The organism is Mesorhizobium sp. M0077, assembly GCF_040322955.1.
Taxonomy (GTDB): domain Bacteria; phylum Pseudomonadota; class Alphaproteobacteria; order Rhizobiales; family Rhizobiaceae; genus Mesorhizobium.
Map to the genome: position 1 here is coordinate 1 of NZ_JAMYUL010000012.1, position 56,784 is coordinate 56,784.

Genomic DNA, 56,784 nt, shown 5'->3' on the forward strand with positions numbered 1-56,784 from the left:
GCCGGAGCTTGGCCAGATTGTCGAGGAGGCGCTGGGGTGACGTGTGAGGTCAACAGCTCGTTCATAGCGAGGTGGCCTCACCTGGGCACTCTGCAACGCTGGCAGGACAGAGGGGGGCGCGAAGGAATGATGCGTCAGGGAACCCTTCCTCTCGCCTCCGCGCCCTTCCTCCACTTCGCCCGGCTGCTGCGCCGCCACGCCTTTGCCGTCGCCCCCGAGCAGGTCTCCAGCTTCATGCAGGCGGTCACCCTGCTCGGCCCCCGCTCGATGGCCGACATCCGCGAGGCGGCGCTCGCAACGCTTGCCCCCCCGCCCGATCGCCGCGGCGAATTCGAGGCGCATTTTCGCAATCACTTCCATGGCGATGGCCAACCCTCCGTCGAAGGCGAAGACGACGAGGAAACCCGCATCAAGGACGATGGCGGCACGCGCCAGGAGGAGAAACAGACCACGCGCCAGGAGAAAGGCGGCGAGCTGTCGTCGGCAATCGAACAGCTCAGCAGCCGCGATTTCCTCCGCGACGACGATGGCCTTGGGCCCTTCCGCCGCAAGCTCGCTTCAGCCCTGCCCGCGCGCCGCTCCTTCCGCACCGTGCGCACCCATTCGCGCGGCAAGCTCGACCTGCGCCGCTCGCTCAGGGAAATCGTCAGCGCCGATGGCGATATCCCCTCGCCGCAGCTCCGCCGCCGCCAGACCGTTTCGCGCAAGCTGCTGATCCTGATCGATGTTTCCGGCTCGATGAAGCTGTACACGTCGGATTATCTCAAACTGGCGCACGCCGCCGTACAAGGTGCTGACCGTGCCGAAATCTTCACCTTCGGCACGCGGCTCACCCGCATCACGTCCGCACTGCGTATCCGCGATCGCGACCAGGCTCTCGCCCGAGCGGCGGCACTCGTAGACGACTGGGACGGCGGCACGCGCATGGGACCGACCCTGCTCGCCTTCCTCTCGGTGCCGCGCTTCTCAGCCTTCGCGCGCGGTGCCGCTGTGATCATCCTGTCGGACGCGCTGGAGCGCGGCGACCATGCCGATCTCGAAACGGCGATACGCCGACTGAGCGCGCGCGCCTTCCGGCTTTCGCTGGCGACACCTTTGGCCGGCGATCCGCGCTTCCAGCCGGCAACGGCGGCGTTGCGCGCCATCTTGCCCGATCTCGACGATCTCATCGACGGCTCGTCGCTCGGGAGTCTCACCGATTTCATCCTGTCGCTCGCCCGCCCTGCCCCGGCGGCGTCGGCAATCTGGAAAAGGGTATCGTGATGCAGAAAGCCATCGACGCGCATTTCCACATCTGGCGCCAGCAGGATCAGCCCTGGCTGGTCGGGCCGATGGTGCCGCGCATTTTCGGCCCCTACGAGCCGATCCGCCGCGACTATCCGATCGAGGAATTTCTCGCCGATCAGCAAGGCGCAGGTGTCGAGAAGGCCGTCTATGTCCAGACCAACTGGGCCAAGGAGGATTTCGAAAAAGAAGTCGCCTTACTGCAGAAGACTGCCGACGAGACCGGCTGGCCGCACGCTATCGTCGGCTATACCGATATGACTGTCGACGATGTCCGGCCCCAGATCGATCGATTGAAAAAGTACCCTCTGCTGCGCGGCGTGCGCATGCAGTTACACTGGCACGAGACGCCGGCCTTCCGCTTCGCTGCCTCGGCCGATCAGGTCATCGACCCCAAGGTGCGGGCCAATGTCGCGCGGCTTAAAGACTATGGCCTGTCCTTCGACCTGCAGCTTTTCCCCGCCCAGATGAAGGACGGGCTGACGCTGGTCGGCGAGAACCCGCAGACCAACTTCATCCTCACCCATGCCGGCATGCTGACCGGCATGGAGGCTGAGACGATCGAGGCCTGGAAAGCCGGCCTGCGTACTCTATCAACAGCGCCGAACTTCTACGCCAAGCTGTCGGGCCTCGGCACCTTCGTCCACCGCAACGATCCGGCGTTGATTGCCTACATCGTCGACAATGCAATGGACATTCTGGGCGCTGACCACCTGATGTTCGGCTCCAACTTCCCGATCGAAAAACTCTGGACCAGCCACGCCGAACTGATCAAGGCGCACCGCGCCGCGGTGGGCAAGCATGGCGCGGCCGCCGAGGCGGACATCTTCTGGAACACGGCGGAGAAAGTGTACCGACCGGTGTAGAGCGGGCGCCGTCACTTCCCCCGCAGGGGGAGGAGGCAAGGCGCGCGACTGCCTACTTTAAGTCGAACTGCGGATCGACCGGAATCTGCATCGCAGTCACCAGATGGTTGGTCTGCCCGGCCAGCCCGATGATCGACACCATCTCGCCATGCTGCGCATCGGTCATGCCTTTGGCGCGGGCAGCTGCCGTATGCGAGTGGACGCAGTAGGAGCAGCCATTGGCGGTCGACACCGCGATATAGATCATTTCCTTGGTCAGCGGGTCGATGGCGCTCTCCGTGGCCATCACCACCTTCACCTGTTCCCATGTCCGTTTCAGCAAGGCCGGATCGTTGGCGAGCCCACGCCAGAAATTGTTGACGAAATCCGATTTGCGCGTCGCGCGGATGTCGTCGAAGACCGCGTTCACGGCCGGGATTTTTTCGACCTCGGCGTCGGTCAGGAGTCTGGTGGCAGCCATGGTGTTTCCTTTCGTTGAATCGATGGATCAGGTCGTTGAATCAGATGTCGAGAAAAGGCGGCTAACCGGCTATTCCAATTCAGTCATACGGAATGACACAGAACCATGGCGATTGGCCGAAGCATCTCAGCGTCGTCATCCACGGGCGAAGCAGGCGCGAAGCGCCGTCGCGGAGACCCGAGGATCCATTCTGCGACCTCGCGCGAGGGATGCAGCGGCGCAAAATTCTGGACCGAAGAAACGCTCAGGAGTCCCGGCATGGATCCTCCGGTCTGCGCTGCGTCGCAGCTCCTTGCTCCGCCCGTGGATGACGAAGGGATGGACGGCTCGGCTAATCTCCACATTGTTCAACCCAGCAGCACACCCCTTTCGCTTCCTGCTTCAACACCCTAATGAACCGCGGCATACATGATCTTCTCCTCCGTCGCCTCCGCCGGCGAGAACTCCTCCACGATGCGGCCCTGCCGGCACACCAGAATCCGGTCCGACAGGTTCATGATTTCCGGCAGGTAGGACGAGATCACGACCACGGCCAGCCCCTCATCGGCCAGCCGGTTGATGATCTGGTGGATCTCGGCGATGGCGCCGACATCGACGCCGCGCGTCGGCTCGTCGAAGATCACGATACGCGGCTGCTGCACCAGCCCCTTGCCGATCACCACCTTTTGCTGGTTGCCGCCGGAAAGCTCGACCACGCGGGCATTGTCGTTGATCGCCTTGATGTTCAGCGTCTTCGTCCATTCAGCGGAAAGCGTGCGCATCTCCTGCTGGTTGATCACCCAGGCCTTTTCGCGGCCCGCTGCCAGCAGCCCGCCGAACAGGTTCTCGGCGATGCCCATCGTCTCGAAAATGCCCTCGCTCTTGCGGTCCTCGGTAACATAGACGATGCCGTCGGCGACCGCCTCACTGGGCACGAGATAGCGCACCGGCCTGTCGTCGAGTTCAATCGCGCCACCGCGCAAAAAATCGCGCTTGTAGATGCCGGAGACGATCTTGAAGGTCTCGGTGCGGCCGGAGCCGATCAGCCCGAACACGCCGGTGATCTGTCCCTGAAAGATCGAGAAGGAGGTGTTGCGCACGACATTGCTCATCGAAATGTCCTGCACCGACAGCACCTTCTTGCCGGCCTTGCGCAGCCTGGCCTCGTCGCGCTGGCGGTAGATCTGTCCCGACAACGTACGCCCGACCATGGCGGCGACGATCTTGTCGCGGTCGAAGGCCGATGTGTCGTCGGTGATCACCAGTTCGCCATCGCGCAGGATTGTGATGCGGTCGGCGATCATCAGCGCCTCTTCCAATGCATGGCTGATGAAGACGATCGAGACGCCGTTCGCCTTCAGCCGCCGGATCAGTGCGAAAAAGTGCCGCTTCTCCTCCGGCGTCAGCGTCGCCGTAGGCTCGTCGAAGATGATGATCTCGGCATTGTGGTGAACGGCGCGCGCGATCTCGACCATCTGACGCTTGGCCGCGCCGAGCGTTGCCACCATGGCGTTCGGGTCGACCGGGAAGTTCAGCGATTGCAAAAACTGTTGCGCCGAAATGTAGGTGCCGCGCAGCCGGTTGAGAAACTTTTCGGTGCCGAGATAGAGGTTCTGCGCCACTGTCATCGACGGCACCAGGCTGGTCTCCTGGAACACCATGGCGATGCCGGCCTCGAGCGCCGCATGCGGCGAGGCGTAGGCGATCTCGCCGCCTTTGTGGAACATCTTGCCGGAAGTGGCGTCGACGACGCCGGCAATGATCTTGGTCAGCGTCGATTTTCCGGCGCCATTCTCGCCGAGCAGCGCGTGGATTTCGCCCTTGCGCAGTTCGAAGCTGACTTGTCTGACCGCGGGCACGCCGCGATAGTTCTTGGTGACATTTTCCAGGCGCACGATCGGTTCCATCAGAGACCTCCTGCGTCGATGGCCAGCACGCAATCGCCGCCCCTGGAGGCGATGAACAGGCGGCCGTCCGTTTCCGCCACGCTGCAGATGCCATGGCGCGTGCCGTCGGCGCGGCTGTGCAGGCTGAATTGCGGCTGCATGTTTTGATCGAGCCTGACCACCAGCCCATAGGAGCGGCTCGGCGACCAGGGCTTGTGGATGCCCATGGTGCGGATGCCGCCGCATTGCAGCGGTTCGAGGAAGCTGCGATTGGAGGCCAAAGCCGGCGCGATCCAGTAGGCCGGCGCCACCTGGTCTAGCATATCGCGCCGATAGTGGGTTTCCTGGAGAACGAATTCGATCAGCCGGTTGCGTGGCGCGAACAGAGCCAGCCACGCGCCGCCATCGCCGGCCGGCGCGAGGCGCGCGGGATAGCCGGGCAGATGCGTCAGCACGGTCGAGCGGCGACCGGTCGCACCATCGAAGCGAACGAGCTGATGGCGCCAGCTTTCGCTGACCAGCACATCCCGCCCAATGGGATGCAGCCCATAGGGAAAGGCGATATCGCCGGCCACTTTGCGGAACTCGGCGGCGGCCGCGTCCCGCCTCCAAAGCGAACCGGACGCGCCCTTCTTCATCAGGTCGGCGGCCCATTGCGACGGCGTGTGCTCAGCCGAGCCATTGGCCAGCCACAACGTGCCGTCGTCTGCATAGGCAAGCGCGGTGATGCAGCTGACGCCGGCCGGCAGCGAAACCTCCTTGCCGGCAACCAGCAGCTTGCCGCTTTCCAACCCCACCGTCAGTTCGCCCGACAGTGATAGAGCCAGCGCCGTGATGGGGGAAAGAAAGGTCCCGACAACCTTCGGCTCCACCCCTGCGGCAAGCGAATATACCGCATTGCCGCTGGAAACGAGCAGCCGGCCATCGGCAACCAGAAGATTGTCGGGCTCCGTCAAATCGGCGAACACTGGCGCCTCGTCCAGCCGCGTGTTGGGCCGGAAGGCACCGTCGAGCGGTGGGATGGTCACCGCCTTGCCACGAAACAGGTCGAGCACAGGATCGAGGATCATGGCTTCGCTCCCCAATAAGAAGCGGAACTGGTCCAGTTCGGGTCGGCGCCCGCAATCTTGTAGCGGCCGATGCGGTTGTTAAGGATGCCGCCGACGAACAGGAAACCCTTGTGCTCGCGCATCGAGGTGACCATCGGATGCGCGCCGCCGGTGAGGTCGCCCATCGCCTCGATAATGCCGCCCTTGTCGTTGAATTTCACCACGCCGCCGGTGTTGATGTTGGGGAACAGCCACTCGTCCTGCGGCAGCCGGCGCGTCATGCGCTTGCGCATATCGGGATGGCGCAGCGACAGGTCGAAGCTCGGCGTGCGCATGCCGAGCCATGCCATCCAGTAATTGCCGTCGGAGGCGCGGTTGATGTTGTCGGGATAGCCCGGCATGTCGCGGATGACGCATTCGGCGGCGCCCGCCTTCGGCCCTTCCAGCCAGTAGCGATGCACGCGGCAGGCCCAGCTCTCAGCGAAGAACAGCGACTTGCCGTCGTGCGCCATGCACACACCGTTGGTGTAGCGGTAGCCGTCGAGCAGTGTCTTCGTCGAACCGTCCTTCGGGTCATAGACCAGCAGCCGGCCGGTGGCGCGGTTCTCGATCGAGTCTAGCGCCCAATCGTGGGCGTCATAGCGCTTGGTGGAGTCGGTAAAATAGATCCGACCGTCCGGCGCGATGTCGCAGTCGTTCGGGTCGCGCAGCCGCGCATCGTCGACGATCGATGTCCAGGAGCGCGATGTCTCCGCCGACAGGCGCTTCACTTCCCGATCCGGCGAGACGGAATAGAGCCCCATGGCGCCGACGCAGCTGATCAGATTGCCCGATTTGTCGAAGGTCAGGCCCAGCGGAAAGCCGCCGATATGGGCAAACACCTCCGATTTGATATAGTCCGGCGCGAAGAAGCGGACGATCTCGCCATGGCGCGTGCCGCAATAGAGGTGATCGTCGCGGTCAAGGATGACGTCTTCCGGCCCCTCCAACTCGCCCAGCCCGATATGGTCCGCGGCCGACAGACGGTTGTCGAGCGCGTAGGGCGTACCTGATCCCGGCACGGCAGACTGTGTCTCGCCCATCTTGAGATAGACCGGCGCGACATAGACCTCGTTGAGCACCTTGTGGCGGTTCTTCAGCCAACGGATGTCGATGGTAACCGCCACCGCCAGCATGATGCCCAGCACCATCTGGTTGGTGCCGGTGCCATAGCCCAGCCGGATCAGCCCGTTGGTCATGGTCAGCACGATGATGGCGCCCATCAGCCCCTTGATGACCGAGCCGCGGCCACCACCCAGGCTGACGCCGCCGACCACCGCCGCCGTCAGAGCCATGATCTCCAGGTTGAGGCCGGTGCCCGGCCCTGCCCCACTCAGGCGGCAAGCGATCAGGAAGCCGCCGATCGAGGCGCAGAAGCCGGAAAAGACATAGGTCATGAACACGGTGCGGCGCACGCGAATGCCGGCATTGTGCGCCGAGCGCCTGGAGCCGCCGACCGCCAGCACATGCCAGCCCGGCCGTGAGCGCGTCAGCGCGATATGGGTGACGATGGCAAGAATGATCGCCAGCCACACCGAGACCGAAAGCCCCCAGAAGGTGCTGTCGCCGATGAAGTCGAGCACATCCGATGTCGCCTGGGAAAGCTGCACGTCGGCGGCATAGGTGGTGACGAGAATATCGAACAGCGCCCGGCCGAAGATGAACGTCACCAGGGTGGTGAGGAAGGCGCGCAGCCTGAGGTAGCCGACGAGGTAGCCGTTGACGGCGCCGAAGATCAGGCCGGTGGCGAGCGATGCCGCCAGCGCCAGCCAGATAGACTGTTCGAGAATGAAGAAGACATAGACGGCGGAGAAACAGGACAGCGCGAAGATCGAGCCGACGGACAGGTCGATGCCGCCGCCCAGCATCACCACCGTCATGCCGGTGACCACCATCGAGAACTCGCCGAGCTGGCGGGTCGATTCCTGCAGCGAAGTCAGCTTGAAGAAGCCGGGAATGATCGAGCCGAACACGCTGAGCGTCGCCACCAGCGCCAGGAACGGAATGGCGTTGTCGGTCCAGCGTTTTGTCAGGATCTCGCCGACCAGATGGTCGGGCACGAGATTGTAGCGCCAGGACTGGAGGCGTTCGCGAAAGGACATCGGCGGCTGCTATTCCATGAGGGAACGAGGTGACCGGATTGTCCAGTCACCTCGTTTATTTCAGTCGAAAAGCGCGGCTTACTTCGCCGCCGCTTCGGCCTGCAGCGCCTTCAGGTCCCAGCAGCTGTCGGGCTTGAGGTCGGCTTTGGTCGTAGCCTTCTCCAGCGTGTAGATGTAGGTGTGCGACGTGCCGGCCGGCTGGCCGCTCTGCAGCAGGAACTTGATGATAGCGTTCATGTCGCCGGACTGGCGGGCAAGGTCTGTCATGACAACGGCGCCATAGGTGCCGTCCTGCAGCTTGTCGCAATCGGCCGCCTTTTCGCCGCCGCCGGTGGTGACCAAAAACACCTTGCCGTCGAGCTTGGCGTCGCGGATGGCGGCGGATGCGCCGGTGGCGTCGCCATCCCAGAAGTCGATGATAGAGCAGATGTCCGGGTTCTGCTGCAGCATTGTCGTCGTCACGTTGCGCGACGTCGTCGGATCCCAGTTGGAGTCGGGCTTGGCCACGACTTTGAAGTCGGGGTGCTTCTCCAGCACCTTCATGATGCCGGCATACTGGTAGAGACTGGACGAGTTGGCCTGATCACCCTGCACAAGGCCGATCTTCTTCGACGAATTCTCGCCGCAGCCCTTGATCGCCGCTTCGGCCTCGAGTTGGCCGAGCCGGTCCCAGTCACTGCCGACAAAGGCGTCGGCCGGGAAGTTGGCGGGATTGTCGACCAGTATGACGTAGGTGCCGGCGGCCTGCGCCTTCTTCATCAGCTTGGAATAGGAGTTGAGGTCCGGCGCATGGATGATCAACACGTCCGGCCTTGTGTCGGACGAGATCGCGTCGGTGATCGCCTGTGCACCGGCATCGACGACCCAGTTCGGATCGCGTGTTTCGAAGGTGCCGCCCCAGGCTTCGACTTCCGTCTTCAGATAGTGCGACCAGCCCTGCGCAAGGTCGAAGCCCATCGCCAGCGGCACCAGCATGACGCGCTTGCCCTTGAGCGCCTGCGCGTATGCGGCCGGGCCCGGATCGTCGGCGGCGAAGGTCGGCGCGACGAAGGCGGTAGCGGCCAGCGCCGTGGCGGCGGCCATCAGTGTTCTGATCAGTTTCATGTCACATCCTCTGTTTTTCACTTATTGCCGGCCGGTCGGCATGACCCGGTCGGGTACCCCTTAGATGTCGCCCTGCTGCGCGGTCTGTTCGTCACGCGGATTGATGATGCCGTCGACGATGATGGCTCCGAGCAGGATCGCCGCCTTGATCAGGTTTTGATAGAGCAGCGGAATGTCGATGATGGTCATCGCGTTCGACAGGATGCCGATAAGTGCAGCGCCCACCAGCACATTGCGCACCCCGCCCCGCCCGCCGGAAAGGCCGATGCCGCCGATCACCGCCACCAGCACGATGTCATAGAGCAGCGTCGAGTTGACGACGCGGGTGTTGATCGAGTGCAGGCTCGACGCCGTCAGCAGGCCGGCGATCAGCGCGACAAAGGCCGAAACCACATAACGCAGCACCAGCATTGGCCGCACCGGAATGCCGATGTTGCGCGCGGCGACCGGATTGTCGCCGGCGAAATAGATGTAGCGGCCCCATTTGGTGTAGCGCAGGAACAGGAAGAACAGGAAGGCGAGCCCGGCGAAGACGAACACTTCGATCGGAATGTCGAGGAAACGCAGGCCGCCGAGCAGCTCCACCCAATGGCCCTGAGGCACCGGCACCGCATCCTGCGTGATCAGTTGCGAGCGGACATAGCCGAAGACGAAGGAGCCGGTCGCCAGCGTCACGAAGATCGCCGGCACGTCGGCATAAGCGACGAGAAAACCGTTGAGCAGGCCGATGGCGAGCACGCCTGCCAGCACATAGGCGAAGGCGAGACCATCAGGCGTTCCGGCGTTGAGCAATTGCAGATACCAGGCGACCGACATCGCCATGATCGCCACCGCCGACAGGTCGATGCCCCTGCCGATTATGACGACCGCCATGCCGAGCGCCAAAATGCCTAGCACCGACACCGAGCGGACGATGGCAACGAGATTGTTGGCAGCGATGAAACCAGGCAGCCCAATGGCAGCGGCGACGAACAGCACCACGGCGATGGCAAAGACAATGCCTTCCTGGTTCAGGCTCCTGAAATGTGGCCAGCCAATCGTGTTCATGTCTGCATTCGCCCCGATGGCAGCTCTGCCACCCCTTCCGAAGAAAGCTAATCGGCTCGGCGCCGCTTCGTCAAATGAATCCGCGCTCGGAACGCCCGTTGGCAGTGATAATCTTCCAGTGGACGCACCGATTGCTAGAACTGGCGCAATCCTAGGAAAAGGCTGCGCTTTTGGCATTCCGTTGCGTCATTGCGCGTATGCGCGAAGGTGCCGTTCTGAGGCGAAAGCACAAGGCGGAATTAATTGCCGCCTGAGCGGCGAAAATCGCGAATTCAGGTCCTGGTCATGTGGCCTGAAACTTCGGCGCCTGCACCGGGCGGCAGCACGAGGAACCGCAACGCCGCCACCAGCCCGATGGCGCCGATGACCAGGAAGGCGATGCGAAAATCGACGAGGTCGAGCGCCGGCCGGTCCCTGACGATCTGCGACAGGTTGAGGATGGCAGCCGCCACCGCCACGCCGAACAGCATCGATATCTGCTGCAGCATGGAGGACAAAGTCGCCGCCGAGTTGCGCTGCGCGGCATCGATGTCGGCGAAGGCCAGAGTATTCAGCGCCGTGAACTGCATCGAGCGCGTCAGGCCGGCGATCAGCATCAGCATCACTACCAGCGCCTGCGGCGTTTCGGGCGAGATCGCCGCGCAGGCCATGATCGAGGCCGAGGCGATCAGGCCGTTGACGACCATGACCGTGCGAAAACCAAAGCGTCGCAGCGTCGGCGTCGTCACCGTCTTCATGCCGAGATTGCCGACGAAGTAGGCCAGGATCATCAAGCCGGCATCGACCGGCGAAAGGCCAAAGCCGACCTGAAACAGCAGCGGCAAAAGGAACGGCGTGGCGTTGATCGCCACGCGAAAAATGGTGCCGGCGGCAAGCGTCGAGATGGCGAAGGTCTGCACCCTGAACGCGCTGAGATCGAGCAGCGGATGCGGCGCGCGCCGGAGATGCCGCACCGCCAGCCAGCCGATGACGATGCCGGCGGCAACCAGCAGCACGGCGGGCAAGGCGCCGTCTTCCGGATGTGCGATGCGCTCAAGGCCGTAGAGCAGCAGCGCGAGCCCCAGCGACGTGAGGAAAAACCCCGGCCAATCCAGCGGCTTGGGATCGGCCGCGCGGTCGCCCGGAATGAAGCGCGCGACCAGCGCCAGCCCGACGAGCCCAAGCGGGGTGTTGATGAAGAAATTCCAGTGCCAGGAGAGATAGGTTGTGATGAAGCCGCCAAGCACCGGCCCGACCACGGGCGCAAACAACGCCGGCCAGGTGATCAGCGCCGTGGCGTTGAGCAGCTCCGATTTCGACGCATTGCGCAGCACCAGAATGCGCCCGACCGGCGTCATCAGCGCGCTGCCAAGGCCTTGCACGACACGGGCCGCGACGAACTGGGTAAGGCTCTGCGAGAAGCCGCAGGCCAGCGAGGCCAGCGTGAACAGTACGATCGCCAGCAGGAAGATGTTGCGCGCGCCGAAGCGGTCGGCAAGCCAGCCCGACAGCGGCACGAACACTGCCATGGTCAGCATATAGGCGGTGATGCCGATGCTCATCGCCACCGCCGGCACGCCGAAGGATTGTCCCATCTGCGGCAGCGAGGTCGAGATGATCGTCGAATCCAGCAGCTGCATGAAAAACGCGATGGCGACGATCAGCGCCACGCGCCGCGCATTGCTGGCGGTTACGGCGGAGGCCTCGGTGTCGGGAACGGCAGTCATGGCGAACCGCGTTGAACAGCATATGGCTGGCCCCGTCCAGAGCTTATCCAACAAACTTCCGTGTCGGCTCGCAGCCTGTTATGGATGGGCGGGCGGCCAAGGACATTGCATGAAGCCTATCTATATCGACTACCTCAATGCTCTCGATATCGAAGCCCTTGAGATGAGCGATGGCGAAATCATCGCCGCCGTCGAAGCCGGGCTTGTCGCGCAAGGCAACGGCCAGACGGTGATAGAGCCCCGCGTCCATCTCGAGCCCGATCCCTCCTTCCACGGCCACTTCAATGTGCTGCGCGGCTACGTCGCGCCGCTCGATACGGCCGGCGTGAAGATCGTCGGCGATTATGTCGACAATTATCTGCACGGCCTGCCCTCGGAATTCGGCATCCTCAATCTGTTCGATCCGCGCACCGGCACGCCGCGCGCCATTCTCGATGCCACCGCCATCACCGACATGCGCACCGGCGCTGTCACCGCCATCGGCGCCAAACATCTGGCGCGCAAGAACTCCAAGGTGCTGGCCCATATCGGCGCGCGCGGCACCGCCTACTGGAATGTGCGCCTGCTCGACCATCTCTTCGACTTCGACGAGATCCGCGTCCATTCGCGCCGCCCGGAAAGCCGCGACGGCTTCGCCGCCAAACTCTCGGCCGATCTCGGCAAGAAAGTCACCGCGGTTGCCGACTGGGAAAGCTGCATCAAGGGCGCCGACATCGTCGTCGAAGCCTCACGGCTGCCGGAGCCGCAGCCGCTGCTCAAGACCGAATGGATCAAGCCTGGTGCACTGGTCGTGCCGTATGGTACGATGAGCGCGGTGGAGCTGTCGCTGACCGACATCATGCAGAAAATGGTCGTCGACGATTGGGGCCAGTGCAAGGGCGGCAAGTTCGGCTCGCTGCGCGCTCATGTCGAAACCGGAAGGCTGAGCGAGACCACGCTGCACGCCGAGCTCGGCCAGATCGCTGCCGGTCTCAAGCCGGGACGCCAGAGCGACGACGAGACGATCCTGTTCTGGCATCGCGGCCTGTCGCTGTCCGACATTGCGCTGGGCAAGGCGATGCTGGCCAAGGCTGCTGATAAAGGCATCGGCCAGAGGCTGCGCTTCGCATGAGCGCGCTCGTCCTCACCGGCGCCGGCGTCAGCGTCGAGGATGTCGCGGCGGTCGCCCGCGCCGGCCGCAAGGTGGAGGTTGAGCCTGCTGTCATCGAGAGGCTCGACAAAGCGCGAAAAGTGCTCGATCAGGTCGCCGCGTCCGGTCAGCAAATCTATGGGCTCAACACCGGGCTCGGCGCCAATCTCGGCACATCGGTCGAGGGCGATGCCAGCACCTTCCAGCGCCAGTTGCTGGAAGGGCGAAGCGGCGCTGTCGGCGAACCGTTGCCCCAAGAGGCGGTGCGGGCGACCATGCTTGCGCGCGCAGCGATGCTGGCAGTCGGCGGTTCCGGCATTTCGCCGGCGGCTTTCACCGCCCTTGTCGATGCGCTCAATGCCGGCGTGCATCCGGTAATGCCGCAGTTGGGCTCGATCGGCGCCGGCGATCTCGTGCTGATGGCGGCGCTCGCCCGTCTGCTGACCGGCGACGGCGAAGCTGACTATCAGGGTCGGCGCATGCCGGCGGCCAAGGCGTTGATGATGGCGCGGTTGGCTCCGATCAGCCTGGCGCCGAAAGACGGCCTGTCGCTGATCAACGCCTCGGCGGTATCAGCCGGCACTGGCGCGTTGGTACTGGCCGACGCGCTGTCGGCCTTTGCGCAACAGCAGCAGGCGGGAGCGCTGACCATGGAAGGGTTTGGCGCCAACCGCACCATCCTCGATCCGCGCCTGCATCTGGCGCGGCCGGCAGCCTGCCAGCAACTCGCGGCCAAGGGCCTGCGCGACCTGCTTGCCCGCGACGAGGAGCCGACGCCGACCACCTTGCAGGACCCGCTGTCGATCCGCTGCATGCCGTCGATCCATGGCGCGCTGATCCAGGCGATCGACCAGGCGCGGCTGGCGCTGGAGATCGAACTCAATGCCGCCGCCGACAATCCGCTGGTGCTGGGCGATGACGGGCTGGTTCTGTCGACCGGCAATTTCCACACCGCATCGCTGGCACTGGCCTTCGAGACGCTCGGCCTGGGGATCGCGCAATGTGCCGCGGCAAGCGTTGCCCGCTTGATCCAGCTCGCCGGCTCCGGCCGCAACGGCCTGCCGAAATATTTGTCGCCGGTCGGCGGCGCCTCGGCCGGTTTCGTGCCGCTGCAAAAGACGGCAACGGCAATCCTGGCCGGCATCCGCCACAAGGCCAATCCGGTGATGCTGGATTTCCTTCCCGTGTCCGAAGGCGTCGAGGACCATGCGACGCAGACCCCTCTGGCGGTGTCGAAATGCGCCGAAATGATCGCGCTATGGCGCCGGCTGATCGCCTTCGAACTGATGGCCGCCGCGCAAGCCGTCGATCTGCGCGATAGCCTCAAGCTGGCGCCCGGCACCGCAGCGATCCATGCTGCGGTGCGCGCGCATGTGGCGATGCTGAGGGAGGACCGGCCGCTGGGAACGGATGCCGAGGTACTCCATGCCATGCTCGCCGACGGAACATGGCAAGGTGCAGCGATGATCGGCAAGGAGGCCGAGTAGTCAGCCCTTTGCGTCCACCCGTTTCATGAACAGGCTGAGCTCGGCCGGATCCATGCGCACGACATGCCTGTCTTCCGGATAGGCGCCGCTATCGACGTCGGCAACGTACTCGGAAAACGCCGCGACGCGTTCCGCCTGCAGACGATCGTACTCGGCGGCGAAGTTGCGGTAGACCTTGGAATGGCGCGGCATGTGGCCCCGGTTCTGGCCAAGAATATCGTCGGCAAACAGATATTGCGCGTCGCAGCCGGTGCCCGCACCCATCGACAGCATGATCAGCGAGGTCCGTTCCGAGATCGCCTTCGCCACCTCGATCGGCACCACTTCGATCTCGGCGCCGAGAGCTCCAACGGCCTCATACTGCTTGACCGCCTCAAAAATCTGCATGGCGGTGTCGGCGGTCTTGCCGACGGCCTTGAAGCCGCCGGTCCAGGTGGCGCGGGACGGAATGAGGCCGACATGGCCGATGACGGGGATCGCGTCGTCGGCGAGCCGCTTCACGGTGGCGAAACCGGCGCTGCAATAAACGGCGTCGGCGCCGGCCTTGTAGAGCCGGAACGCCCAGCGCAGGAAATCGTCCGCCGTGCCGATCTCATAAAAATTCTCGCCCGGCATGGTGAACAGGCTGGGCGCCGCATCGCGATACTCAGGGTTGAGCACCAGCTCGGGCGGCACCGAGACGATATCGACCCCTGCCCGCTCGGCAGCCTCGGCCTCGTCCATGGTCAGGACGCGCAGCATGGTCAGCTGGCGCTTGCCCTTCATGGCGCGCAGATCAGCGACGGTCGGTCTCTTTCGGCTCATCGGGATGTCCCTGTTGGCTGGTTGCTTTTCCCGGTCACCTTACCGGCCCCATAACAGGCCGGATAGAAGGCGGGGTGGTTTATTCGCTACTCGGCCGCCGCCGACATATCGAGCTCGTGAAATTCACCGCGATAGGGCCGCGCCGTCGGCGGCAATTCGCGCTTGAGGAAATAATCCTCGTACCGCAGCTGCTTCAGCAGCACCGGCCAGACCTCGCGATAGGCATGCCACATGGACGGGTTCGCCGCCGGCAGGTCGTGCTTGACCAGCTCGTGCAGCCTCGGCAGCGCATGGTAGGGCACCATCGGAAACATGTGATGCTCGACGTGGTAATTCATGTTCCAGTAGATGAAGCGGCTGACCGGGTTCATGTAGACGGTGCGCGTGTTCAGCCGGTGGTCGACGACATTGTCGGCCAACCCGATATGCTGGAGCAGGCCGGTCAGAACCATGTGCCAGCTGCCATAAAAACGCGGCAGGCCGATCAGCACCAGCGGCAGCCATGAACCCAGCGCGATCGCGAGGGCGATCGTCGCAACGTACACGGCGACATGCCAGCGCGCCGCCGTGATGGCCTTGCCCTGTTCGGTCTCAGGAATGTAGCTCTTTTCGTCGTCCGACAGCTTGCCCAACGCCTGGCGCGCCAGGATCGGCAGCGAATAACGGAAATCGAGAATGCCGGTGAAGGCAAGCGCCGCCTTGACCAGATTTGGCGGCCGCATTACCGCGATCTCGGCGTCACGGCCGACGATGATCGTGTCGGTGTGATGCCGCGCATGGCTCCAGCGCCATTGCACCGGATTGCGCACCACCATGAAGCTGGCGATTTCGTAGATCGCATCGTTCATCCAGCGTGTGCGGAAGGCGGTGCCATGGCCGCATTCGTGCCAGCGCGAGTCGCTCGACGATCCATAGAGCACGCCATAGACGAGCAGGAACGGCACCACCCACCACGTGCCCCAGAACCACACGATGCCGGCGGCCGAGCCCAGGATGGCTGCGATCCAGATCACTGTATCGCGGATCGCCGGCCCGTCGGAGCGCTGCATCATTTCCTTCATTGCCTTGCGCGGCACGTCGGTGTGATACCACTCGGCCGAGGCCAGCCCGGTCTCGATCGCCCGGCGGGTGCTTTCGCCGACCAGGCCGTAATCGCGCTTTGTCTTGGCCGCCGTCGCCATCACCGTCTCGCCTACCTCAAAGCCCGTTGGCGCGGAACTTCCCGTCGAGAAATGTTTTCGCCCGCGGCACGTCGTCCTCGGTCAGATGCTCGATGATAACAGGGATGTTCGGGTGCTTCTCACTGAGCCGCTGCAGATAGAGATCGTAATTCAGCGATCCCAGCCCGGGCGCCGGCAGCTCGATCTCGCCGACGCCGCGGAAGGTCAGCCCCTCATGCGCGTCCGCGTCGCCGATATCGGCATGCTTCTCGGTCTTGTCGCTGCCTGAGCGCTTGACGTCCTTGGCGTGCGCGATGCGGATCTTGTCGGCCAGCGTGTCGAACACCTGGTTCAGCACCTGGTCCATGCGGTCGATATTGTGCGCCTCGAAATAATTGGTCGGATCCATCAGCAGGCCGAGGCCCGGATGGTCGACCTGCGCGAACATTTTGACCGTCTCCTCGACCGAACCGACGACATTGTTGACATAGGTTTCGAGCAGGAACACCGCGCCATGGTCGTAAGCCGTCTGGGCAAGATCCGAGATCACCTTGCGGCATTCCTCGAAGCCTTCCTCGGTCTTGTTTTTGGGATGATGCACCCAGTCGGATTCGGTGTTGTAGGTGCCGGTCTCCGAGATCACGTAGGGCGAGCCGAAGTCGCGCGCATTGCGGATGATTTCCTTGAGATAGCCGACGCGCTTCTCGCGCTGGGATTTGTCGGGATGGATGATGTTGGTGTAGCCCGAGATGCAGCAGACCGGCAGATTGTGGTCGCGAAACGTGTCGCGCACTGTCCTCGCCTTGTTCCCGGTGATCTGCCCGGCCGTGAGATCGACATCCCTGAAATGCATGTCGAGCTGCACTGTGTTGAAGCCGAGTGCACGGATGCGGCGGGCGGCCTCCGCGAGCTCATAGGGGAAATAGCCGGTGAAGATACCTGCCTGCATCATGATGTGAACTCCTCCCGGTAAGCGATTCAGCCGCCACACTATTCGGCGGCATGTTCAGTCGATCGATATCTCGGACAGTTTGACGGTGCGGCCTTGCGCCATCGAGCGGTAGCCCGCCTCGACCAGTGCCATTGTCTTGACGTTATCGGCGACGGAGAGCGCCGGCGGCGCGCCTGTCTTCACCGCATGCTGCAATTGCTCCATCACGCCGATGAAGGCATGCGGGAACCACATCGTGTCCCAGCTCGGGCTGACCCATTCGCCGCCGGTCGTCTCGGTCGAGGCATAGGTCAGCGTCGAGGCCACGCCTTTCGGCCAGCCGATCGTGCCTTTGGCGACACCCTTGGTGCCGTCGACGCGCCAGTTGATGTGCTGGTCGTCCTCATAGCCCTCCTGGCGCGGTCCGGACCAGACATCCTCCAGCGACACGGCGAGCACGCCGGAGGGAAAGCGCAGCGTCGAGACGGTGATGCCGTCGCTATGCTCGAATGTAGTGCGCGGGTCCTTGCGTGTCAGCGTGGCGATTTCCGAGGGATCGCCGAACAGGAAGCGCAGCACGTCGAGATGATGCACGCTCATATTGGCGAGCGTCAGCCGGTCGTAGTCCTGAAGGAAAGTCTGCCAGTGCGGGATCGCATGCATGTCGATCTGCGCAAAGACGATGTCGCCCAGTGCGCCGCTGTCGATGATCTGCTTCAGGACGCGCATCGACTGGTCGTAGCGCATGTTCTGGTTGACCGAGAGGATCTTGCCTGACTTGGCTGCCTCGTCTCGCAGCTTCACGGCTTCATCGACCGACAGCGCCAGTGGCTTCTGCGCCAGGATCGCCTTGATGTGAGGCTGCTTCAGCGCATGGCGGATCAGCGCCGGCTGCTGGTCGGGTGGAAAGGCAAGGTCGACGATCTCGACCTCAGAATCCTCAATCAGCTGTTCCGGTGTGTCGTGGATGGTCGGAATGCTCCAGCGTGCAGCTACCTTCTCGGCGCTGGCCTTGGTGCGCGAAGCGATGGCGACGACTGAGAAACCGGCCTGCGCATAGGCGGCAAGATGGCATTCGGCCATGATCATGCCGGCGCCGATGCAACCGATCCGGTATTCGCTGGTGCGAACCCTCACATCCGGCTCGAAACCCTGGCCTGCCATCCATTCCTCCCTTGGACGACAGGATATAACGCCATGGCCGGCCCATCAGCCAAGGTCCGCTCCATCAATTCCCATCAGAACCATGACGGGGTGACGGTGCGAACTAGTTTGCAGCAATCAGCACGGTGCTTTCCGGCGACCAGCTGAGCACCACATCCTGGCCTTCCGCCAGCCGGTCATTGCCGGTGTTCTGGACGATCACCTTCAGCGTCTGGCCGGCACGCTCGACGAAATAGGTGCTGTTGTTGCCGGCGAAAATGCGCTTGGAGATCTGGCCCTTCAGAGCGTTGGCATTGGCCGCATCCGCAACTCCGGCATCGGTCGCGATGCGAATGCGTTCGGGACGCACGGCGCAGCTGGCCTTCGTACCGGCGGCAAGCCGATCACCCACCCCGGCGGCGATCGCCGTGCCGTCAGGCAGCCGGATGCCGTTGCCGGTCGCATCGCCGCGAAAAATGTTTGCGTCGCCAAGGAAGGTGGCGGCGAATTCGCTCTTCGGCCGGTCGTAGATTTCCTCCGGCGGCCCTTCCTGCACGAGCCTGCCGTCCCGCAATATGCCGATGCGGTCGCTCATCGTCAGCGCCTCTTCCTGGTCGTGGGTGACGAAGATGGTGGTGATGCCGATCTCGCGCTGGATCCGCTTCAGCTCGATCTGCATGTCGACGCGCAGCGCCTTGTCGAGCGCGCCGAGCGGCTCGTCGAGCAACAGCACGCGCGGCTTGGTGACGATGGCGCGCGCCAGCGCCACACGCTGGCGTTGGCCGCCGGAGAGCTGGTGCGGCCGGCGCTCGCTGAGCTTGCCGAGCTGAACCAGATCGAGCGCGCGCTGCACTTCGGTGGCGATCGTCGCTTTCGTTTCGCCGCGCACCGACAGGCCGAAGGCGACATTATCGGCGACGCTCATATTGGGAAACAGCGCATAGTTCTGGAACACCATGCCGATGCGCCGCTTTTCGACCGGCACCCGTTCGACGCTCTCGCCGCCGATGGAAATGCGCCCGCTATCCGGAAAATCGAAACCGGCGATCTGCCTCAGCAGCGTGGTCTTGCCGCTGCCCGAGGGGCCAAGCAGCCCATAGAAACCGCCATCGGCGAAATCGATGGAGACGTGGTCCAGCGCCTTGTGCGCGCCAAAACTGCGGGAGACGTTCGATACCTGCACGCCGGCCATTATTTCTCTCCGCCGAATTTGAAGAAGCGCGCCGTGAACAGCATCAGCGCCATCGACACGACAATGATGATGGTCGAGACCGCGTTGATCTCGGGCGTGAACCCCTTGCGGATCGCGGCGTAGATTTCGACCGGCAGCGTCGTCTGCCCCGGCGTCGCCAGGAAGTAGGAGACGACAAACTGGTCGAACGACACGGCAAATGCGAACAAGCCGCCGGCAATGACGCCGGGCATGATCCACGGCAGCGTCACACGCGCGGTCACCTGCCACTGGTTGGCGCCGAGCGAGCGCGCCGCCTCTTCCAGCTCCGGTGCAAAAGTCTGCAGCCGGGCCGAGACGACGACGATGACATAGGGCAGCGCCAGCGCGACATGGCCGAGCAGGATGGCGAACAGGCCGCGGCCAATGCCGACGCCGAAGAAGAAGATCAGCATCGCCGTGCCGGTGATCAGCCACGGAATGGCGATTGGCGGAAACAGCAGCGCCTGCAGCACTTTCTTGCCGCGGAAATCATAGCGGAACAGCGCCAGCGAAGCGGCCGAGCCAAGCACCACTGAGATGAGCGTGGTGATGACCGCGATCTCGAGGCTGTTCCAGGTGGCCGCGATCAGCTGGTCGTTCTGCCAGAGCGAGGCATACCATTCCGTCGTCCATTCGAACGGCAATTGGTAGAAGGGCGAGACGTTGAACGACATCAGCGCCATGATGATGATCGGCAGATAGAGGAAGACGAGCAGCAGTCCGATGTAGAAGCGGCCTAGTCCTTCGATTATGCGGGTCGTCATCATCAAGCAGCCCTCCGCAGCACCGGCGAGGCAACCGCCAGGATCACCAGCACCACCGCCAGCAGGATGAAGGAAAGCGCCGCCCCCAGCGGCCAGTTGAAGACGGCGACGAACTGGTCCTCGATCACCGTGCCGTAGAAGGTGCCGGTGCGGCCGCCGAGAATGCGCGGCTCCATGAACGAGCCGACGACCGGCACGAAGATCAGTGCCGCACCTGCCACCAGGCCGGGCATAGACAGCGGGATGATCACCCGCTTCAGCACCTGCAGCCGCGAGGCGCCGAGCGAGCGCCCGGCCTCGATCAGCGAGTCGTCGATTGCCTGCAGCGTGAGATAGCAGGTCAGCACCATATAGGGCACGTAGGAGTGCACCAGGCCGATGATGATTGCGGGATAGGAATACATCAGGTCGATGTTGATCTTGAACGGCAGCACGGCGTTGAGCGCCGTGTCGAGGATGCCGCCCTCGCGCAGCACCATCGCCCAGGAGAAGATGCGCACCAGCCCGTTCGACCAGAACGGCAGGATGACCAGCAGGAAGATCGCCTCGCGGCTGCGCCCCTTCAGCACCTTGGCCAGCACATAGGCGGCGGGGTAGCCGATGACGACGCACCACAAAGTCACTTCGAGGCCGAGCCGCAGCGAAGCGAGCAGCAGCGTCAGGTACAGGCTCTGCGAGAAGAAGGCGGCGTAATTGCCAAGGGTCAAGGCCCACGGCTTTCCCGACAGCGGCAGGTCGGTCATGAAGGAGAAGAATACCATGGCCGAGAGCGGCAGGAAGATCGCCACCGTCAGCCAGAGATAGGCCGGCGCCAGCAGCGGCAGGGCCGATCTCAGCCCGCTGCGCGACGCGACCGCACCCTGTACTGCCATGATACCCTCCTCCCCAGGATTGAAGGGCCAGCCGGCGCCAACCGCCGGCTGGTCCGGACGTGAGCGTTACTTCACGTCAACCTTGAGCTGCTGCCACAGCGCCAGATAGGCCTCGCGCTGCGCGTCGTTGATCGGCGCCTGGAACTGGATGCGCTTGGCCACCTCGGGATCGCCCATCACCTTGCGGTTGAAGGAGTCTTCAGGCAGCGCTTCCACCGCCTTGGTGTTGGCCGACACCGGAGCGCCGACCTTGGTGACCCATTCGACATAGAATTTCGGATCGATCATCCAGTTGATGAAGGCCTGCGCACCTTCGACATTCTTCGAGCCCACCGGGATCGAGAACGCGTCGAGCCAGGCGACGGCGCCTTCCTGCGGAACGACCAGCGAGACCGGCAGCTTGAAATGCGTCTTGGCACGGTCGGCCGAGCCGCTCCAATAGGTGCCGATGTCGATCTGGTTGGAGGCGACCATCTGGTTCCAGTCGTTCTCCGAGCTCCAGAACGTCTTGATCTGCGGCATCAGCGAGGTCAGCTTCGCCTTGACCGCTTCCATATCCTTGATGTCGTTGATATTCTGGCCGGTGGCGATGGCGCCGAACTGCACCGCTTCGACAGCGTCGTCGCGAATGACGACCCGGCCCTTATGCGCTGGGTCCCACATTTCGGCGATCGAGGTCGGCGGCTTGTCGAAGGACTTTTCGTTGATGGCCAGCGCCGTCAGGCCCCACACCCACGGCACGCCATAGACCTTGCCGTCATGGTCGAGCATCGGCGATTGCGCCTTGTCCTTGCTGATGTCGGCATAGTTCGGCAGCTTGGAGGTATCGATCGGCTGGATCAGCTTTTCCGCCATCGCCTGATCGTTGAAGGCGGCGTTGATCATGACCACGTCATAGAGGCCCGGATTGGTGCGGATCTTGGTCAGCATTTCCTGTTCGGAATTGAAGAAGTCGTTGACGACCTTGTTGCCGGTCGCCTTTTCGAAGGCTTCGATCGCCCACGGCTCGTCGGCGCCGTAGCCCTTCCAGTTGAGCACATGCACTTCGGCGGCACTGGCGGCCAGCGTGAGCGCGGAGGTGATGACGGCGGTCGCCCTCAGCAGGGCAGTCAGTCTTGGCATGCGCATGTTCGTTCCTCTCTTGTTTGCCCGCTTGGCGGGTCAGGCTGTCTGATGGGCCTTCTGGTTCTGGCCCGGCTCGCCCGTGGCGGCCTGGCTCAGGAAAGTCTGGATCTCGCTGTCGGTCGGCGCCGATGAGCCGCCATGGCGGGTGACGGAAAGTGCTGCCGCCGCATTGGCATAGCGCGCCGCCTCGAAGGGATGCACGCCGCGCGAGAGTGCACTGACCAAACCGCCGATATGGGTGTCGCCGGCGCCATTGGTGTCGATGGCATCGACCTTGAAGCCGGCAATGGTCTGCGTCTCGCCATTGACCAACCTCACGAAACAGCCCTTGGCGCCGGCGCGGATAACGACGCCTTCGGCCTTTGGGCAGTGGTCGGCGAGCAGCCGGGCGGCGAGTGCCTCGACATCGCCTTGCCCAGCGATCTCGACCGCTTCCGTCATGTTGCAGCTCAGCCATGTCGTACGGGCAAGCACCCGCGACAGGATGGGACGTGGGATATCCGCGATGACCGGCGTTGGATCGAAAACGAAGGGAATGTTTTCTGGCAGCGCCTCGATCCAGTCGGTCAGCGCGTTGTGGCTTCCGAGATAGCTCAGCGTGTAGCCTGACGTGAACACCCAATCATCAGACGCGACCACCACGGGCCTCATCATCTCGAGGCTGAGAATGCTCTCCGCACCGGGCCACGACACGAAGGTGCGCTCGGCATCCCCGGAGATCATGGCGACGCAATTGCCGCTGTCCATGACCGGCGATGGCGACGTCAGCGTTATGATGCCTTCGGCCGCAAACGCGGCGCGCAAAAAATCGCCATTCGGTCCGCTGCCGAGCTGGCCGCCGAACACCACCGTCATGCCGGTGCGGCTGGCCGCGACCATCATGTTGAAGCCGCCGCCGGCGACCTGCGCAAAGCTCGACGCGGTCTTCTCGCAGCCCGGCGCCGGCAAGGCGTCGATGCGGTAGACATAGTCGACGACGGCGCTGCCGATATGGACCAGACGCCCACTCATGCCGCGGCATCCTTGCTGGCCTTTGCCGTGCGCGCCGCGACGAGGTCTTCGGCAAGCGAGCGCACCTCCCCCATATCTATGCCGACGAGCCCGGCAATGTGTTGTTGCGGCAGTTGCGAAAAGCCGACGCAGGCGCCGGCCATGCCTGAGGCAATCGCGCCGATCGTGTCGGTGTCGCCGCCGAGATTGGCGCTGATGATTGCCGCTTGCCAGGGATCGCCCTGCGCGACTTCAAGCACGGCGAAAGCTGCCGGCACGGACTCCTGGCTGGCCACACCGGTGCCGACGAGATCGGTGATGAGCCCGATCGCATCCCGTATGGTCTTGCCGCGCACGAGCTCCTGCGCCCAGGCGATACGCGCGGCGATATCGCCACCAGTCACCCAATGTCCGAGCCGGGCGCCTCGCCGCGCGGCTGCTACCGCGCTGTCGGAAGCGGCACGCCAGTCGCCACCGGCGACGCCGTGGCTGACACCGGCAGCGACGGCAGCGGCCGAAGCAATGGCAATCGACGTGTTGTGCGTGGCACGGCAGGTCTCGGCCACCTTGGCGACGAAACCATCGAGCGGTTCCAGCGGCATCATGATGCCGACCGGCGCGATGCGCATGGCCGCGCCATTGGTGTCGCCCCGGCTTCCCGCCTCTTCCGCCGGCACGCCGTCATTGATGGCGTCGATGGCGCGCTTGGTCGATGGTCCCAGCAGGTCATAGCTGCCGCGCGCCTTGACCTCGCGCTCCCAGTCGAGCAGTGCGTTCACCCAGCGCGCATGGTCGAAGCGGTCGCCGGACTGGACCAGAATGCGACCAAGCAGCAGCGCCTGTTCGGTATCGTCGGTGATGGTGCCGGCAACGAGCCCCTTCGACACCGGATGGTCGGCGAAGGGCGCCACGAAATCCTCGACATGGCCGTATAGCTCGGCGATCCGCGCCGGCGACAGAAGCTGTGTCGGCATGCCGAGCGCATCGCCCAGCGCGCCCCCGACAAGCGCGCCCATGGCGCGATCGAGAATGGTGCTGTCTGGCATCGCTCAAAACCTCATATGCAGCGCGAAATGCGCCGGGTTGAGCAGGCTGGTGACATATTCGATCGGCCGGTCGTCAGCCGCACGCGTCAGCCGGCGTCCGCGCAGGAACGGCGTGCCTTGCGGGCAGCCGAGGATGGTGGCGTCTTCGGCGTTGAGCATCTCGATGCCGACCCATTCCTCGCCATGGTCTGGAATGAGACCGGCGGCTCGCAGCGTCTGGTGGAGCGAGCCTTCGCGCAGACCACGCAGCGGCACGTCCTCCAGTTCGGGCGACAGCGGCAGGCGGCTGCGTTCGATGGAGATCGCATGGCCGTCGCTGGCATTGGTGCGCACCCGGTCGACGGCGATGAAGAACGGGCTTTCGATGCCAAGCAGCGCGGCAAGATCGGCATCCTCGATCACTTCAAGCCGCAGCGTCCGGGTCTCGGCATTGGCGCCGGCATTGGCAAGCGCCCGCGACCAGCCAATGCTGTCATCGACCGGCTTGCCGTCGAAAGTGACGAAGGAGCCGATGCCGACCTTGGTGGTGATCAGCCCACGGCTGGACAGCTCCTCGAGGCCCTTGCGGACCGTGTTGCGGCTGACGGAAAAGCGCTGGACGAGTTCGTTCTCGCTTTGCAGGCGGTCGCCGAAGCCAAGCACGCCGGAGCGGATCTCATGTTCGAGAACGGTGGCGATCTGCTCGGGCTTGCCCGTGCCGGGAGACAGTTGAACCGCGCGCCGCTTCATAAGGGTACCTGTTCAATAAACCTGTATAGTCCTGTTCAATATTGGAGTTGAAGGGCGACGTCAACGATATATTTGGATTCACGCATATGCGTTGTGCTCAGGTGCCCCAGGTTCGCATGGCGACGCTAACGCGTAGGGCGTCCTGTCTCCGAGACAGAGCGGGGGCAGCGCTTCCCTCAGGCGATTAGCCTTGCGCTCACACGAAGAAAAATTCCTCAATCTGTTGCTTGGCCGTCCGCAGCGCTGGCAGGATATCCCGCTCCATCGCCTCGACGGAGAACCGCGCCGACTGCGCCGAGACGTTGATCGCCGCCACGGTCTTGCCTGCGCGGTCACAGATAGGCACCGCGATCGAGCGCAGGCCAAGCTCCAGCTCTTCATCGACGACGGCAAAGCCACCCGCCCTCGCCGCGTCGATGGCCTTGGCCAGCGCGGTGCGGCTGGTGATCGTCTTCGGCGTCCGCCGTTCGATCTTGGCTTCTGCAAGGAAGGCCTTCAACTCATCCGCGCCCAGCCCCGACAGCAGGACGCGCCCCATCGAGGTGCAATGCGCCGGCAGCCTGGTGCCGACATCGAGCGAAACACTGAGGATGCGGCGGCCGGGAATGCGCGCGACATAGACGACATCCTCGCCTGACAGCACCGCAGCGTTGCAGGCCTCGTCGAACTGGCCGGCCACGTCGCGCATGATGGGTGCGGCGAAGGTCCACAGCGAGGCGCCGCCGAGCCAAGAGCGCACGATGGCGAGCAGGCGCGGCGACAGCGAAAACTGCCGGCCGGATTGCGTGGCATAGCCGGTGGCGGTCAGCGTCAGCAGGAAGCGACGCGCGCCGGCGCGGGTCAGCCCCGCCTCCTCCGCCATTTCGGTCAGCGTCATCCCGGCCGGATGCCGGGCCAGTATCTCCATGACTGCAAGGCCGCGCTCCAGCGAGCCGACATGGTCGCGCGTCTTTGCCTTGTCCTCCATGCGGCCTCCGCAAGACAATGCGCCGCCTTGACTCGTCTCGGCGGCGCGATGTAAAAATATCTCATACAAAACAAATGTTCGCGATACGAACTTTTTGAACTTCGGAGTTCTTGGCGATGGTCAATTTCCTGCCGCTCAAACAGGCCGTGGCTGAGAACCTGCATGATGGCGATACGGTCGCCTTCGAAGGCTTCACGCATCTGATCCCGACGGCGGCGGCGCATGAGGCCATCCGCCAGGGCTTTCGCGACCTGACGCTCATCCGCATGACCCCCGACCTGATCTACGACCAGATGATCGGCATGGGCATGGCCAAGAAGATCATCTTCTCCTATGTCGGCAATCCCGGCGTCGGCCTGCTGCGCCGCGCCCGCGACGCCATCGAGAACGGCTTCCCCCGGTCGATCGAGATCGAGGAGCACAGCCATGCCGGCATGGCCAACGCCTACGAGGCGGGAGCTGCCGGCCTGCCTTGCGCGGTGTTCCGCGGCTATCGCGGCGCCGGGCTGGCAGCAGTCAATCCCAACATCCGCTCGGTCACCTGCCCGTTCACCGGCGAGGTGCTTGCCGCCGTTCCTTCCATCCGACCGGACGTGACCTTCATCCACGCTCAGAAGGCCGACAAAAAAGGCAATGTGCTGGTCGAAGGCATTATCGGCATCCAGAAGGAAGCGGTGCTCGCGGCCAAGCGCGCCGTGGTGACGGTAGAGGAAGTCGTCGACAATTTCGACGACCTGCATCCCAACCTCACCGTGCTGCCGCGCTGGACCATCGCTGCGATCTCGGTGGTATCAGGCGGTTCGCATCCCTCCTACACGCACGGCTACTATGCCAGGGACAACGCCGCCTATCTCGAATGGGACGACATCGCCGCCGACCGTGAAAAATTCCAGACCTGGATGCAGGCCAATGTCCTCGAGCGCACGGCGGACGATTTCGCCGGCCGCGTAAAGCATCTGAGGAGCGCGGCATGAGCGGCTTTACTCCCAATGAGATGATGACGATTGCCGCCAGCCGAGCCCTGAAAAACGACGATGTCTGCTTCGTCGGCATTGGCGCGCCGTCGGCCGCCTGCACCGTCGCGCGACTGACGCATGCGCCCGACATCACGCTGATCTATGAAAGCGGCACCATCGGCACCGCGCCCGATGTTTTGCCGCTGTCGATCGGTGACGGCGAACTTTGCGACACCGCCGTCACGACCGTCTCGGTGCCGGAGATGTTTCGTTACTGGCTGCAGGGCGGCCGCATTTCGATCGGTTTCCTCGGTGCCGCCCAGCTCGACAAGTTCGGCAACATCAACACCACCATCATCGGCGACTATGCGCATCCCAAGACCCGCCTGCCCGGCGGCGGCGGCGCGCCGGAGATCGCCACTTCGTCGAAGGAGATCTACATCACCATGGCGCAGTCCAAGCGCGGCATGGTCGAGAAGATCGACTTCTTCACCTCCTTCGGCCATGGCGATGGCGGCGACCATCGCCAGCGCCTCGGCATCGAGACATCAGGGCCGACGCTGCTGATCACCGACCTTGCCATCTGGAAGCCAGATCCGGTGAGCAAGGAATTCACCGTGGTGTCGTTGCATCCCGGCGCAACGCGGCTTGAGGTGCAGGACAGCTGTGGCTGGATCGTAAAGTTCGCCGAGGCGCTTGACGAAACGCCGGCGCCGACGGAACTCGAGCTGACGACATTGCGCGACCTGCAGGCCCGCACCAAGGCGGCGCATGAGGGAAGCGGAAAAGAAAAGGCCGCATGACATGACCGAGGCATTCATCTGCGATTACATCCGCACCCCGATCGGCCGTTTCGGCGGCTCGCTGTCGTCGGTGCGGGCCGACGATCTCGGCGCCATTCCGCTGAAGGCGCTGGTCGAGCGCAATTCCGGCATCGACTGGCAGGCCATCGACGACGTCGTCTATGGCTGCGCCAACCAGGCCGGCGAGGACAATCGCAATGTCGCGCGCATGTCGCTCCTGCTCGCCGGATTGCCGCAGGAAGTGTCAGGCTCGACCGTCAATCGCCTCTGCGGGTCCGGCATGGACGCGCTCACCATCGCCGCCCGCGCCATCAAGGCGGGCGAAGCCGAGTTGATGATTGCCGGCGGCGTCGAATCGATGAGCCGCGCCCCCTTCGTCATGCCCAAGGCCGAGACCGCCTTTTCGCGCCATGCCGAGATCCACGACACCACCATCGGCTGGCGTTTCATCAACCCGCTGATGAAGAAACAATATGGCGTCGATTCCATGCCGGAGACCGGCGAGAACGTCGCCGAGGATTTTTCAGTGTCGCGCGCCGACCAGGACGCCTTTGCCGTGCGCAGCCAGGACAAGGCCGTCGCGGCACAGGCCAATGGCCGGCTGGCGAAGGAGATTACCCCGGTGACGATCCCACAGAAAAAGGGCGATGCGATTATCGTATCGAAGGATGAGCATCCCCGCGCCGGCACCACGGTCGAGTCGCTAGCCAAATTGCCGACGCCGTTCCGCCAGGGCGGCACCGTCACCGCCGGCAACGCGTCCGGCGTCAATGACGGCGCGGCAGCGCTGATCATCGCCTCCGAAGCGGCTGTGAAAAAATACGGCCTGACGCCGATCGCCCGCGTCCTCGGCGGCGCTGCTGCCGGCGTGGCGCCACGCATCATGGGCATCGGCCCTGCCCCGGCGACACAAAAGCTCTGCGCCCGCCTCGGCCTGACACCGCAGCAATTTGATGTCATCGAGCTCAACGAAGCTTTCGCCTCCCAAGGCATCGCCGTGCTCCGCCAACTCGGCATCTCCGAGGATGCGGAGCACGTCAATCCGAATGGCGGCGCCATCGCGCTTGGTCATCCCTTGGGCATGTCGGGCGCGCGTATCACTGGCACCGCGGCACTGGAACTGCGCGAGCGCAGCGCCCGCTATGCGCTGGCCACCATGTGCATCGGCGTCGGCCAGGGCATCGCGGTGGCGCTCGAACGGGTTTGAGTTTGCACCGCCCTCAATACGGCAAACCGACATAGTTCTCCGCCAGCGCGGTCGACGCTGCCTGCGAATGCACGAGATAGTCGAGCTCGGCTTCCTGGATGCGCTGGCCGAGCTCGCCCGTATCGGGAAAGCGGTGCAGCATCGTCGTCATCCACCAGGAGAAGCGCACCGCCTTCCACACTCTGGCCAGCGCCTTGGCTGAATAGGCCTCGAGCCCGCTTGGTGATTTGTCCAGATAGAATTCGCGTAGCCCGGCAAAGAGATAGCGCACGTCGCTGGCGGCGAGGTTGAGCCCCTTGGCGCCCGTCGGCGGCACGATATGGGCGGCGTCGCCGACCAGGAACAGCCGGCCGAAGCGCATCGGCTCGGCGACGAAGGAGCGCAGCGGCGCGATCGATTTTTCGAAGGACGGGCCGGTAACGACGGCGGCTGCGGTCTGTTCCGGCAAGCGACTGCGCAACTCGTCCCAGAAGCGATCGTCGCTCCAGGCGTCGACCTGTTCGTCAGCCGCGACCTGCACATAGTAGCGGCTGCGATGCGTCGAACGCATCGAGCACAGCGCAAAGCCCCGCTCATGGTTGGCGTAGACCAGTTCGTGATCGGCCGGCGGCACTTCGGCCAGCACGCCGAGCCAGCCGAAGGGATAGGTCCGCTCGAAGGTTTTCAGCGCCCGCCCAGGCGCCGATTTGCGGCTGACGCCGTGATAGCCATCGCATCCGGCGATGAAGTCGCAGTCGATGCGATGGCCGACGCCGTCCTTGCTATAGGTGACGTAAGGCGCCTCGCCATCGAAACCATGCAGCGCGACGTTGGCGGCCTCATAGACGGTGGTCAGCCCGGCCGCCTCGCGCTTGTCCATCAGATCGTGCGTCACTTCGGTCTGGCCATAGACGGTGACATGCTTTCCCCCAGTCAGTGCCGTGAGGTCGAGCCGGTGCAGGCCGCCGCCGAAGGCAAGCGAGATGCCGGCATGCAGCAGGCCCTCGGCATGCAGCCTTGCAGCTGCGCCCGCCTCTTCGAGCAACTCGACGGTGCCTTGTTCGAGCACCCCTGCCCGCACCCGGCCAAGCACATGCTCCCGGCTCGAACGTTCGAGGATCACCGTCTCGACGCCAATGGTGCCGAGAAGCTGGCCAAGCAGCAGCCCGGACGGTCCGGAGCCGACAATGACGATCTTTGTGCGCATCAGTGTCCCAGGCTTTCGATCTGTCCGGCGAGTTCGGCGGCGAGCCGTAGCGCAGCCGCGGTCGCTATCGCCATTTGCGGCAAGAGCAGCCATTCCAGCGTCCAGGCAGCACCGGAGCGCTCCTGCTCATGCACCAGCGCCTGGTGCATGCCGGAAAGCTGGGTGGCGTTGAAGCGCGCCAGCGTCACCAGCACTTCCGCCTTCACCGGGTTCTGCTTGTGCGGCATGGCCGACGAGCCGCCGCCGCCGGACAGCTTGATGTCGGTTCCATCTTGCGCCATCAACGCAACGTCCTGGCCGAACTTGCCGAGGCTGCCGGTGATGAGCGATAGCAGCCCGGCGAATTCGGCCAGCGCATCGCGCTGGCTGTGCCATTGCGGCGCATCGCCAAGGCCGAGTTTTGCGGCAAGGGCCGCGCGCACGGCAGGTCCTTTGTCGCCCAGCTTCTCCAGCGTGCCGGCAGAGCCGCCAAACTGCACCAAGAGCAGACGCTTGGATTGCTCCGACAGTCTCTGCTGATGCCGTTGCAGCGGCGTGCGCCACACCGCCACGCGGTCCGACGCCTGAATTGGGATCGCCGGCTGCATGCGCGTCATCGCTGTCAATGCACGGCTGCCAAAACGTTCTTCCAGCCCCACCAGCCGCAGAATGTTTTCAGTCAGCAGCAGGTCGAGATGTTCAATGAGCCGGCGCAGCCGAAGCACCAGGCCAGTGTCGATGACGTCCTGGCTGGTTGCGCCGAAATGCACGCCGGCGTCGTGCGGCGCGCCGACCGCTGCCTTCAACTGGCGCACCAGTTCGGGCACGATCACGCCATCCTTCGCCACACCGGCCCGCAGCCGCGCGGTGTCCGGCTTGTATGACAACAGGACAGGTATAATAGCCGCGGCGGCATCCGTGCCGATAATCCCGCTTTCGGCTTCCGCTTGCGCCAGCGCGCGCTCGAAATCGAGCATGGCGGCGATTTCCGCATCCACCGAAAAATGCCGAGCCGCCTCCTCGTCGCCGAGCAGGCCGGAGAGCAGCGGATGGTCGAAGGGCGATACGGTCATGTCATTGGTTTCCTGACCGTCAGCTGTCGAAGAAGACCGTCTCCTTCTCCCCTTGGAGATGGACGTCGAAAATATAGTTGTCGCCTTGCCGCTCGGCGATCAGCGTCGGCACGCGCACCTTGTGCTCGATGCGGGCCAGGATCGGATCCTCGGCATTGGCCTTGGCCTCGTCTGAGAAATAGAGCCGCGTATGGAGGCCGATATTGATGCCGCGGGCGACGATCCACAGGCTGATATGCGGCGCCATCAGCCGGCCGTCGTCGAACGGCACGCGTCCCGGCTTGATCGTCTGAAAACTGCACAGGCCGGTGTCCATGTCGGTCGGCTGACGGCCCCAGCCCTGAAAATCCGGATCGGCATCGCCGCGCAATTCGGTCGGCGAATTGTAGAAGCCATTGGCGTCCGCTTGCCAGATCTCGATCAGCGCGTCCCGGAGCGGCGTGCCGGTGCCGTCGAGCACGCGGATGCGCAAACCGATGCGCTCGCCCTTGCTGTGGTCGTTGAGCATCGTCGCGCCGAGGTCTGTCGGATAGACGCCGCCGATGCCGCTGAAATTCGGCGTCAGCCCGATATGCACGTAAGGCCCGGCGGTCTGCGACGGACTCTCCTTCAGCCGGCTGAGCGACTGCGCCATCAATTGCCCTCCGGTCGGTTTTCGAACAGCGAGGCGCGACGCCCGCGCAGCACGATGTTGAACTTGTAGGCGCGCGCATCGAACGGGATCGTCGCCTGCATGTCGAGCGCCGCTACCAGCGTCTCAACGGCCGCCTTGTCGCGGATACCGCGCACGATCGGGCATCGCCAGATCAGCGGGTCGCCCTCGAAATACATCTGGGTGATCAGCCGCTGTGCGAAGCCGTGGCCGAACACCGAGAAATGGATGTGCGACGGCCGCCAGTCATTGGGCCCGTTCGGCCAGGGATAGGGACCTGGCTTCACCGTGCGAAAGGCATAACCGCCATCGGCATCGGTGATGGTGCGGCCGCAGCCGCCGAAATTCGGATCGAGCGGCGCGAGATAGCCGTCCTTCTTGTGGCGGTAGCGGCCGCCTGAATTGGCCTGCCAGAATTCGAGCAGCGCGCCGGAGACGCCCTGGCCGCGCTCGTCGAGCACGCGGCCATAGACGATGATACGCTCGCCGATGGCGCTCTCGCCGGGCTTTGCGAAATTGTGGATCAGGTCATTGTCGAGTTCGCCCAGCATGGCGTGGCCGAACACCGGACCGGTGATTTCCGACGCCGTGTTGTCGAAGGCCAGCAGCGCCTTCTGCGGCGAGCGCAGCACCGAAGTCTTGTAGTCGGGCGTCAGCGCCGGCGGGTGCCAGCCGCGGTCGCGCTGGAAGAAGGCGCCGGTCTCGGGCCTGCGGTTCGAGCCGGCATCAGCTGGCATGGCCAGCCCTGCTTCCGTCCATTTCCGAAAACACCTCCTTGGCGATCCTGAAGGCGCGGTTGGCGGCCGGCACGCCGGCATAGATCGCGACATGCAGGAACGCTTCGCAGATATCGTCGCGCGACGCACCGGTGTTGGCGGTGGCGCGCACATGCATGGCGACCTCTTCATCATGGCCAAGGGCGGCCAGCAGTGCCAGCGTCACGATCGAGCGTTCGCGCCTGCTGAAGCCCGGACGCGTCCACACAGTGCCCCAGGCTGCCTCGGTGATCAGCTCCTGGAACGGCCGGTCGAAATCGGTGACGGCATCCTCGCTGCGATCAACATGCGGGTCGCCGAGCACCGAGCGCCTGACGGTCAGCCCGGTCTGGTATCTGGTTTCGTTTTTGGGCAGTTCATCCATGGGTCTGCTTTCTCAGGGGAAGCGCCGCGACGAAATCGCGGATCAGGGTGGTCAGCGCCTTGGGCTGTTCGACGCAAGGGATGTGCGCGGCGTCACGAATGATTTCGAAATGTGCGCCTGGGATCAGATCGGCCAGCCAGCGGACGAGATCCGGCGGCGTCGAGCCGTCCTGGTCGCCAACGACGCAAAGCGTGGGTACCGCGATCCCCTGCGCGGCCTCGGTGAAATCGGCATCGCGCACCGCGGCGCAGGTGCCGATATAGCCGGCGACGGCTTGCCGGGTCATCATGTTCCAGTAGCCGTCGAGCTCGGCGACACGGTCCGCGTGGAAGGCAGGCGTAAACCACATTTTGAGCACGGCATCGGCGATGGCCTGGATGCCTTTGCTTTCGACCGTTTCGATGCGGGTGTTCCAGCTGTCGGCAGTGCCGATCTTGTGGGCGGTGTCGCACAGGATGAGGCCGTCGACGATTTCGGGGCGCCGGGCATAAAACCCTTGCGCAATCAGGCCGCCCACCGACAGGCCGCACAGCACCGCATTGTTCAGTTCGAAATGATCGATCAGGCCCGACAGATCATCGACATGCTCGTCGATCGAGCTGACGCCACCAATGTCGGACAGGCCATGGCCGCGCTTGTCGTAGACCAACGCTGGCATTTCACCACCCAGTTCGGACAACACCTCGTCCCAGATGCGGAAGTCGGTGCCCAGCGAATTGATGAACACGATCGGCCGCGCATTTCCCTTCGCCTTGATGTGGCGATGGTGCAGCGTGATGCCGCCAATGTTGACGAATGGCACGATTTCGATCCTCCGTGTTCACATTGCACAAGGCATTTGGTTTGGTAAAATGATATTTTACGCGGTTTCGTTAACTGCTAGGTTATGAGAACATGTCCGAAAGCCGCATAAGGTTCCGTCACCTGCAGGCATTCCTTGAGGTAGCGCGGCAAGGCAGCGTGGCGAGGGCGGCCGACTTTCTCCATGTCAGCCCACCGGCCGTGACCAAGACGCTGCGCGAACTGGAGGAGGCGCTTGGCATCGCTGTCGTCGAACGCGACGGCCGCGGCATCAGGGTGACGCGGCTTGGCGAAATCTTTCTCGGCCATGCCGGCACGGCGATCACGGCACTGAAGCGCGGCGTCGATTCCGTCCGCCAGGACGGCGCCATCAACCGGCATCCGATCCGCATCGGCGCGCTCCCGACAGTGTCGGCCAAGGTGATGCCACGCGCCATAAGCCTGTTCCTGAGTGAAAATACCGGTGCTGCGATCAAGATCGTCACCGGCGAGAACGCGGTCCTGCTGGAACAGTTGCGCGTCGGTGCGCTCGATCTCGTCGTCGGCCGGCTTGCGGCGCCGGAAAACATGACCGGCTTCTTCTTCGAGCATCTCTATTCCGAACCGGTGCTGTTCGTGGTGAGGGCCGGCCATCCGCTGCTGCAGCCGGGCCAGGACATCTTCGCCCGGCTCGATGAATTTCCGGTGCTGATGCCGACGCGGGAATCGGTCATCCGCCCGTTCGTCGACCGCCTGTTCATCACCAACGGCATGACGGCGCCTGCGACCGAGATCGAGACCGTCTCGGATTCCTTCGGCCGTGCCTTCCTGCGCCAAAGCAATGCGGTCTGGATCATATCGACAGGCGTCGTCGCCAACGAACTCTCCAGCGGCGCCTTCGTCGCCTTGCCCGTCAACACCGAGGAAACCAAAGGGCCGGTCGGCCTGACGATGCGGACCGACACTGCGCCTTCGCCGGCCTTCACCATCCTGCTGCAGACAATTCGCGAGGCGGCCAGCCAGAACGCCTGAGCACCTTTCGCCAATCTGGCGCAGAGCGGGCCTTCAGCCGTATTTCCATAACCTGTTGGTTAACGAAACACCGCAAAATATCATTTTACCAAACCAAACACCTAGGGCACTGTGACGATGGGAGGATCGAAATCGTGCCGTTATCGGCATTGGCGGCGTTCCGCTGCCGCCTCAAGGCCTGCCGGGGCGATCTCCGATCTTAAGAACGGGCGGCATCGATTTTGAGCAGGCCGGCGGTGACCTCCAGGTGCCGTCAGGAAAGGGAGGAATACCAGCATGACCTCAAGCAAATCCGGCGTCTCGCGGCGCCAGTTCATCGCCACATCGCTCGCCGGCGGCGCGGCACTTGCGCTCAGCCGCGGCCAGGCATTCGCGCAGGCCGCCGACACGCTGAAGGTCGGCTTTGTCAGCCCGCGCACCGGGCCGCTCGCCGGCTTCGGCCAGACCGACGGCTATGTGCTCGATCTCGCCCGCAAGGCGCTCGCCAACGGCCTCGACATCGGCGGCAAGAAATACAGTGTCGAGATCATCGACCAGGACACGCAATCCGACCCGTCGCGCGCCGGCCAGCTCGCCAAGGACCTCATCAACAACCAGGCCGTCGACCTGATGCTGGCGGTGTCGACGCCGGAGGTGATCAACCCGGTCGCCGACGCCTGCGAAGCCGCCGGCGTGCCTTGCCTCTCCACCGTTATGCCGTGGGAGGCCTGGTATTTCGGCCGCGGCGCCAAGCCCGGCGAACCCTCGCCGTTCAAATGGACCTATCATTTCGGCTTCGGCGTCGACGAGTTCTTCCGGACCTACATCTCGCAATGGAACCTGATCGAGACCAACAAGAAGGTCGGCGTCATGTATCCCAACGACGCCGACGGCAATGCCATCCGCACCCATCTGGCGCCGTTGCTGGCAAAGCAGGGTTTCACCATCGTCGATCCCGGCGCCTACGAGACCGGCACCACCGACTATTCCTCGCAGATCGCTCTGTTCAAGCAGGAAGGCGTCGAGATCTTCAACTCCTTCCCGATCCCGCCGGACTTCGCCGCCTTCTGGCGCCAGGCCGCGCAGCAAGGCCTGATCAAGCAGATCAAGATCTGCCAGGTCGCCAAGACCGGGCTGTTCCCGTCCGACATCGAGGCGCTCGGCGATCTCGGCAACAAGATTTCGAGCGCCGCTTACTGGCACAAGGCCTTCCCCTACAAGTCGCCGCTGACCGGCGTTTCGGGGACCGAACTGGCCGACGGTTATGAGGCCGCCAGCGGCAAGCAATGGACGCAGCAGCTCGGCGCCTCGATGTCGCTGCTCGACGCCGGCTTCGAGGCGCTGAAGGCAAGCACCGACGCCAAGGACAAGGCGGCCGTCGCCAAGGCGCTGAGCACGCTCAACACCGAGACCATGATCGGCAAGGTCGACTTCACCAGCGGCCCGGTCGCCAATGTCTCTCCCGGCCCGATCATCGGCACCCAATGGGTGGCGGCCAAGGAAGGCGGCAAATTCCCGCTCGACTACGTCGTGACCGAGAACGCCACCGACCCGAAGGTTCCGGTCGAGGCCAAGCTCCAGCCGTATAACGGCTGACGGACGGCTACGGGGGTCGCATCGTGAACGGTTCAGCAAACGCCGCGATCCTCCGCGCTGCCGGCATCCAGAAACGCTTCGGCGCGCTGGTGGTGCTCGACGATGTCGACTTCGCCATGAATGCCGCTGAGGCCGTCGGCATCGTCGGCCCGAACGGCGCCGGCAAGACGACGCTGCTCAGCATCTTGTCAGGCGCCTTCCCGCCGAGCGCCGGCACGGTCGCCTTCAAGGGCGGCGACGTGACGGCGCTGCCGGCCACGGCGCGCTGTCGTCTCGGCCTGGTGCGCACGCACCAGGTGCCGAAACCGTTCAGCGGCATGACCACGTTCGAAAACGTCTTCGTCGCCGCGTCGCATGGGGCGGGTCTCGCCCGCGACGAGGCCTATGAAGCGGCGTTGGCGTCGCTGAAACTGTGCGGCATGCTGGGCGTCGCCAACCGACGCGCCGAGACACTCGGCCTGCTCGACCGCAAGCGGCTGGAACTGGCCCGCGCGCTTGCCGCAAGGCCGACCCTGCTTCTGCTCGACGAGATCGGCGGCGGACTGACCGATGGCGAGGCGAGCGAACTCGTCGATACCATCAAGGAATTGCGCCGGCGCAAGATCGGCATCGTCTGGATCGAGCACATCGTCCACATCCTGCTGCAGGTGGCCGAGCGGCTGATCTGCATGGATGCCGGAAAGATCATTGCCGATGGCGAGCCGCAAGCCGTGATGGCCGATCCCGAAGTCGTGCGCGCCTATCTCGGTGGAGGCCCGAAATGAGCCTGCTCGCAATCGAGAATCTGGTCGTCCGCCACGGCCTGTTGCAGGCGGTGCGCGGTGTGAGCTTTACGATCGAGCGCCGCGAAACGCTGGCGCTGGTCGGCGCCAACGGCGCCGGCAAGACGACGCTGCTCAGGGCAATCGCCGGCGCGCATCAGCCGACTGCCGGCCGTGTGCTGCTGGACAGCGCCGACATCACCGGCGTGCCGTCGCACAAGCGCGTCGGCATGGGTGTGGCGCTGGTGCCGGAAGGACGAAAGCTGTTCGTGCAGATGACGGTCGAGGAGAACCTTCTGCTCGGCAAGACCGCCGGCCGGCCCGGCGACTGGAGCGTGGAAAGGGTGCTCGACACGTTCCCCAATCTGAAGCCGCGCCGCCACGCCAAGACCGGGCATCTCTCCGGTGGCGAGCAGCAGGCCACCGCCATCGGCCGCGCGTTGATGAGCAATCCGGAGCTGCTGCTGCTCGACGAGGTCTCGCTCGGCCTGTCGCCGCTGGTGGTCGATCGCGTCTACGCTTCGCTGCAAGGGCTGATCAGCTCCGGCACGACGATCATCCTGGTCGAACAGGACCTCAATCGCGCGCTCTCGGTCTCGGACAAGGTCATCTGCATGCTCGAAGGACGCGTCGCGCTGGAAGGCCCGAGCAAGGGCATGTCCCGCGATGAAGTGACGAAAGCCTATTTCGGCCTGCACAGAAAAAGCGCCGGGAGTGTGCCGGCATGAGCAACCAGATCGTCCAGGGCATCCTGCTCGGCGGCTACTACGCGCTGATCGCCTGCGGCCTCTCCTTCATGTTTTCGGTGATGCGCATCATCAACCTCGCGCATGGCAGCCTGGCCGTGTTTTCCGCCTACGCACTGTGGTGGCTCGCCTCGCAATTCCATATCTCGCCCTTCGTCGGCCTGCTCATCGTGCTGCCGCTGATGGCGGCCATCGGCTGGGCGCTGCAGCGCTTCCTGCTCGAGCGCAGCGCCCGAGGAGGCGCGCTGCTGCCGATCCTGACCACGTTCGGCCTCGCCATCGTCATCGACAATGCGCTGTTCGAGCAGTTCGGCGCCGACACACGTTCGCTGGCGCCCTATATCGGCAGCCTCTCCTACGATTCCTGGGAATGGCCGGGCAGCATCTATGTCGGCAAGCTTGCCGTGATCATGTTCGCCGCCGCCGTCATATTGCTTGGCGGACTGCAGCTGTTCCTCACCCGCACGTGGCTTGGCCGCTCGATCCGCGCCACGTCGGAAGATCCCGACACGGCCGGTCTCGTCGGCGTCGATGCGCGCCGCGCCAACGCCCTCGCGGCCGCCATCGCCATGGTCACGGTCGGTCTTGCCGGTGCCTTCCTCGGCATGCGCGCCACCTTCGATCCCTATACCGGCGCACCTCAATTGCTGTTCGCTTTCGAGGCGGCGGTGATCGGCGGCGCCGGTTCGCTATGGGGCACGCTGGTCGGCGGCATCGTTCTGGCGCTCGCCCAGACGCTCGGCGCGCAGATCCATCCGCAAGGTTTTCTGATCGGCGGCCATGTCGCCTTCCTGATCGTGCTGTTCATCCGGCTCTCCACCTCCGGCCTCGGCCTGCGCGGCCTGCTGCGCCTGCCCGCGAGGAAAGCATCATGAGCTCGGTTTTAAACGCCCCCGTTATCGAGCGCGGCACCTCCGCCTCGCGCATCTCGGCGATTGCGGTTGTCGTCATCATCGCGCTGCTCGCTGTTGCGCCGCATTTCCTGTCGGCCGGCGCCGTCGACCGCATGACCGCCTTGTTCATCTATGTGATCCTGGCGGCGATGTGGAATGCGCTGGCCGGCTTCGGCGGGCTGGTTTCGGTGGGACAGCAAGTGTTCTTCGGCCTCGGCGCCTATTTCACCATCCGCCTGGCCGATGCAGGCCTCAACCCGTTCGCTTCTCTGTTTGTCTCGGCGATCATTGTCGGCGCGATCTCCTGGCCAATGTCGCTGTTCATGCTGAAGCTGAAGAACGGCGAGTTCGCCATCGGCATGTGGGTGATCGCGGCGCTCACCCATCTCCTGGTCAATCTCGACCGGCTGGTGCAAGGCGAGACCGGGACGTCGCTGATCTCGCTCAACGTCTATGACGCCGGCGTCAGGCGGGCGACGATCTACTGGCTGGCGCTGGCCGCGATGACGGCGCTCCTTGCCATCCTGTTTAGCCTGCTGCGCGGCAGCACGGGTGCGGCCATCCGCGCCATCAGGGACAATGAGGAGGCCGCGGCATCGGTCGGCGTGCGCGTCACCGGAACCAAGCGGCTGCTCTTCGTGCTCGCCGCCTTCGGCATCGGCATGGCCGGCGCGCTGTGGTTGGCCACGTCGATCACCTTCCAGCCGAAAACCTACTTCAACGTCCAGTGGACCGCCTACATGATCTTCATGGTGCTGGTCGGCGGCATCGGCACCTTCGAGGGCGCCATTCTGGGTGCGCTGCTGTTCTTCCTCATCGAGACCTGGTTCGGCGGCACCGGCGTCTGGTATCTGATCGGCCTCGGCGCCACGGCGGTGCTGTTCTCGCTGTTCCTGCCGCGCGGCGTGTGGGGAACGCTGGAGGAGCGCTTTGGCCTGCGCCTGCTACCGGTCGGCTACCGGGTCAGGCTGCCGGCAAACGCCGGCGATAGTGACGCGGCGCCTTCGCCGCAACAGGCCGCAACGCATAGTGAAAAGGCGTGACCATGCTGTTCGGCAAGACCATCCTCATCACCGGTGTCGCCTCTGGTATCGGCGCTCGCACGGCCGAACTTGCCGGCCAACGGGCGCTGACGTGATCGGCGTCGATATGCGTGAACCGGCAGCATCGGCCGGCAGTTTCGTCAAGGCTGACATCTCATCCAAGGCCGGCGTCGACGATCTCCTCGGGCGCCTGCCGCAGCGCATCGATGCGCTCTGCAATGTCGCCGGCCTCCCCGGCAACACCGGTGCGGTGTCGACACTGGCCGTCAACTTCTACGGCCTGCGCGCGCTCTCGGAAGGCCTCGCACCAAGACTTCGTGAAGGCGGCACCGTAGTCAACGTCGCCTCGATCGCCGGCTATGGCTGGCGCGCCAATCTCAACCGCGCGGCATCGATGATCGGCATCGAAGGCTTTCCCGATGTGGCGAAGATGATCGCCGACCATCAGGTGAAGAACGAGGAAGGCTATCCCGTTTCCAAGGAGCTGCTGCTGTTGTGGACGCAGCGCGCCGCACATCAGGACCTGTTCAGGAGCCGCGGCATCCGCGTCAATGCAGTGAGCCCCGGCCCGGTCGAGACGCCGATCCTCAAACAGTTCCGCAATGTGTTGGGTGACGCCCGCGTCGACAGCGACATCGCCAGGGTCGGGCGCGCCGGAACCTCGGGCGACATCGCGCCTGTTGTGCTGTTCCTGTGCTCGGACGGCGCACGCTGGGTCAACGGCGCCAATGTGCCGGTTGACGGTGGGCTTGAAGCATCGATCAATGCCGAGGTGCTCGGCTTCTAGACCATGATCCCGAAAAGTGGGAGCCGGTGTTCGGATCAGATCGTGGTCGATAATAGATAGAAAAGACGCTCCACGGCGAGCGAGGGAGAGAACAATGGACATCGGACTTCTGATCGACGGCGACAAAAGGAATGCCTCCGGCTCAGCCTCTTACGAGCGCATGGACCCGTTCACCGGCAAGCTGGCGACCCGCGCTGCCGCAGCCAGCATCGCCGACGCCAATGCCGCGGTCGAAGCCGCTGCTGCCGCTTTCAAGACGTGGTCGAAGACCGGTCCGGGCGAGCGCCGCGCTTTGCTGTCCAAGGCGGCCGATGTCATGGACTCCAAGGTCGGCGAATTCACCAAGTTGATGATGGAAGAAACCGGCGCGACCGGCCCCTGGGCCGGCTTCAACGTCATGCTCGCCGCCAAAATGCTGCGCGAGGCAGCCGCCATGACGACGCAGATTTCGGGCGAGGTCATTCCCTCCGACAAGCCCGGCACGCTGGCCATGGCGATCCGCCAGCCGGCCGGCGTCTGCCTCGGCATCGCGCCGTGGAATGCGCCGGTCATCCTCGGTACCCGTGCCATCGCCATGCCGATCGCCTGCGGCAACACGGTTGTGCTGAAAGCCTCCGAAATGTGCCCCGGCACACACCGGCTGATCGGCCAGGTGCTGGTCGAGGCGGGCCTGCCCAAGGGCGTCATCAATGTCGTCACCAATGACCCCAAGGACGCAGCGGCAATCGTCGAGGCACTGGTCGCGCACCCTGCAGTCAGGCGTGTCAACTTCACCGGCTCGACCAAGGTCGGCAGAATCATTGCCGAACTCGCCGGCCGTCACTTGAAGCCGGCGCTGCTCGAACTCGGCGGCAAGGCGCCGCTGGTCGTGCTCGACGATGCCGACATCGATGCGGCGGTCAATGCGGCGACCTTCGGCGCCTACATGCATCAGGGCCAGATCTGCATGTCGACCGAGCGTCTGGTCGTTGATGAAAAGGTCGCCGACGAATTCGTCGCCAAGCTCGCCGTCCGCGCGGCGCAGTTGCCGGCCGGCGACCCGCGCGGCCATGTCGTGCTCGGTTCGCTGATCAGCAGCCAGGCCGCCGACAAGATGGAAGAACTGGTTGCCGACGCCGTCGCCAAGGGCGCCAGGCTTGTGGCCGGCGGCAAGCGCACCGGAACCGTGGTCGAGGCGACATTGCTCGACCACGTGACGCCGGCAATGCGCGTCTATTCGGAAGAATCTTTCGGCCCGGTCAAGCCGGTGATCCGCGTCAAGGGCGAGAACGAAGCGGTACGTGTCGCCAACGATACCGAATACGGCCTGTCTTCAGCCGTGTTCAGCCGCGACATCCGCCGTGCCATGGCGGTTGCCGCGCGCATCGAAGCTGGCATCTGCCACATCAATGGCCCGACCGTCGGCGACGAGGCGCAAATGCCGTTCGGCGGCGTCAAGGGTTCAGGCTACGGCCGCTTCGGCGGCAAGGCCTCGATTGCCGAGTTCACCGACCTGCGCTGGCTAACCATCGAGGATCCGGGGCAGCACTATCCGTTTTGACTGCACCTTCTCCGACAGGGGGAGAAGGGAAGGAGCCCTCAGGGCCGGTTGCCTGGCGAGCCAACGGATTCCCGCATCAAAACCCGGCAAGGCTCGAGCCGCGCGATCGGCGGCCCCTCCCGGAGTTGTAAATCGTTTAATGGTGGGTATTTTACCCCTCAAGCACATGCCGCCGGACGGCGGCAAGCGGTTTTGGGGACTACCACAAGTGCAAGCAAGAATACGCGATACGCATCGCGCCGGGGAGGAATCGTTATGCCAAACAAGGCCCTGCCGCTGGTCATCAGCGCGCCGGAACCACGCACGCTCGACCTGATCTTCACCTCACCGCAGCTGGCGCGCCTCAAAGCGCATTACCGCGTCGTCGAGACGACGGCCGAGGGGGTGGCGAACTTGCCCGCCGACGTGCTTGCCGAAGCCCGCTATATTATCGGCCAGCCGCCGATCTCGCCCGAGACCTTGGACCGGATGCAGGCGCTGCGTTGCGTCTTCAATGTCGAGACCAACCTCATCAACAACATGCCCTATGAGACGCTGTTTGCGCGCGGCATCCATGTCGTCACCACCGGCCTCGTCTTCGCCGAGCCGGTGGCCGAGCTTGGCCTCGCCATGGCGCTCAACCTCGCCCGCAACATCGTCGATGCCGACCTCGCCTTCCGCAAAGGCGAAGAGCTGTGGGGCGGCGACGGCAATTTGACGGCGCGGCTTCTGTCCGGCGCCGATGTCGGCATCATCGGCTTCGGCGATCTCGGCCGTGCGCTCAACCGACTGCTGTCGGGTTTTCGCACCCGCACCAAGGTCTTCGATCCCTGGCTGCCGCCATCGATCCTGATCGACAGTGGCGTCGAGCCGGCCTCGCTGGACGAGGTGCTGTCGACCAGCGATTTCGTCTTCGTCGTCGCTTCGGTGACCTCGGAGAACCAGGGTTTCCTCGGCGCTGAGGCCTTTGCAAGTATGCGCAAGGGCGCCGCCTTCATCCTGCTCAGCCGCGCCGGCGTCGTCGACTTCCCTGCCCTGATGGCGGCGGTGAAAAGCGGCCACATCGTCGCCGCCAGCGATGTCTTCCCTGAAGAACCGCTGGCGCAGGACCATCCGGTCCGAACGATCCCCGGCTTCCTGCGCTCCGCCCACCGCGCCGGTGCGCTTGACATCGCCTTCAAGCGCATGGGCGACATGGTGCTGGAGGACATGGACCTGATCGACCGCGGCCTGCCGCCGCTGCGCTCCAAGCGCGCCGAGCGCGAGACGGTAGCAAGGATGCGTTCGAAGCCGGCGGACAGGAACTAGTTGTCGCGATAAATCCGCCTGAGATGGATTTCGCAGTTGGGCTAAACCCCTTTGTCATCGCCGCTCAGGATGACCGGGAACCTTCGACCGGTATTGGCGTTTTTCAGCCGGATCGCTCCCATTCGATCCAGACCCTACTATCGATGCCCCGCCAGGCCTAGCCGGCGGGCTATTGATTTGAAAGCAATCGGGCTGTGGGAGGCCTGGCCTACTCCAAGGAGGCTCGTCACGATTCGCGTCGGTGGCGGGCCTTTTTATTCACTCCGAGCAAAGCCGGAGCCGGCCTGCCCGCCTCGCTCTATCCGGCAGCAACGCCGGCTGGCGAGCGATTGGCCAGCACCAGCCCGACCTCGCCGACAACCTGCTCGACGCGCTTCAGGATGGGTTCGGCCCGCAGCACGCCGTCGGAAAAGTCCTTGTCCGTGGCATAGACCCCTGTCGGCAGCGTCAGCGCCTCGAAGAAGCCGAACAACGGCCGCAACTGGTGCTCGACGATCAACGCGTGGCGATCGTTGCCGCCGGTGGCAAGCAGCACCATCGGCTTGCCGCGCAAGGCGGCGGGATCGAACAGATCGAAGAAGTGCTTGAACAGGCCGGTGTAGCTGCCCTTGTAGGTCGGCGACCCCACCACCAGCACATCGGCATTGACGACGCCGTCGAAGATTGCCCGTGCCTGGCCGTCGAGATCGCGCGCCCATTTGGCAGCGCCGAGCGACGGGCCGAGGTCTTCGATGTCATAGGTGCTCGCCGACAGGCCATGCTGGCGCGCAATATCCCTGACAACCTGGTCGACAAAACCACGCGTCTTGGACGGCCTGGTGAAATTGCCGGAAAACCCGATGACGGTTGGATTGGGCATATTTCTCTCACCTCTCGCGGCGGGGTTTCATACCGCATATTTACAGGCTTGCGCCTGCCGCAAGAAGCAAGGATAGGCCCTCCAGCGCCATTGCCGGGGATTTTTTTTCCGTTTGCCCGCTCGTCTCAGGCCGCGAGAAGCCGGCCATAGGATTCCAGATAGAAGCCGGTTGACCTGGCGCAGGTCCGCACCGCCTCCCTGGCAGCAACCATTTCCTGCCAGCGTAGCAGGCGCTCGCATTCGGCCGGCATGGCAAAGCCCAGATATTTCTCAAGCACGCACAGCTGTTCGAACCAGGGATAGAAGGCGACGTCGGCGGCGCTGAATTCCGAGCCCAGCAAAAACCGTTCGTCCGCCCCTCGCCTCGCAAAGGCATGCTGTTCCACAAAGCGCAGGGCGTCGGCAAGCTGGGCCTTGATCCGCTCATGAACCATAGCGTCGGAACTGTGCATCATGGTTGCCGTCCTGGCGTAAAGCTGCGTGTCGGCGAAGCTGATCCAGATGCGCGCCTCAGCGCGGGCATGAGCATCCCTGGGGAAAATCGGCCGTTCGGGGAATGCATCATCGAGATATTCGCAGATGATCGCCGACTCCCTGACATATTGCCCCTGATGGCGCAGCAGCGGCACCTTTCCCGTCGGCGTGAGTTTCAGGAACCACGCCGGCTTGTTGCGCAGATCGATTTCGATTTCCGTCGCCTGCAGGCCTTTCTCGGCAAGGGCGAGCCTGACACGGTGCGCATAGGGACAAAGCTGCGCGACAAAAAGCTCGATTGGCGGCATGAATAACTCCTGAGTTTCGTTATCGCCGACAAGCGGCCTGTCGGGCATAGCTAGGTCCAGTAAGGCCGGCGCGCTATTCGACAGCGTCTAGATTGATTTATCGATCGTCTGTTTCTGGAGCGAAGCGTGGATCTCCTGGCTACCCTCATGCGCGAATTGCACTTCGCAGCCGCCGGGTACCGGCGCCTCGAACTGGCCGCGCCCTGGGCGATCTCGTTCAGCCAGGCTGGACTTCGCGGCATTCACGTCGTCATCAAGGGGCGATGCGAGGCGGTGTTCGGTGAGGAAGATGTCGAGCCTCTCGATGCCGGCGACCTGATCATTGCACCGCGCGCCGATCCGCATGTGCTGCGGTCGCCCGGCGCGCTCAAAAGCGCGAACGTCCCCGCCGCCGAACTGGCGACCCAAACCGCAGCCGGGCGTATTCGCAGCGGCGGCGAAGGCGAAAAGACCGTCATCCTGTGCGGCGCCTTCGCCTTTCGCGACGCCGACCATCCGGCACTTGCCGGCCTGCCGCGCATCGTTCACATCCGGGGATCGAATGGCCGTCTGCCCAAATGGCTGCGTGGCTATGTCGAGGCCTTGCTGGTGGAAGCGACCGACGAAGGTCCCGGCAGCGACGTGGTCATGGCTCGCCTGTCTGGGGCCATCGTCACGCGCGCCTTGCGCTCCGGTCTGGAAAGCATGGACAATCCAGGTTGGCTGAGGGGATTGCAGGACCCCGCGATCGCCAGAGCGCTCGCGACCCTGCATGAAGCCTATGGCCACGGCTGGACGATCGAGACCCTGGCACGCGCGGTCGGGCTCTCCAGGGCAACCTTTGCCGCCCGCTTTCGCGATCTCGTCGGCGAAGCGCCCATGGCCTATCTCTTCGGCTGCCGCATGCGGCAGGCTAGCCGGCTGCTGCACGAGGGCAAGAGCCTGGGCCAAGTCGCCGAGGCGGTCGGCTACAGCTCGGAAGCCGCCTTCTCCACCGCCTTCAGGCGCCACGCCGGCGTCTCGCCCGGCCAATTCAGGAAACGGAAGGATCTGTAAGGCAGAGCGATATTGGCGGCGGCCGCGCCTCGCGCTAGGGCTTTGCCAGCACTATGTCTGATCATATCCCGACGCGGTTCGCCGCCGCTTTGCCCAGGAGATGCTTCGTGCCCAAAGGTTCTGACCTGCTTGTTGCCGCCCTCGAGAATGAGGGCGTCGATCGCATCTTCGGCATTCCCGGCGAAGAAAACCTGGACGTCGTCGAATCCATCCGCAAATCCTCGATCCAGCTCATCCTCACCCGTCATGAGCAGGCGGCGGCGTTCATGGCCGCCACCCATGGCAGGCTCACCGGCAAGCCAGGTGTGTGCATCACCACGCTGGGACCCGGCGCCCTGAACCTGACGACGGGTGCCGCCTATGCGCTGCTCGGCGCCATGCCGATGATCATGATCACCGGGCAGAAGGGCATCCGGTCGTCGCGCCAGGCCCGCTTCCAGATCGTCGACATCGTCGCCGCGATGAAGCCGCTGACCAAGCTGTCACGCCAGATCATCTCGGCGAAGACCATTCCCGCCGTGGTGCGCGAAGCGTTTCGGATTGCCGAAGAGGAGCGTCCGGGACCGGTGCATCTGGAACTGCCCGAAGACATCGCGGCCGAGGAGTGCGACGATGTCGCGCTGATCCCGCCGCATCCGGTCGAGCTTCCGCTGGCCAGCCCGCTTGCGCTCGACCGCGCCGCCGAGATGATCATCAAGGCGCAGCGTCCTCTGGCGATGCTGGGCGCCGCCGCATCGCGGCCGCGCTCGACGTCCGACCTCGCCCAGTTCGTGATCAGGACCGGCATTCCCTATTTCACCACGCAGATGGGCAAGGGCACGGTGCCCGGCGGCACCGAACTCTACATGGGCACCGCCGCGCTCTCCGAGCGCGACTATGTGCATGAGGCCATCGAACAGGCCGACCTCATCATCACTATCGGCCACGACACGATCGAGAAGCCGCCCTTCATTATGGGCGACAAGGGACCGAAGGTGATCCATGTCGGTTACCAGCCGGCCAATGTCGAGCAGGTCTATTTCCCGCAGACCGAAGTGGTCGGCGACATCGGCGCTTCGCTCAGGCTGCTTGCCGACCGCCTCGAGGGCAAGATCCCCAACGCGCAGGCGCTACTGCCGCTGCGCGAAGGGATTTTGAGCCGCATTGCCACCCGCGCCACCGAAGACCGTTTCACGCCGCAGCGCTTGGTGCACGATGTGCGCGCGGTGATGCCGGCCGATGGCATCTTGGCGCTCGACAACGGCATGTACAAGATCTGGTTTGCGCGCAATTACCGCACGCGCGTCGCCAACACTTTGCTGCTCGACAACGCCCTGGCCACGATGGGCGCCGGCCTGCCCTCGGCGATGACGGCCGCGATGCTCTATCCCGGCCGCCGCGTCATGGCGATCTGCGGCGATGGCGGCTTCATGATGAACAGCCAGGAACTGGAAACCGCCGTCAGGCTGAAGCTTAACCTCGTCGTGCTGATCATCGAGGACAATGCTTTCGGCATGATCCGCTGGAAGCAGGCGGTCGACCAGTTCCCCGATTTCGGCATGACCTTCGGCAATCCCGATTTCGTCAGATATGCCGAGGCCTATGGCGCCAAGGGAACCAGGGTCGACGCCGTCTCAGAAATACAATCGACGCTTGAACAGGCTTTTGCCGGCGGTGGCGTCCATCTCGTCGTCGTTCCGATCGACTATTCGGAGAACGAGCGCGTGCTGGTCGAGGAACTGCGCCACCGGTTGCCGGCGCCACCGGAGGCCTGACGGTGGAGTAGATACCGCCGCAGCAGCGCTCAGGCGGCCCGGACCTTGGCGCTCCCACGCGCCCAGGTCGGCAGCCAGTCGCCATGTGTCGCCAGCAACTCATCGACCAGCGCCCAGATCTGGTCGAGATCGAGTTCGGCCGCCGTATGCGGGTCCATCATCGCCGAGTGGTAGATGTGCTCGCGGTTTTCGGTCATCAGCGCCTGCACCGTCAGTTCCTGCACATTGATGTTGGTGCGTATCAACGCGGTGAGTTGCGGCGGCAGCTCGCCAATATAGGTCGGCTGGATGCCGGAGCCGTCGACCAGGCACGGCACCTCGGCGGCGCAATTGTCCGGCAGCGAGGTGATGCAGCCATTGTTGCGGACATTGCCGTAGATCACCGAAGGCTCCCCGGTCCACACCGAGTTCATGATCGAGGACGCGTATTCCTTCGATTGCTCGACCTCGATGCGGTCGGCCGAGCGATAGGCCTCGGCCTGGCCCTTCCAGCGCTCGATCTGTTCGATGCAGCGCTTGGGATATTCGTCGAGCGGAATGCCGAACTTCTCGATCAGGTCGGGGCGGCCTTCCTTGATGAAATAGGGCGTGTATTCGGCGAAATGCTCGGAGCTTTCGGTGACGAAATAGCCGAGACGCGTCAGCATCTCGTAGCGCACCTTGTTGGGGCACCGCGGGTTCCAGCCCGGCTTCGGCGCCCTGCCCTCGCGATAGGCGCGGACCAGGTCCGGATAGAGGTTGCGGTAAGAGCCATCCGGCTGCCGGTGCTCGAACTTCAGGTAGAAGGCCATGTGGTTGATGCCGGCCGAGCGGTAGCGTATCTCCTCGTAGGGAATGTCGAGATCGTGCGCCAGTTCCATCGCCGTGCCCTGCACCGAATGGCAGAGGCCGACCTGTTTGATGTCAGGAAATTTCTCTGAAATCGCCCAGGTGTTGATCGCCATCGGGTTGACGTATTGCAGCATGATCGCGTCGGGGCAGACGGCCAGCATGTCCTCGCAGATCTTCCACAGATGCGGCACGGTCCGGAGGCCGCGCATGATGCCGCCGACGCCGAGCGTGTCGGCAATGGTCTGGCGCAGGCCGTATTTCTTCGGCACCTCGAAATCGGTGACGGTGCAGGGCTCAAAGCCGCCGATCTGGAAGGCGACGACCACGAAGTCGGCACCGGCGAGCGCCTTGCGCTGGTCGGAATAGGTCTCGGCCTTCGCCTTCACGCCCAGCGTCGCGATCAGCTTGTTGACGACGATGGCGCTCTCTTCCAGCCGCTGCGGATTGATGTCCATCAGCGCGATCGTCGCGCCTGACAGCGATGGGCGCTGCAGCACGTCGCCGACAATGTTCTTCATGAACACGGTCGAACCCGCGCCAATGAAGGTGATCCTGGGATGTCTTGCCACTATTAAACCTCCGGCACTTTGCTACGCCACGTCGAAGGCGGCCCTGACGAGCCGTTCGGTGTAGGCGGTCTTGGGATGGGTGAGGACCTCGTCGACGGGCCCCTGTTCGACGATCTTGCCGTTCTGCATGACGATGACGCGATGGCAGAGCGCGCGCACCACCTTGAGGTCGTGCGAAATGAAGAGATAACTAAGGCCGCGTTCGTCCTGCAGCTTGCGCAACAAGTCGATGATCTGCGCCTGCACCGAAAGGTCGAGCGCCGATGTCGGTTCGTCGAGCAGGATGAATTCGGGCTCCAGCGCGATGGCTCGGGCAATGGCGATGCGCTGCCGCTGGCCGCCGGAAAATTCGTGCGGGAACCGCGACAGGATATCGCCGGGCATGCCGGCGCTGACCAGGGCGTCGCGAACCCGATCGACCCGCTCGCGCCGTGTCGCGCCGATCCTGTTGACGACCAGCCCTTCCTCGATGATCTGGCCGATCGTCATGCGCGGGTTGAGCGAGGAGAACGGATCCTGGAAGACGACCTGCATGCGCGAGCGCAGCGGCCGCATCCCGGCGCGCGACAGGCCGTGGATCGGCTGGCCGTCGAAGCTGACCTCGCCGCGCTTGGCCTCGGTGAGCCTGAGCAAGGCGAGACCGAAGGTGGTCTTGCCGGAGCCGGATTCGCCGACCAGCCCCAGTGTCTCGTGGCGGCAAAGCTTCAGGCCGAGATCGTCGACGGCGACCAGCTCGCGCCAGTCCGGCTTCAGGAAGCTGCCATGGCGTAGCATGAAGCAGACGCGCATATCGCGGGCCTCGAGGATGGTGCCGCTGTTTTCCGGCAGCGGCTGCGGCTTGCCGTGCGGCTCTGAAGCGAGCAGCCGCTTGGTATAGGCATGCTGCGGGTCGGCGAACAGCCGCTCGGTGACGTTGTGCTCGCACATCTCGCCATGCTGCATGACATAGACATAGTCGGAGAATTTTCGCACCACGGTGAGGTCGTGGGTGATCAGGATGACCGCCATCCTGAGTTCTTTTTGCAGATTGCGGATCAAATTGAGGATCTGTGCTTGCACCGTGACGTCGAGCGCTGTCGTTGGCTCGTCGGCGATCAGCACATCGGGGTCGTTGGCGAGCGCCATGGCGATCATCACGCGCTGGCGCTGCCCGCCCGACATCTGGTGCGGATACTGCTTGATGCGCGCTTCCGGCTCGGGGATCTGGACATGCCGCAAAAGCTCGAGCGCCCGCGCCCAGGCTTGCTTGCGGCTGACCTTTCGATGCACTCTGATCGCCTCGACGATCTGACTGCCGACCGTATAGATCGGGTTGAGCGAGCTCATCGGCTCCTGGAAGATCATCGAGATGCGATTGCCGCGCAACTTGCGCCGGGCGCTCTCGGGGAATTTCAGTATGTCCTGCCCGCAATAGTCGATGGTGGATTTCGGCGACACGGTGGCCCGCTTTGACAAGAGCCCCATGACGGCGCGCGCCGTCACCGACTTGCCGGAACCGGACTCGCCGACGATGGCGATCGTCTCCCCGCGATAGAGCTGGAACGAGACATCCTTCACCGCGTCGACGACGCCGTGCTCGACCTTGAAGGCGACCTCGATGTTGCGGGCATCGATGATGGGTTGGTCGTGGCGGCCGGCATGGTCGAGCCGGACGGCTGGTGCGAAGGTGGCTGCGAGCGCTACGGTCATCCCGGCCACCTCAATAGGGATCGACGGCATCGCGCAGGCCGTCGCCCAGCGCGTTGAAGGCAAAGACGGTGATCAGCACGAAGCCGACCGGCGACAGGATCCACGGATAGGTGCCGATGACCGAATAGGTAGCCGTGTCCTGCAGCATCAGCCCCCATGAGATCAGCGGCGGTTTCACGGCGAAGCCGAGGAAGCCGAGAAAGGCTTCGAGCAGTACCACCGTCGGGATCGCGATCGTCACGGCGACGATGACGTGGCTCATCACATTGGGGAAAATGTGCTGCATGATGATACGCATGTCGGTGGCGCCAACCGCCATGGCAGCGCGCACATAGTCGATCCGCGCCAGCGCCAGCGTCTTGCCGCGCACCTCGCGCGACATCTGCGCCCAGCCCAGCGCCGACATGACGATGATGACGAAGGCGAGGAAGACGTTGGTCGGCGCGGTCACCGGGATCAGCGTCGTCAGCGCAAGATAGAGCGGCAATTGCGGGAAGGCGAGCACCAGCTCGACAAAGCGCTGCATCCAGACGTCGAAGCGGCCGCCGAAATAGCCCGAGACCATGCCGACTGTGGTGCCGATGACGGTGATGATGAACACCACCGTCAGCGCGATCATCAGCGAGACGCGCGAGCCCTGGATGGCGCGCGACAACACATCGCGGCCGAATTTGTCGGTGCCGAGAAAATGCACCGGCTGGCCGTCGGCCGAAGCGAAGAAATGCCGGTTGGCGGGGATCAGGCCAAGCAGCCGGTAGTCGGCGCCCTTGACGAAGAAGCCGAGCAGGCGCGGATGCTCGTAATCCGGCCCGACGACCGGCTGGAAGGTGACCGGGTCGAGGTCTGCAGAATCCGCCAGCGCATAGACCCGCGGCTGGAGCACGAAATTCCCGTCTCTGTCGTGAAAACTCATCACTTGCGGCGGGGCGAAAGCGACATCGGTCACCTTGGGGTCCATCGGCGCGAAGAAATCGGCGAACAGCGCCATCAGCACCAGAAGCACGACAAGGATCAGCCCGGCCATGCCGGTCCAGGAGCGCCTCAGCCGGCGCCAGACCAGCGCCATATAGCTCTCATTGCCGCGTGGGGTCGCAATCGCGGTTGCTTCAGCCGGGGGCGGCGGCGGGGATGGGTCACGCGCCAGCATCTAGCTCTCCCTGAACTGGCGTACGCGCGGATCGAGCAGCGCGAGCAGCATGTCGGCGATGATGTTGCCGACGATCAGCGTTGCCGACAGCACCATCATGAAGGTCGCCGTGACATAAACGTCGCCGACCGCCATCGAGCCGACGATGGCGGGCCCGACCGTCGGCAGCGCAAAGATGATCGCCGTCTCGATCTCGCCGGTCAGCATGTAGGGCAGCACCACGCCCTGATACATGATGAGCGGGTGCAGTGCGTTGGGCACGGCATGGCGCATGACGACGGCGCTGCCGGTCAGGCCCTTGGCCTTGGCCGTCTCGACATATTGCGCGTTCAGCGTATCGAGCAGATTGCCGCGCATGACGCGCATATTGTAGGCGAGCCCGCCGAAGGTGGCGATCGCCACCACCGGCCAGACATGCTTGACGAGGTCGGCGAATTTCGCCCACGACCACGGCGCGCCGCCATATTGCGGCGAGAAGAAGCTGCCGATCTCCGACACGTTGAACTGGAAGACCAGGAGATAGACGATGATCAGCGCCATCAGGAAGCGCGGCACCGTCATGCCGAGGAAGGAGATGGCCGACAGCACCGAGGCGATCCATGTGTATTGCCTGGTCGCCGCCCAGATGCCGAAGGTGATGCCGAGCACCGACGCCAGCAGATGGCAGACCAATGCCAGCAGCAGCGTGCGCGGCAGCCGCTCGCCGACCACTGCGGCGACCGGCTTGTTGTAATAGAGGCTGTAGCCGAAATCGCCGCGGGTGATGATGCCGGCGACCCAGTTCAGGTACTGGACGGGCAGCGGTTTATCGAGGCCGTGCTCGACCCGATAGGCCTGCGCCTGCGCGTCGGCTTCGGCAAAAGACGCCCCGCCCTGGTTGATGAGCTGCGAACGGATATAGTCGGCATAGTCGCCCGGCGGCGCCTGGATGATGGCAAAGGTGACCAGGCTCAGGATGACCATGACCGGCACCGCCGATGCTATGCGCATGGCCAGGAATCGCAGCATCGGACCGTTTCTCCTCCTTGGATCTAATCTGTTGCCGCTGACCTTACTCCGTCCCGGCCGCGCGCGCAGCGCGGCCGGGCGTCAGCCAGGGGAGGAAACTCAGTTCGTCGGACCCTTGTCGCCGGGCTTGCCGGGAAGCTGGTCGGGAAAGAGTTCGTATTTCTGCTGCTTGTCGGCGGCGACGAAGACGCGTTCGCGCACGATCGAATCCTCGGCCCAGTTGAACATGAAGATCGGCGTTCCCTGCGGGATGTTGGAGAAGCGCTTGTTGATGATCAGGGCGCCGGGATATTCGGTCAGTCCAATATTGTAGACATGCTCCGTCGAGATCTTCTGGAACGTCTTCATCAGGCTGGCGCGCTCGTCATTGTCTGACGAGGAGACGAACTTGTTGACGATGTCGACAAGCTCCTTTTCGAACGGCATCAGGTCGACCACGCCGCTTTCGGGCGCGCGGTGATCCCAGCTGGTCTTGGGTCCGACGGGCGCGAGTTGCACGGTATTCTGCACGACGGAAGTCAGCTCCTGCTCGTTGCGCCTGATCAGCCAGTCGAAGCGGCCGGAATATTGCGAGGCATCACGCTGGGTGCCGTTGAGGCCGTTGAGCACGACCCTGATGCCAAGCTTTTCCATCTGGCCGACGACGCCTTCGGCGAGGCTCTTGTCAGTGCCGTAGTCATTGTTGACCAGCATCACGATCTCGACATTCTTGCCGCCGGCGGTCCCGGCCGGGAAGTTCACGAAGCCGTCGCCATCCGTATCCTTGAGACCAGCCTTGGCCAGTTCCGCCTTGGCGCCCTCGATGTCGAAGGGATAGTAGACGGTCGAGTTGCGGTCATAGAAGCTGGTGCCCGAGGAAAAGCCACCGGGGTAGATGGCGGTGAACGGCCCCTTGACCAGCGAGTCGCCGAGCGCCTTGCGGTCGAGCGCCATGGTGATGCCCTTGCGGAAGTCCTCATTGCGGTTGAGCTCGCGGATCGCCTGGCCGCGTTCGTCGGGATTGCCCCAGCCATTGGCGGAAAAATTCATGCGCAGATTGTAGCCGATCAGGCGCGGGCCAAAGGCGAGCCGGGCCGGCGCGTCCTTGTCCGCCGCTCGCTTCAGCGAAGCGACGAAATTCTCCGGCTGCTCGAGGTTGGAGAAGTCGGCGGCCCCTGCCACCGCCTGCACGTCGCGGTCGGCCCAGGTCGACAGCTTGTAGTGCAGTTCGTTGAGATAGGGCAGCTGGTTGCCCTTCTCGTCGACCTTCCAGTAGTAGGGATTGCGGCGCAAGACGATGATGTCGTCAGGCCTATACCCCACCGGCACCCAGGCGCCCATCACCGGAATGTTCATATATTCCGGCGGGAACGCGTTCTTGAACTGCTCGTAGGTATTCTTCGAGTACTTCGGATGCTGCGGCTTGAGGATATGCGCTGGGCCGGGGCAGAAGGTGCCATAGGCCATGGCGTAGAGATACTGTTTGGGGAAAGCGTCCTTGAAGGTCCACTCGACGGTGTAATCGTCGACCTTCTTCAGCGTCGTGCCGACACCGAAGGTTTCCGCTGTGGCGCCGTTCAACGGCGAGACATTGGGGTCGACGACCTCATCGTCCCAGTAGAACATGACATCGTCGGCATTGAAGGCAACGCCGTCAGACCATTTGGCGCCTTCGACCAGGTGCATGGTCAGCGTGTGGCCATCCTTCGACCAGTCCCAGCTCCTGGCGAGGTTGGGCAGCGGCTCGGTGTCCTTGGCCTCGACCTGGAACAAAGGCGCGGTGCGCGTCAGGCATTCCGAAAGGCCGATGTCGATGCCGCCCCATCCTTGGGTCTGGCCGGCGCCATAATTCCAGCCTTCCGGCCGGCCGCCAATGACGTGGCGCATGGTGTCGCCATAAACGCCGATGCCGTCCGGCATGTTGCCGGTCTTGAACACCAGCGGCTCCTTCGGCAGGCGATCCTTGACCGGCGGCAGCTTGCCAGTCTTGACGTATTTCTCGGTGACCCACTCGGGCTCGTGATATTCGGGCAGCGCCTTGAACTCCAGGATGGAATCGCGGGCGACGTATTTGATCTTGCCCTCGGCGGGAAACGCCGCCGGCGCCGGCGGCGTGGTCGGCTCGGACGCGTATGCACTGCCAAGCGCCGATGCCGAGACGCTCAGCGCCAGCCCGGCGAGAATGCCAATTCTTCGCCCGGCGAGAATGCCAATTCCACGAAAGTTCCTCATTGTGTTCCTCCCAGATGTTTCGACGTCTGCTGCTGCTCGCATCTATTCATGACGGCTGATTGGCGAACCGGCCTCCCGCTGTCCGCCTGCCAGCATTCTCAGCCGGCCTGTTTCAGAGCCGTTTTTTCGGCGCGCAGTTCCTCGATCGAGCGCACTTTGCGCCGCGCCGCACCCGCCCAGTCGCGGGTTTTCACCATCGATTTCGAAAGCCGCTCCTTGGCGGCCGGCACGGCATCGGCGTATTGCGGCAGCCAACGCGCCTGGGCGACGACCATCTCGTCGACCATCTGCCAGACCTCTTCCGGCGTCGACACCGCACCCACCAGCGGATCGTGCAGCACCGCGAGCTTGAGCAGGTCAATGTCGCCCGTAACAGCCGCATGCACCGACATGCGCTGAACGTTGATCGAAGCCATGCAGGTGGCCGCGCAGGCTTCCAGCAGCGTGATGCCTGACGCCATGTTGATGCCGAAGCGATCGACGAAACCGGGTGATTCGATGATCGCGTCCTGCGGCAGATTGGTGATGATGCCGGTGTTCTTGACGTTGAAGTGGCCGCGATAGACGCGGTTCGTCTCCAGCGCTTCGAGAATATGGCTGGCATGCTCGTTCGAGCGCTTCGATACGTCGAGCGGCTTCGACGCCGCTTCGAGGAATTGCGGATATTCCGTCTCGAACCAGTTGCGGGTTTCCGTGGAGTAGCGAAGATAGCCGCCGGTCTCGCCATGGATCCAGTCGGACATGTCGATCCAGCGGGTGATTTCGTCCGGCCGCTTGCGATACCAGGGCAGATATTCGGAGAGATGACCGTTGCTTTCGGTGGAGTAGACGCCGAAGCGCTTCAGCACGTCGATGCGCAGCTTTTCCTGCTGCGAATAGACCGGATGCGCCTCGAAGGCAGCCACCAGTTCGTCCTTGCCGATCTTGCGGCCGTTGAGCCGCAAATCGATGAACCAGGTCTGGTGGTTGATACCGGAGCAGACATAATCGAGTTCGCTGTGCGACTTGGCGCCGAGCACTTCGGCGATCTGTTCGGCGCCGTGCTGGACACCGTGGCAGAGGCCGACCGTATCGACCTTGCCATATTCGATCGCCGCCCAGGTGTTCATCGCCATCGGGTTGGCATAGTTGAGGAATTTGGCGCCTGGCTCGGCGACCTCCAATATGTCCTTGCAGAAGTCGAGGATGACCGGGATGTTGCGCTGGCCGTAGAGGATGCCCCCGGCGCAAATCGTGTCACCGACGCACTGGTCGATGCCGTATTTCAAGGGAATGCGGATATCGTCGGCATAGGCTTCGAGCCCGCCCACCCGCACGCAGCTGATGACGTAGCGCGCGCCTTCGAGCGCCTTGCGGCGGTCGGTCGTCGCCGTCACCCTGGTCGGCAGCTTGTTGGCCTCGACGATGCGGTCGAGGATCGCCTTGATCATTTGCAGATTGTGTTCGCTGAGATCGGTCAGCGCGAATTCGATGTCGCTGAATTCCGGGACGCACAAAATGTCGGTGAACAGCTTCTTGGTGAAGCCGACGCTGCCCGCGCCGATAATAGCGATTTTGAAACTCATCACCTTCACCTC

50 protein-coding genes and 1 pseudogene are annotated in these 56,784 nt (G+C 63.9%); 18 read left to right on the forward strand and 33 right to left on the reverse strand.

All coding sequences use genetic code 11. The features are described 5' to 3' along the window. The first annotated feature begins 126 nt into the window (after nt 1-126). Both NKJ57_RS21795 and NKJ57_RS21800 read left to right on the forward strand, forming a co-directional pair. Nucleotides 127-1,263 (forward strand): vWA domain-containing protein, encoded by a 1,137-nt coding sequence (locus NKJ57_RS21795; protein ID WP_352512570.1) that lies wholly within the window; start codon nt 127-129, stop codon nt 1,261-1,263. Continuing rightward, nucleotides 1,263-2,150, forward strand: a complete 888-nt coding sequence (locus tag NKJ57_RS21800) for an amidohydrolase family protein (RefSeq protein ID WP_352512572.1) — start codon at nt 1,263-1,265, stop codon at nt 2,148-2,150. Before NKJ57_RS21795 ends, NKJ57_RS21800 begins: the two co-directional genes overlap by 1 nt. Before the next feature lie 52 nt (nt 2,151-2,202). On the opposite strand, the gene NKJ57_RS21805 is transcribed toward NKJ57_RS21800, so the two are convergent. The 7 genes from NKJ57_RS21805 to NKJ57_RS21835 all read right to left on the reverse strand — a co-directional run bounded on the left by NKJ57_RS21805 (nt 2,203) and on the right by NKJ57_RS21835 (nt 11,522). Next, nucleotides 2,203-2,610 (reverse strand): carboxymuconolactone decarboxylase family protein, encoded by a 408-nt coding sequence (locus NKJ57_RS21805; protein WP_352512569.1) that lies wholly within the window; start codon nt 2,608-2,610, stop codon nt 2,203-2,205. A gap of 389 nt (nt 2,611-2,999) precedes the next feature. Continuing rightward, nucleotides 3,000-4,496, reverse strand: a complete 1,497-nt coding sequence (locus NKJ57_RS21810; protein WP_023668180.1) for a sugar ABC transporter ATP-binding protein — start codon at nt 4,494-4,496, stop codon at nt 3,000-3,002. Next, nucleotides 4,496-5,545, reverse strand: coding sequence for an NHL repeat-containing protein (locus tag NKJ57_RS21815; RefSeq protein WP_352512568.1), 1,050 nt, complete (start codon nt 5,543-5,545; stop codon nt 4,496-4,498). Before NKJ57_RS21815 ends, NKJ57_RS21810 begins: the two co-directional genes overlap by 1 nt. Continuing rightward, complete coding sequence (locus NKJ57_RS21820; protein WP_352512567.1) at nt 5,542-7,665, reverse strand: ABC transporter permease; 2,124 nt, start codon at nt 7,663-7,665, stop codon at nt 5,542-5,544. The genes NKJ57_RS21815 and NKJ57_RS21820 overlap by 4 nt, the downstream gene beginning before the upstream one ends. Nucleotides 7,666-7,743: 78 nt before the next feature. Continuing rightward, nucleotides 7,744-8,769 carry a sugar ABC transporter substrate-binding protein gene (locus NKJ57_RS21825; protein ID WP_023668177.1) on the reverse strand — a complete coding sequence of 342 codons (1,026 nt, stop codon included), beginning with the start codon at nt 8,767-8,769 and terminating at the stop codon, nt 7,744-7,746. Nucleotides 8,770-8,829: 60 nt separating this feature from the next. Beyond that, a complete protein-coding gene (locus NKJ57_RS21830) occupies nt 8,830-9,816 on the reverse strand; it encodes an ABC transporter permease (protein ID WP_023753585.1) in 987 nt (328 codons plus the stop codon). Nucleotides 9,817-10,088: 272 nt separating this feature from the next. After that, nucleotides 10,089-11,522, reverse strand: a complete 1,434-nt coding sequence (locus NKJ57_RS21835) for a DHA2 family efflux MFS transporter permease subunit (protein WP_027050679.1) — start codon at nt 11,520-11,522, stop codon at nt 10,089-10,091. Nucleotides 11,523-11,631: 109 nt separating this feature from the next. On the opposite strand from NKJ57_RS21835, the gene NKJ57_RS21840 reads away from it, so the two are divergent. Beyond that, nucleotides 11,632-12,633, forward strand: coding sequence for an ornithine cyclodeaminase family protein (locus tag NKJ57_RS21840; RefSeq protein ID WP_352512566.1), 1,002 nt, complete (start codon nt 11,632-11,634; stop codon nt 12,631-12,633). Beyond that, the gene (locus tag NKJ57_RS21845) at nt 12,630-14,138 is read left to right on the forward strand and encodes an HAL/PAL/TAL family ammonia-lyase (RefSeq protein WP_352512565.1); all 1,509 of its coding nucleotides are present in this window, start codon (nt 12,630-12,632) and stop codon (nt 14,136-14,138) included. Before NKJ57_RS21840 ends, NKJ57_RS21845 begins: the two co-directional genes overlap by 4 nt. Here NKJ57_RS21845 and NKJ57_RS21850 read toward each other — a convergent pair whose 3' ends face one another. From NKJ57_RS21850 to NKJ57_RS21905, 12 genes are all read right to left on the reverse strand, one after another. Next, nucleotides 14,139-14,942 carry a 3-methyl-2-oxobutanoate hydroxymethyltransferase gene (locus tag NKJ57_RS21850; protein ID WP_023682254.1) on the reverse strand — a complete coding sequence of 268 codons (804 nt, stop codon included), beginning with the start codon at nt 14,940-14,942 and terminating at the stop codon, nt 14,139-14,141. 86 nt (nt 14,943-15,028) lie between these two features. Next, nucleotides 15,029-16,123 carry a fatty acid desaturase family protein gene (locus NKJ57_RS21855; protein ID WP_023736018.1) on the reverse strand — a complete coding sequence of 365 codons (1,095 nt, stop codon included), beginning with the start codon at nt 16,121-16,123 and terminating at the stop codon, nt 15,029-15,031. A 16-nt stretch (nt 16,124-16,139) separates the two neighbouring features. Beyond that, nucleotides 16,140-17,054, reverse strand: coding sequence for a sugar phosphate isomerase/epimerase family protein (locus tag NKJ57_RS21860; RefSeq protein ID WP_352512564.1), 915 nt, complete (start codon nt 17,052-17,054; stop codon nt 16,140-16,142). Between the two features lie 54 nt (nt 17,055-17,108). Then, nucleotides 17,109-18,197 carry a Gfo/Idh/MocA family protein gene (locus NKJ57_RS21865; protein ID WP_352512563.1) on the reverse strand — a complete coding sequence of 363 codons (1,089 nt, stop codon included), beginning with the start codon at nt 18,195-18,197 and terminating at the stop codon, nt 17,109-17,111. Between the two features lie 103 nt (nt 18,198-18,300). After that, on the reverse strand, nt 18,301-19,368 hold the full coding sequence (locus NKJ57_RS21870; protein ID WP_352512562.1) for an ABC transporter ATP-binding protein: 1,068 nt from the start codon (nt 19,366-19,368) through the stop codon (nt 18,301-18,303). Further along, nucleotides 19,368-20,156, reverse strand: a complete 789-nt coding sequence (locus NKJ57_RS21875) for an ABC transporter permease (RefSeq protein WP_352512561.1) — start codon at nt 20,154-20,156, stop codon at nt 19,368-19,370. Before NKJ57_RS21875 ends, NKJ57_RS21870 begins: the two co-directional genes overlap by 1 nt. Then, on the reverse strand, nt 20,156-21,025 hold the full coding sequence (locus NKJ57_RS21880; protein ID WP_023725441.1) for an ABC transporter permease: 870 nt from the start codon (nt 21,023-21,025) through the stop codon (nt 20,156-20,158). The genes NKJ57_RS21875 and NKJ57_RS21880 overlap by 1 nt, the downstream gene beginning before the upstream one ends. 66 nt (nt 21,026-21,091) lie before the next feature. Continuing rightward, nucleotides 21,092-22,153 (reverse strand): ABC transporter substrate-binding protein, encoded by a 1,062-nt coding sequence (locus NKJ57_RS21885; RefSeq protein WP_352512560.1) that lies wholly within the window; start codon nt 22,151-22,153, stop codon nt 21,092-21,094. Nucleotides 22,154-22,186: 33 nt separating this feature from the next. Beyond that, nucleotides 22,187-23,161, reverse strand: a complete 975-nt coding sequence (locus NKJ57_RS21890; RefSeq protein ID WP_352512558.1) for a PfkB family carbohydrate kinase — start codon at nt 23,159-23,161, stop codon at nt 22,187-22,189. Next, nucleotides 23,158-24,186: an ADP-ribosylglycohydrolase family protein gene (locus NKJ57_RS21895; RefSeq protein ID WP_352512556.1), complete on the reverse strand. Its 1,029-nt coding sequence runs from the start codon at nt 24,184-24,186 to the stop codon at nt 23,158-23,160. The genes NKJ57_RS21890 and NKJ57_RS21895 overlap by 4 nt, the downstream gene beginning before the upstream one ends. A gap of 3 nt (nt 24,187-24,189) precedes the next feature. Beyond that, nucleotides 24,190-24,915, reverse strand: coding sequence for a GntR family transcriptional regulator (locus NKJ57_RS21900; protein ID WP_352512554.1), 726 nt, complete (start codon nt 24,913-24,915; stop codon nt 24,190-24,192). Between the two features lie 196 nt (nt 24,916-25,111). After that, nucleotides 25,112-25,882 carry an IclR family transcriptional regulator domain-containing protein gene (locus NKJ57_RS21905; RefSeq protein WP_352512552.1) on the reverse strand — a complete coding sequence of 257 codons (771 nt, stop codon included), beginning with the start codon at nt 25,880-25,882 and terminating at the stop codon, nt 25,112-25,114. A gap of 116 nt (nt 25,883-25,998) precedes the next feature. Between NKJ57_RS21905 and NKJ57_RS21910 the strand changes: the two genes are divergently transcribed. From NKJ57_RS21910 to pcaF, 3 genes are read left to right on the forward strand one after another with little or no spacing between them, the layout of a single operon-like run. Further along, on the forward strand, nt 25,999-26,856 hold the full coding sequence (locus NKJ57_RS21910) for a CoA transferase subunit A (RefSeq protein WP_023685266.1): 858 nt from the start codon (nt 25,999-26,001) through the stop codon (nt 26,854-26,856). Continuing rightward, nucleotides 26,853-27,641 (forward strand): CoA-transferase subunit beta, encoded by a 789-nt coding sequence (locus tag NKJ57_RS21915; RefSeq protein ID WP_352512551.1) that lies wholly within the window; start codon nt 26,853-26,855, stop codon nt 27,639-27,641. The genes NKJ57_RS21910 and NKJ57_RS21915 overlap by 4 nt, the downstream gene beginning before the upstream one ends. A 1-nt stretch (nt 27,642) precedes the next feature. Beyond that, nucleotides 27,643-28,848 (forward strand): 3-oxoadipyl-CoA thiolase, encoded by a 1,206-nt coding sequence (gene pcaF, locus NKJ57_RS21920; protein WP_023712109.1) that lies wholly within the window; start codon nt 27,643-27,645, stop codon nt 28,846-28,848. 13 nt (nt 28,849-28,861) lie between these two features. Here the strand turns inward: pcaF and pobA are convergent, their stop codons facing one another. From pobA to pcaD, 6 genes are read right to left on the reverse strand one after another with little or no spacing between them, the layout of a single operon-like run. Beyond that, nucleotides 28,862-30,034 carry a 4-hydroxybenzoate 3-monooxygenase gene (gene pobA / locus NKJ57_RS21925; protein WP_352512550.1) on the reverse strand — a complete coding sequence of 391 codons (1,173 nt, stop codon included), beginning with the start codon at nt 30,032-30,034 and terminating at the stop codon, nt 28,862-28,864. Then, on the reverse strand, nt 30,034-31,086 hold the full coding sequence (locus tag NKJ57_RS21930; protein ID WP_352512548.1) for a 3-carboxy-cis,cis-muconate cycloisomerase: 1,053 nt from the start codon (nt 31,084-31,086) through the stop codon (nt 30,034-30,036). The genes pobA and NKJ57_RS21930 overlap by 1 nt, the downstream gene beginning before the upstream one ends. Before the next feature lie 19 nt (nt 31,087-31,105). Then, entirely contained in the window at nt 31,106-31,720 is a 615-nt protein-coding gene (gene pcaG, locus NKJ57_RS21935) for a protocatechuate 3,4-dioxygenase subunit alpha (RefSeq protein WP_352512547.1), read from the reverse strand. Then, nucleotides 31,720-32,475, reverse strand: coding sequence for a protocatechuate 3,4-dioxygenase subunit beta (gene pcaH, locus NKJ57_RS21940; protein ID WP_352512546.1), 756 nt, complete (start codon nt 32,473-32,475; stop codon nt 31,720-31,722). The genes pcaG and pcaH overlap by 1 nt, the downstream gene beginning before the upstream one ends. Next, nucleotides 32,465-32,878 carry a 4-carboxymuconolactone decarboxylase gene (gene pcaC, locus NKJ57_RS21945; RefSeq protein WP_023714835.1) on the reverse strand — a complete coding sequence of 138 codons (414 nt, stop codon included), beginning with the start codon at nt 32,876-32,878 and terminating at the stop codon, nt 32,465-32,467. Before pcaC ends, pcaH begins: the two co-directional genes overlap by 11 nt. Beyond that, nucleotides 32,871-33,680, reverse strand: coding sequence for a 3-oxoadipate enol-lactonase (gene pcaD / locus NKJ57_RS21950; protein ID WP_023691336.1), 810 nt, complete (start codon nt 33,678-33,680; stop codon nt 32,871-32,873). Before pcaD ends, pcaC begins: the two co-directional genes overlap by 8 nt. Nucleotides 33,681-33,772: 92 nt before the next feature. Between pcaD and pcaQ the strand changes: the two genes are divergently transcribed. The 9 genes and pseudogenes from pcaQ (at nt 33,773) to NKJ57_RS21995 (ending at nt 43,322) form a co-directional block, all read left to right on the forward strand. Further along, entirely contained in the window at nt 33,773-34,690 is a 918-nt protein-coding gene (pcaQ, locus tag NKJ57_RS21955) for a pca operon transcription factor PcaQ (RefSeq protein WP_023685275.1), read from the forward strand. Nucleotides 34,691-34,966: 276 nt separating this feature from the next. Next, nucleotides 34,967-36,265 carry an ABC transporter substrate-binding protein gene (locus tag NKJ57_RS21960; protein WP_023739488.1) on the forward strand — a complete coding sequence of 433 codons (1,299 nt, stop codon included), beginning with the start codon at nt 34,967-34,969 and terminating at the stop codon, nt 36,263-36,265. A gap of 89 nt (nt 36,266-36,354) precedes the next feature. Continuing rightward, on the forward strand, nt 36,355-37,029 hold the full coding sequence (locus tag NKJ57_RS21965) for an ABC transporter ATP-binding protein (protein WP_444848975.1): 675 nt from the start codon (nt 36,355-36,357) through the stop codon (nt 37,027-37,029). After that, nucleotides 37,026-37,754, forward strand: a complete 729-nt coding sequence (locus tag NKJ57_RS21970; RefSeq protein WP_023696244.1) for an ABC transporter ATP-binding protein — start codon at nt 37,026-37,028, stop codon at nt 37,752-37,754. The genes NKJ57_RS21965 and NKJ57_RS21970 overlap by 4 nt, the downstream gene beginning before the upstream one ends. Then, a complete protein-coding gene (locus NKJ57_RS21975) occupies nt 37,751-38,647 on the forward strand; it encodes a branched-chain amino acid ABC transporter permease (RefSeq protein ID WP_023829185.1) in 897 nt (298 codons plus the stop codon). The genes NKJ57_RS21970 and NKJ57_RS21975 overlap by 4 nt, the downstream gene beginning before the upstream one ends. Further along, a complete protein-coding gene (locus NKJ57_RS21980) occupies nt 38,644-39,708 on the forward strand; it encodes a branched-chain amino acid ABC transporter permease (protein ID WP_352512544.1) in 1,065 nt (354 codons plus the stop codon). The genes NKJ57_RS21975 and NKJ57_RS21980 overlap by 4 nt, the downstream gene beginning before the upstream one ends. A gap of 2 nt (nt 39,709-39,710) precedes the next feature. After that, a pseudogene (locus NKJ57_RS21985) lies at nt 39,711-40,495 on the forward strand (coniferyl-alcohol dehydrogenase). 94 nt (nt 40,496-40,589) lie between these two features. Next, nucleotides 40,590-42,035 carry an aldehyde dehydrogenase gene (locus NKJ57_RS21990; RefSeq protein ID WP_352512542.1) on the forward strand — a complete coding sequence of 482 codons (1,446 nt, stop codon included), beginning with the start codon at nt 40,590-40,592 and terminating at the stop codon, nt 42,033-42,035. A gap of 255 nt (nt 42,036-42,290) precedes the next feature. After that, nucleotides 42,291-43,322 carry a hydroxyacid dehydrogenase gene (locus NKJ57_RS21995; RefSeq protein ID WP_352512541.1) on the forward strand — a complete coding sequence of 344 codons (1,032 nt, stop codon included), beginning with the start codon at nt 42,291-42,293 and terminating at the stop codon, nt 43,320-43,322. A 298-nt stretch (nt 43,323-43,620) separates the two neighbouring features. Here NKJ57_RS21995 and msuE read toward each other — a convergent pair whose 3' ends face one another. Together msuE and NKJ57_RS22005 are read right to left on the reverse strand one after the other, a co-directional pair. Beyond that, nucleotides 43,621-44,181, reverse strand: coding sequence for an FMN reductase (gene msuE / locus NKJ57_RS22000; protein ID WP_352512540.1), 561 nt, complete (start codon nt 44,179-44,181; stop codon nt 43,621-43,623). A 125-nt stretch (nt 44,182-44,306) separates the two neighbouring features. Then, on the reverse strand, nt 44,307-44,963 hold the full coding sequence (locus tag NKJ57_RS22005; protein ID WP_023691347.1) for a glutathione S-transferase family protein: 657 nt from the start codon (nt 44,961-44,963) through the stop codon (nt 44,307-44,309). 126 nt (nt 44,964-45,089) lie between these two features. Here NKJ57_RS22005 and NKJ57_RS22010 point away from each other — a divergent pair, with 126 nt between their 5' ends. Together NKJ57_RS22010 and NKJ57_RS22015 are read left to right on the forward strand one after the other, a co-directional pair. Then, nucleotides 45,090-45,998 carry an AraC family transcriptional regulator gene (locus NKJ57_RS22010; protein ID WP_196813859.1) on the forward strand — a complete coding sequence of 303 codons (909 nt, stop codon included), beginning with the start codon at nt 45,090-45,092 and terminating at the stop codon, nt 45,996-45,998. Nucleotides 45,999-46,105: 107 nt separating this feature from the next. Further along, entirely contained in the window at nt 46,106-47,752 is a 1,647-nt protein-coding gene (locus tag NKJ57_RS22015; RefSeq protein WP_352512538.1) for an acetolactate synthase large subunit, read from the forward strand. Nucleotides 47,753-47,781: 29 nt separating this feature from the next. On the opposite strand, the gene NKJ57_RS22020 is transcribed toward NKJ57_RS22015, so the two are convergent. The 6 genes from NKJ57_RS22020 to NKJ57_RS22045 all read right to left on the reverse strand — a co-directional run bounded on the left by NKJ57_RS22020 (nt 47,782) and on the right by NKJ57_RS22045 (nt 56,772). After that, nucleotides 47,782-49,152 carry an alpha-glucosidase/alpha-galactosidase gene (locus tag NKJ57_RS22020; protein WP_352512537.1) on the reverse strand — a complete coding sequence of 457 codons (1,371 nt, stop codon included), beginning with the start codon at nt 49,150-49,152 and terminating at the stop codon, nt 47,782-47,784. A gap of 21 nt (nt 49,153-49,173) precedes the next feature. Continuing rightward, on the reverse strand, nt 49,174-50,841 hold the full coding sequence (locus NKJ57_RS22025; RefSeq protein ID WP_352512536.1) for an ABC transporter ATP-binding protein: 1,668 nt from the start codon (nt 50,839-50,841) through the stop codon (nt 49,174-49,176). A gap of 10 nt (nt 50,842-50,851) precedes the next feature. After that, the gene (locus tag NKJ57_RS22030) at nt 50,852-51,988 is read right to left on the reverse strand and encodes an ABC transporter permease (RefSeq protein ID WP_023687914.1); all 1,137 of its coding nucleotides are present in this window, start codon (nt 51,986-51,988) and stop codon (nt 50,852-50,854) included. After that, nucleotides 51,989-52,996 (reverse strand): ABC transporter permease, encoded by a 1,008-nt coding sequence (locus NKJ57_RS22035; RefSeq protein ID WP_352512535.1) that lies wholly within the window; start codon nt 52,994-52,996, stop codon nt 51,989-51,991. It lies immediately after the preceding gene. A 99-nt stretch (nt 52,997-53,095) separates the two neighbouring features. Continuing rightward, the gene (locus NKJ57_RS22040) at nt 53,096-55,207 is read right to left on the reverse strand and encodes an ABC transporter substrate-binding protein (protein WP_352512534.1); all 2,112 of its coding nucleotides are present in this window, start codon (nt 55,205-55,207) and stop codon (nt 53,096-53,098) included. A 98-nt stretch (nt 55,208-55,305) separates the two neighbouring features. Further along, a complete protein-coding gene (locus tag NKJ57_RS22045) occupies nt 55,306-56,772 on the reverse strand; it encodes an alpha-glucosidase/alpha-galactosidase (RefSeq protein WP_352512533.1) in 1,467 nt (488 codons plus the stop codon). Nucleotides 56,773-56,784 lie beyond the last annotated feature (12 nt).

Excerpts from the sequence above, each read along its gene's own strand:
- NKJ57_RS21960 (WP_023739488.1), top strand. The coding sequence starts at position 34,967 with ATGACCTCAAGCAAATCCGGCGTCTCGCGGCGCCAGTTCATCGCCACA.
- NKJ57_RS22005 (WP_023691347.1), bottom strand. The coding sequence starts at position 44,963 with ATGCCGCCAATCGAGCTTTTTGTCGCGCAGCTTTGTCCCTATGCGCAC.
- NKJ57_RS21890 (WP_352512558.1), bottom strand. The coding sequence starts at position 23,161 with ATGAGTGGGCGTCTGGTCCATATCGGCAGCGCCGTCGTCGACTATGTC.
- NKJ57_RS21915 (WP_352512551.1), top strand. The coding sequence starts at position 26,853 with ATGAGCGGCTTTACTCCCAATGAGATGATGACGATTGCCGCCAGCCGA.
- NKJ57_RS21995 (WP_352512541.1), top strand. The coding sequence starts at position 42,291 with ATGCCAAACAAGGCCCTGCCGCTGGTCATCAGCGCGCCGGAACCACGC.
- NKJ57_RS21885 (WP_352512560.1), bottom strand. The coding sequence starts at position 22,153 with ATGCGCATGCCAAGACTGACTGCCCTGCTGAGGGCGACCGCCGTCATC.
- NKJ57_RS21805 (WP_352512569.1), bottom strand. The coding sequence starts at position 2,610 with ATGGCTGCCACCAGACTCCTGACCGACGCCGAGGTCGAAAAAATCCCG.
- NKJ57_RS22040 (WP_352512534.1), bottom strand. The coding sequence starts at position 55,207 with ATGAGGAACTTTCGTGGAATTGGCATTCTCGCCGGGCGAAGAATTGGC.
- NKJ57_RS21830 (WP_023753585.1), bottom strand. The coding sequence starts at position 9,816 with ATGAACACGATTGGCTGGCCACATTTCAGGAGCCTGAACCAGGAAGGC.
- NKJ57_RS21870 (WP_352512562.1), bottom strand. The coding sequence starts at position 19,368 with ATGGCCGGCGTGCAGGTATCGAACGTCTCCCGCAGTTTTGGCGCGCAC.
- NKJ57_RS22025 (WP_352512536.1), bottom strand. The coding sequence starts at position 50,841 with ATGACCGTAGCGCTCGCAGCCACCTTCGCACCAGCCGTCCGGCTCGAC.
- NKJ57_RS21820 (WP_352512567.1), bottom strand. The coding sequence starts at position 7,665 with ATGTCCTTTCGCGAACGCCTCCAGTCCTGGCGCTACAATCTCGTGCCC.
- NKJ57_RS21905 (WP_352512552.1), bottom strand. The coding sequence starts at position 25,882 with ATGGAGGACAAGGCAAAGACGCGCGACCATGTCGGCTCGCTGGAGCGC.
- msuE (WP_352512540.1), bottom strand. The coding sequence starts at position 44,181 with ATGCCCAATCCAACCGTCATCGGGTTTTCCGGCAATTTCACCAGGCCG.
- NKJ57_RS22035 (WP_352512535.1), bottom strand. The coding sequence starts at position 52,996 with ATGCTGCGATTCCTGGCCATGCGCATAGCATCGGCGGTGCCGGTCATG.
- pcaQ (WP_023685275.1), top strand. The coding sequence starts at position 33,773 with ATGTCCGAAAGCCGCATAAGGTTCCGTCACCTGCAGGCATTCCTTGAG.
- NKJ57_RS21855 (WP_023736018.1), bottom strand. The coding sequence starts at position 16,123 with ATGGCGACGGCGGCCAAGACAAAGCGCGATTACGGCCTGGTCGGCGAA.
- NKJ57_RS21900 (WP_352512554.1), bottom strand. The coding sequence starts at position 24,915 with ATGAAGCGGCGCGCGGTTCAACTGTCTCCCGGCACGGGCAAGCCCGAG.
- NKJ57_RS21880 (WP_023725441.1), bottom strand. The coding sequence starts at position 21,025 with ATGGCAGTACAGGGTGCGGTCGCGTCGCGCAGCGGGCTGAGATCGGCC.
- NKJ57_RS21930 (WP_352512548.1), bottom strand. The coding sequence starts at position 31,086 with ATGACCGTATCGCCCTTCGACCATCCGCTGCTCTCCGGCCTGCTCGGC.
- pcaG (WP_352512547.1), bottom strand. The coding sequence starts at position 31,720 with ATGGCGCAGTCGCTCAGCCGGCTGAAGGAGAGTCCGTCGCAGACCGCC.
- NKJ57_RS21865 (WP_352512563.1), bottom strand. The coding sequence starts at position 18,197 with ATGGCAGGCCAGGGTTTCGAGCCGGATGTGAGGGTTCGCACCAGCGAA.
- pcaH (WP_352512546.1), bottom strand. The coding sequence starts at position 32,475 with ATGCCAGCTGATGCCGGCTCGAACCGCAGGCCCGAGACCGGCGCCTTC.
- NKJ57_RS21810 (WP_023668180.1), bottom strand. The coding sequence starts at position 4,496 with ATGGAACCGATCGTGCGCCTGGAAAATGTCACCAAGAACTATCGCGGC.
- pobA (WP_352512550.1), bottom strand. The coding sequence starts at position 30,034 with ATGCGCACAAAGATCGTCATTGTCGGCTCCGGACCGTCCGGGCTGCTG.
- NKJ57_RS21800 (WP_352512572.1), top strand. The coding sequence starts at position 1,263 with ATGCAGAAAGCCATCGACGCGCATTTCCACATCTGGCGCCAGCAGGAT.
- NKJ57_RS21975 (WP_023829185.1), top strand. The coding sequence starts at position 37,751 with ATGAGCAACCAGATCGTCCAGGGCATCCTGCTCGGCGGCTACTACGCG.
- NKJ57_RS21910 (WP_023685266.1), top strand. The coding sequence starts at position 25,999 with ATGGTCAATTTCCTGCCGCTCAAACAGGCCGTGGCTGAGAACCTGCAT.
- NKJ57_RS21980 (WP_352512544.1), top strand. The coding sequence starts at position 38,644 with ATGAGCTCGGTTTTAAACGCCCCCGTTATCGAGCGCGGCACCTCCGCC.
- pcaF (WP_023712109.1), top strand. The coding sequence starts at position 27,643 with ATGACCGAGGCATTCATCTGCGATTACATCCGCACCCCGATCGGCCGT.
- NKJ57_RS21795 (WP_352512570.1), top strand. The coding sequence starts at position 127 with ATGATGCGTCAGGGAACCCTTCCTCTCGCCTCCGCGCCCTTCCTCCAC.
- NKJ57_RS21840 (WP_352512566.1), top strand. The coding sequence starts at position 11,632 with ATGAAGCCTATCTATATCGACTACCTCAATGCTCTCGATATCGAAGCC.
- NKJ57_RS21860 (WP_352512564.1), bottom strand. The coding sequence starts at position 17,054 with ATGATGCAGGCAGGTATCTTCACCGGCTATTTCCCCTATGAGCTCGCG.
- NKJ57_RS21825 (WP_023668177.1), bottom strand. The coding sequence starts at position 8,769 with ATGAAACTGATCAGAACACTGATGGCCGCCGCCACGGCGCTGGCCGCT.
- NKJ57_RS21970 (WP_023696244.1), top strand. The coding sequence starts at position 37,026 with ATGAGCCTGCTCGCAATCGAGAATCTGGTCGTCCGCCACGGCCTGTTG.
- NKJ57_RS21895 (WP_352512556.1), bottom strand. The coding sequence starts at position 24,186 with ATGCCAGACAGCACCATTCTCGATCGCGCCATGGGCGCGCTTGTCGGG.
- NKJ57_RS22045 (WP_352512533.1), bottom strand. The coding sequence starts at position 56,772 with ATGAGTTTCAAAATCGCTATTATCGGCGCGGGCAGCGTCGGCTTCACC.
- NKJ57_RS21990 (WP_352512542.1), top strand. The coding sequence starts at position 40,590 with ATGGACATCGGACTTCTGATCGACGGCGACAAAAGGAATGCCTCCGGC.
- NKJ57_RS21845 (WP_352512565.1), top strand. The coding sequence starts at position 12,630 with ATGAGCGCGCTCGTCCTCACCGGCGCCGGCGTCAGCGTCGAGGATGTC.
- NKJ57_RS21835 (WP_027050679.1), bottom strand. The coding sequence starts at position 11,522 with ATGACTGCCGTTCCCGACACCGAGGCCTCCGCCGTAACCGCCAGCAAT.
- NKJ57_RS21815 (WP_352512568.1), bottom strand. The coding sequence starts at position 5,545 with ATGATCCTCGATCCTGTGCTCGACCTGTTTCGTGGCAAGGCGGTGACC.
- NKJ57_RS21850 (WP_023682254.1), bottom strand. The coding sequence starts at position 14,942 with ATGAGCCGAAAGAGACCGACCGTCGCTGATCTGCGCGCCATGAAGGGC.
- NKJ57_RS21875 (WP_352512561.1), bottom strand. The coding sequence starts at position 20,156 with ATGATGACGACCCGCATAATCGAAGGACTAGGCCGCTTCTACATCGGA.
- NKJ57_RS22030 (WP_023687914.1), bottom strand. The coding sequence starts at position 51,988 with ATGCTGGCGCGTGACCCATCCCCGCCGCCGCCCCCGGCTGAAGCAACC.
- pcaC (WP_023714835.1), bottom strand. The coding sequence starts at position 32,878 with ATGGATGAACTGCCCAAAAACGAAACCAGATACCAGACCGGGCTGACC.